The organism is Aliivibrio salmonicida LFI1238 (assembly GCF_000196495.1).
Lineage (GTDB): Bacteria > Pseudomonadota > Gammaproteobacteria > Enterobacterales > Vibrionaceae > Aliivibrio > Aliivibrio salmonicida.
The window spans coordinates 346,028-402,269 of record NC_011312.1 but is presented as its reverse complement, the minus strand read 5'-3'; the positions used below and the strand labels follow the sequence as shown (position 1 = coordinate 402,269).

Annotated in this window: 68 protein-coding genes, 4 pseudogenes and 1 riboswitch (1 of these 73 only partly in view); of the genes and pseudogenes, 13 read left to right on the top strand and 59 right to left on the bottom strand. The window is 41.2% G+C overall.

Features of this window, described 5'->3' with window-relative positions:
• Both rsmA and VSAL_RS02115 read left to right on the top strand, forming a co-directional pair.
• On the top strand, positions 1–64 hold the end of the coding sequence (rsmA, locus tag VSAL_RS02120) for a 16S rRNA (adenine(1518)-N(6)/adenine(1519)-N(6))-dimethyltransferase RsmA (protein ID WP_012549195.1). 770 nt of this gene lie to the left of the window's left edge; only the last 64 of its 834 coding nucleotides appear in the window; its start codon lies off the left edge, out of view; it ends in the stop codon at positions 62–64.
• Positions 65–160: 96 nt separating this feature from the next.
• Entirely contained in the window at positions 161–982 is an 822-nt protein-coding gene (locus VSAL_RS02115) for a symmetrical bis(5'-nucleosyl)-tetraphosphatase (RefSeq protein ID WP_012549194.1), read from the top strand.
• 210 nt (positions 983–1,192) lie between these two features.
• Here VSAL_RS02115 and folA read toward each other — a convergent pair whose 3' ends face one another.
• The 6 genes from folA to rplU all read right to left on the bottom strand — a co-directional run bounded on the left by folA (position 1,193) and on the right by rplU (position 5,205).
• On the bottom strand, positions 1,193–1,714 hold the full coding sequence (gene folA, locus VSAL_RS02110; RefSeq protein WP_012549193.1) for a type 3 dihydrofolate reductase: 522 nt from the start codon (positions 1,712–1,714) through the stop codon (positions 1,193–1,195).
• Between the two features lie 65 nt (positions 1,715–1,779).
• Entirely contained in the window at positions 1,780–2,271 is a 492-nt protein-coding gene (locus VSAL_RS02105; protein WP_012549192.1) for a threonine/serine exporter family protein, read from the bottom strand.
• Positions 2,271–3,038, bottom strand: a complete 768-nt coding sequence (locus VSAL_RS02100) for a threonine/serine exporter family protein (protein ID WP_044583163.1) — start codon at positions 3,036–3,038, stop codon at positions 2,271–2,273. The genes VSAL_RS02105 and VSAL_RS02100 overlap by 1 nt, the downstream gene beginning before the upstream one ends.
• Positions 3,039–3,162: 124 nt before the next feature.
• On the bottom strand, positions 3,163–4,341 hold the full coding sequence (cgtA, locus tag VSAL_RS02095) for an Obg family GTPase CgtA (protein WP_012549190.1): 1,179 nt from the start codon (positions 4,339–4,341) through the stop codon (positions 3,163–3,165).
• A 277-nt stretch (positions 4,342–4,618) separates the two neighbouring features.
• Positions 4,619–4,876, bottom strand: coding sequence for a 50S ribosomal protein L27 (gene rpmA, locus VSAL_RS02090; RefSeq protein ID WP_012549189.1), 258 nt, complete (start codon positions 4,874–4,876; stop codon positions 4,619–4,621).
• A gap of 17 nt (positions 4,877–4,893) precedes the next feature.
• The gene (gene rplU, locus VSAL_RS02085) at positions 4,894–5,205 is read right to left on the bottom strand and encodes a 50S ribosomal protein L21 (RefSeq protein WP_012549188.1); all 312 of its coding nucleotides are present in this window, start codon (positions 5,203–5,205) and stop codon (positions 4,894–4,896) included.
• 276 nt (positions 5,206–5,481) lie between these two features.
• On the opposite strand from rplU, the gene ispB reads away from it, so the two are divergent.
• Complete coding sequence (ispB, locus tag VSAL_RS02080) at positions 5,482–6,453, top strand: octaprenyl diphosphate synthase (RefSeq protein ID WP_012549187.1); 972 nt, start codon at positions 5,482–5,484, stop codon at positions 6,451–6,453.
• 92 nt (positions 6,454–6,545) lie between these two features.
• On the opposite strand, the gene mdh is transcribed toward ispB, so the two are convergent.
• Entirely contained in the window at positions 6,546–7,481 is a 936-nt protein-coding gene (mdh, locus tag VSAL_RS02075) for a malate dehydrogenase (RefSeq protein WP_012549186.1), read from the bottom strand.
• A gap of 271 nt (positions 7,482–7,752) precedes the next feature.
• Between mdh and argR the strand changes: the two genes are divergently transcribed.
• Positions 7,753–8,223, top strand: a complete 471-nt coding sequence (gene argR / locus VSAL_RS02070; RefSeq protein ID WP_012549185.1) for a transcriptional regulator ArgR — start codon at positions 7,753–7,755, stop codon at positions 8,221–8,223.
• A 32-nt stretch (positions 8,224–8,255) separates the two neighbouring features.
• Here argR and VSAL_RS02065 read toward each other — a convergent pair.
• Positions 8,256–9,562, bottom strand: a pseudogene (locus VSAL_RS02065) (IS4 family transposase).
• 425 nt (positions 9,563–9,987) lie between these two features.
• Here VSAL_RS02065 and VSAL_RS02060 point away from each other — a divergent pair.
• From VSAL_RS02060 to VSAL_RS02050, 3 genes are all read left to right on the top strand, one after another.
• Positions 9,988–10,962, top strand: coding sequence for a TAXI family TRAP transporter solute-binding subunit (locus tag VSAL_RS02060; RefSeq protein WP_012549184.1), 975 nt, complete (start codon positions 9,988–9,990; stop codon positions 10,960–10,962).
• Positions 10,963–11,195: 233 nt separating this feature from the next.
• Positions 11,196–13,775 (top strand): TRAP transporter permease, encoded by a 2,580-nt coding sequence (locus tag VSAL_RS02055; protein ID WP_012549183.1) that lies wholly within the window; start codon positions 11,196–11,198, stop codon positions 13,773–13,775.
• Between the two features lie 55 nt (positions 13,776–13,830).
• Positions 13,831–14,268, top strand: a complete 438-nt coding sequence (locus tag VSAL_RS02050; protein WP_012549182.1) for a universal stress protein — start codon at positions 13,831–13,833, stop codon at positions 14,266–14,268.
• Between the two features lie 60 nt (positions 14,269–14,328).
• On the opposite strand, the gene VSAL_RS02045 is transcribed toward VSAL_RS02050, so the two are convergent.
• The 7 genes from VSAL_RS02045 to mpl all read right to left on the bottom strand — a co-directional run bounded on the left by VSAL_RS02045 (position 14,329) and on the right by mpl (position 23,771).
• A complete protein-coding gene (locus VSAL_RS02045; protein WP_012549181.1) occupies positions 14,329–15,063 on the bottom strand; it encodes a pseudouridine synthase in 735 nt (244 codons plus the stop codon).
• Positions 15,064–15,065: 2 nt separating this feature from the next.
• Positions 15,066–17,975 carry an RNA polymerase-associated protein RapA gene (rapA, locus tag VSAL_RS02040; protein ID WP_012549180.1) on the bottom strand — a complete coding sequence of 970 codons (2,910 nt, stop codon included), beginning with the start codon at positions 17,973–17,975 and terminating at the stop codon, positions 15,066–15,068.
• 223 nt (positions 17,976–18,198) lie between these two features.
• Positions 18,199–18,873 (bottom strand): thiamine ABC transporter ATP-binding protein, encoded by a 675-nt coding sequence (gene thiQ / locus VSAL_RS02035; RefSeq protein ID WP_012549179.1) that lies wholly within the window; start codon positions 18,871–18,873, stop codon positions 18,199–18,201.
• Positions 18,873–20,495 (bottom strand): thiamine/thiamine pyrophosphate ABC transporter permease ThiP, encoded by a 1,623-nt coding sequence (gene thiP / locus VSAL_RS02030; RefSeq protein ID WP_012549178.1) that lies wholly within the window; start codon positions 20,493–20,495, stop codon positions 18,873–18,875. Before thiP ends, thiQ begins: the two co-directional genes overlap by 1 nt.
• 62 nt (positions 20,496–20,557) lie before the next feature.
• A complete protein-coding gene (gene thiB, locus VSAL_RS02025) occupies positions 20,558–21,574 on the bottom strand; it encodes a thiamine ABC transporter substrate binding subunit (protein ID WP_012549177.1) in 1,017 nt (338 codons plus the stop codon).
• Positions 21,575–21,625: 51 nt separating this feature from the next.
• A riboswitch (TPP riboswitch) is annotated at positions 21,626–21,739 on the bottom strand.
• Positions 21,740–21,778: 39 nt separating this feature from the next.
• Positions 21,779–22,408, bottom strand: a complete 630-nt coding sequence (locus VSAL_RS02020; protein ID WP_012549176.1) for a flavin prenyltransferase UbiX — start codon at positions 22,406–22,408, stop codon at positions 21,779–21,781.
• Between the two features lies 1 nt (position 22,409).
• Positions 22,410–23,771 (bottom strand): UDP-N-acetylmuramate:L-alanyl-gamma-D-glutamyl-meso-diaminopimelate ligase, encoded by a 1,362-nt coding sequence (mpl, locus tag VSAL_RS02015; RefSeq protein ID WP_012549175.1) that lies wholly within the window; start codon positions 23,769–23,771, stop codon positions 22,410–22,412.
• A gap of 213 nt (positions 23,772–23,984) precedes the next feature.
• Here mpl and fbp point away from each other — a divergent pair, with 213 nt between their 5' ends.
• The gene (gene fbp, locus VSAL_RS02010) at positions 23,985–24,995 is read left to right on the top strand and encodes a class 1 fructose-bisphosphatase (RefSeq protein ID WP_012549174.1); all 1,011 of its coding nucleotides are present in this window, start codon (positions 23,985–23,987) and stop codon (positions 24,993–24,995) included.
• Between the two features lie 63 nt (positions 24,996–25,058).
• Here the strand turns inward: fbp and rplQ are convergent, their stop codons facing one another.
• The 28 genes from rplQ to rpsJ form a co-directional block, all read right to left on the bottom strand.
• Positions 25,059–25,439, bottom strand: coding sequence for a 50S ribosomal protein L17 (gene rplQ, locus VSAL_RS02005; protein WP_012549173.1), 381 nt, complete (start codon positions 25,437–25,439; stop codon positions 25,059–25,061).
• 36 nt (positions 25,440–25,475) lie between these two features.
• The gene (locus tag VSAL_RS02000) at positions 25,476–26,465 is read right to left on the bottom strand and encodes a DNA-directed RNA polymerase subunit alpha (RefSeq protein ID WP_012549172.1); all 990 of its coding nucleotides are present in this window, start codon (positions 26,463–26,465) and stop codon (positions 25,476–25,478) included.
• A gap of 23 nt (positions 26,466–26,488) precedes the next feature.
• A complete protein-coding gene (rpsD, locus tag VSAL_RS01995) occupies positions 26,489–27,109 on the bottom strand; it encodes a 30S ribosomal protein S4 (protein ID WP_012549171.1) in 621 nt (206 codons plus the stop codon).
• Positions 27,110–27,140: 31 nt separating this feature from the next.
• On the bottom strand, positions 27,141–27,530 hold the full coding sequence (rpsK, locus tag VSAL_RS01990; protein ID WP_005303517.1) for a 30S ribosomal protein S11: 390 nt from the start codon (positions 27,528–27,530) through the stop codon (positions 27,141–27,143).
• Between the two features lie 21 nt (positions 27,531–27,551).
• Positions 27,552–27,908: a 30S ribosomal protein S13 gene (rpsM, locus tag VSAL_RS01985; RefSeq protein ID WP_012549170.1), complete on the bottom strand. Its 357-nt coding sequence runs from the start codon at positions 27,906–27,908 to the stop codon at positions 27,552–27,554.
• Between the two features lie 149 nt (positions 27,909–28,057).
• Entirely contained in the window at positions 28,058–28,171 is a 114-nt protein-coding gene (gene rpmJ / locus VSAL_RS01980; protein ID WP_044583162.1) for a 50S ribosomal protein L36, read from the bottom strand.
• 27 nt (positions 28,172–28,198) lie between these two features.
• Entirely contained in the window at positions 28,199–29,530 is a 1,332-nt protein-coding gene (gene secY, locus VSAL_RS01975; protein WP_012549169.1) for a preprotein translocase subunit SecY, read from the bottom strand.
• 20 nt (positions 29,531–29,550) lie between these two features.
• Entirely contained in the window at positions 29,551–29,985 is a 435-nt protein-coding gene (rplO, locus tag VSAL_RS01970; RefSeq protein ID WP_012549168.1) for a 50S ribosomal protein L15, read from the bottom strand.
• A 6-nt stretch (positions 29,986–29,991) separates the two neighbouring features.
• On the bottom strand, positions 29,992–30,171 hold the full coding sequence (rpmD, locus tag VSAL_RS01965; protein ID WP_012549167.1) for a 50S ribosomal protein L30: 180 nt from the start codon (positions 30,169–30,171) through the stop codon (positions 29,992–29,994).
• Between the two features lie 5 nt (positions 30,172–30,176).
• A complete protein-coding gene (rpsE, locus tag VSAL_RS01960) occupies positions 30,177–30,677 on the bottom strand; it encodes a 30S ribosomal protein S5 (protein ID WP_012549166.1) in 501 nt (166 codons plus the stop codon).
• Between the two features lie 14 nt (positions 30,678–30,691).
• The gene (rplR, locus tag VSAL_RS01955) at positions 30,692–31,045 is read right to left on the bottom strand and encodes a 50S ribosomal protein L18 (protein WP_012549165.1); all 354 of its coding nucleotides are present in this window, start codon (positions 31,043–31,045) and stop codon (positions 30,692–30,694) included.
• A 9-nt stretch (positions 31,046–31,054) separates the two neighbouring features.
• On the bottom strand, positions 31,055–31,588 hold the full coding sequence (gene rplF, locus VSAL_RS01950) for a 50S ribosomal protein L6 (RefSeq protein WP_012549164.1): 534 nt from the start codon (positions 31,586–31,588) through the stop codon (positions 31,055–31,057).
• A 12-nt stretch (positions 31,589–31,600) separates the two neighbouring features.
• On the bottom strand, positions 31,601–31,993 hold the full coding sequence (gene rpsH / locus VSAL_RS01945; protein ID WP_012549163.1) for a 30S ribosomal protein S8: 393 nt from the start codon (positions 31,991–31,993) through the stop codon (positions 31,601–31,603).
• 29 nt (positions 31,994–32,022) lie between these two features.
• Positions 32,023–32,328 carry a 30S ribosomal protein S14 gene (gene rpsN / locus VSAL_RS01940; RefSeq protein ID WP_012549162.1) on the bottom strand — a complete coding sequence of 102 codons (306 nt, stop codon included), beginning with the start codon at positions 32,326–32,328 and terminating at the stop codon, positions 32,023–32,025.
• Between the two features lie 17 nt (positions 32,329–32,345).
• Positions 32,346–32,885 (bottom strand): 50S ribosomal protein L5, encoded by a 540-nt coding sequence (gene rplE / locus VSAL_RS01935; RefSeq protein ID WP_012549161.1) that lies wholly within the window; start codon positions 32,883–32,885, stop codon positions 32,346–32,348.
• 27 nt (positions 32,886–32,912) lie between these two features.
• Positions 32,913–33,230, bottom strand: coding sequence for a 50S ribosomal protein L24 (gene rplX, locus VSAL_RS01930; protein WP_012549160.1), 318 nt, complete (start codon positions 33,228–33,230; stop codon positions 32,913–32,915).
• Positions 33,231–33,240: 10 nt separating this feature from the next.
• On the bottom strand, positions 33,241–33,612 hold the full coding sequence (rplN, locus tag VSAL_RS01925) for a 50S ribosomal protein L14 (protein ID WP_012549159.1): 372 nt from the start codon (positions 33,610–33,612) through the stop codon (positions 33,241–33,243).
• A gap of 162 nt (positions 33,613–33,774) precedes the next feature.
• Entirely contained in the window at positions 33,775–34,029 is a 255-nt protein-coding gene (gene rpsQ, locus VSAL_RS01920) for a 30S ribosomal protein S17 (protein ID WP_012549158.1), read from the bottom strand.
• Positions 34,029–34,220, bottom strand: coding sequence for a 50S ribosomal protein L29 (gene rpmC, locus VSAL_RS01915; RefSeq protein WP_005417238.1), 192 nt, complete (start codon positions 34,218–34,220; stop codon positions 34,029–34,031). Before rpmC ends, rpsQ begins: the two co-directional genes overlap by 1 nt.
• On the bottom strand, positions 34,220–34,630 hold the full coding sequence (gene rplP / locus VSAL_RS01910) for a 50S ribosomal protein L16 (RefSeq protein WP_012549157.1): 411 nt from the start codon (positions 34,628–34,630) through the stop codon (positions 34,220–34,222). Before rplP ends, rpmC begins: the two co-directional genes overlap by 1 nt.
• 11 nt (positions 34,631–34,641) lie before the next feature.
• Entirely contained in the window at positions 34,642–35,340 is a 699-nt protein-coding gene (gene rpsC, locus VSAL_RS01905; RefSeq protein ID WP_012549156.1) for a 30S ribosomal protein S3, read from the bottom strand.
• A 19-nt stretch (positions 35,341–35,359) separates the two neighbouring features.
• On the bottom strand, positions 35,360–35,692 hold the full coding sequence (gene rplV, locus VSAL_RS01900; RefSeq protein WP_012549155.1) for a 50S ribosomal protein L22: 333 nt from the start codon (positions 35,690–35,692) through the stop codon (positions 35,360–35,362).
• Between the two features lie 10 nt (positions 35,693–35,702).
• The gene (gene rpsS / locus VSAL_RS01895; RefSeq protein ID WP_012549154.1) at positions 35,703–35,981 is read right to left on the bottom strand and encodes a 30S ribosomal protein S19; all 279 of its coding nucleotides are present in this window, start codon (positions 35,979–35,981) and stop codon (positions 35,703–35,705) included.
• 19 nt (positions 35,982–36,000) lie between these two features.
• The gene (gene rplB, locus VSAL_RS01890; protein WP_012549153.1) at positions 36,001–36,825 is read right to left on the bottom strand and encodes a 50S ribosomal protein L2; all 825 of its coding nucleotides are present in this window, start codon (positions 36,823–36,825) and stop codon (positions 36,001–36,003) included.
• Between the two features lie 15 nt (positions 36,826–36,840).
• Positions 36,841–37,143 carry a 50S ribosomal protein L23 gene (rplW, locus tag VSAL_RS01885; protein ID WP_012549152.1) on the bottom strand — a complete coding sequence of 101 codons (303 nt, stop codon included), beginning with the start codon at positions 37,141–37,143 and terminating at the stop codon, positions 36,841–36,843.
• Positions 37,140–37,742 carry a 50S ribosomal protein L4 gene (rplD, locus tag VSAL_RS01880; protein ID WP_012549151.1) on the bottom strand — a complete coding sequence of 201 codons (603 nt, stop codon included), beginning with the start codon at positions 37,740–37,742 and terminating at the stop codon, positions 37,140–37,142. The genes rplW and rplD overlap by 4 nt, the downstream gene beginning before the upstream one ends.
• A 17-nt stretch (positions 37,743–37,759) precedes the next feature.
• Positions 37,760–38,389: a 50S ribosomal protein L3 gene (gene rplC / locus VSAL_RS01875; protein ID WP_012549150.1), complete on the bottom strand. Its 630-nt coding sequence runs from the start codon at positions 38,387–38,389 to the stop codon at positions 37,760–37,762.
• Between the two features lie 12 nt (positions 38,390–38,401).
• Positions 38,402–38,713 carry a 30S ribosomal protein S10 gene (gene rpsJ, locus VSAL_RS01870; protein WP_005417222.1) on the bottom strand — a complete coding sequence of 104 codons (312 nt, stop codon included), beginning with the start codon at positions 38,711–38,713 and terminating at the stop codon, positions 38,402–38,404.
• Positions 38,714–39,180: 467 nt separating this feature from the next.
• On the opposite strand from rpsJ, the pseudogene VSAL_RS01865 reads away from it, so the two are divergent.
• Positions 39,181–39,681, top strand: a pseudogene (locus tag VSAL_RS01865) (IS91-like element ISVsa9 family transposase); the annotation flags it as partial.
• A 15-nt stretch (positions 39,682–39,696) separates the two neighbouring features.
• Here VSAL_RS01865 and tnpC read toward each other — a convergent pair.
• Positions 39,697–41,149 (bottom strand): annotated as a pseudogene (tnpC, locus tag VSAL_RS01860) (IS66 family transposase).
• A 109-nt stretch (positions 41,150–41,258) separates the two neighbouring features.
• Here tnpC and VSAL_RS01855 point away from each other — a divergent pair.
• Entirely contained in the window at positions 41,259–42,140 is an 882-nt protein-coding gene (locus VSAL_RS01855) for an IS982-like element ISVsa6 family transposase (RefSeq protein WP_012548944.1), read from the top strand.
• Positions 42,141–42,227: 87 nt separating this feature from the next.
• On the opposite strand, the gene tnpB is transcribed toward VSAL_RS01855, so the two are convergent.
• Positions 42,228–42,575: an IS66 family insertion sequence element accessory protein TnpB gene (gene tnpB, locus VSAL_RS01850; RefSeq protein ID WP_012548924.1), complete on the bottom strand. Its 348-nt coding sequence runs from the start codon at positions 42,573–42,575 to the stop codon at positions 42,228–42,230.
• Complete coding sequence (tnpA, locus tag VSAL_RS01845; RefSeq protein ID WP_012549149.1) at positions 42,572–42,883, bottom strand: IS66 family insertion sequence element accessory protein TnpA; 312 nt, start codon at positions 42,881–42,883, stop codon at positions 42,572–42,574. Before tnpA ends, tnpB begins: the two co-directional genes overlap by 4 nt.
• 72 nt (positions 42,884–42,955) lie before the next feature.
• Here tnpA and VSAL_RS01840 point away from each other — a divergent pair.
• Positions 42,956–43,666: pseudogene (locus tag VSAL_RS01840) on the top strand (IS91-like element ISVsa9 family transposase); the annotation flags it as partial.
• A 346-nt stretch (positions 43,667–44,012) separates the two neighbouring features.
• Here the strand turns inward: VSAL_RS01840 and tuf are convergent.
• The 9 genes from tuf to fkpA all read right to left on the bottom strand — a co-directional run bounded on the left by tuf (position 44,013) and on the right by fkpA (position 51,426).
• Positions 44,013–45,197, bottom strand: a complete 1,185-nt coding sequence (gene tuf / locus VSAL_RS01835) for an elongation factor Tu (RefSeq protein ID WP_012549148.1) — start codon at positions 45,195–45,197, stop codon at positions 44,013–44,015.
• Positions 45,198–45,315: 118 nt separating this feature from the next.
• Positions 45,316–47,403: an elongation factor G gene (fusA, locus tag VSAL_RS01830; protein WP_012549147.1), complete on the bottom strand. Its 2,088-nt coding sequence runs from the start codon at positions 47,401–47,403 to the stop codon at positions 45,316–45,318.
• A gap of 133 nt (positions 47,404–47,536) precedes the next feature.
• Positions 47,537–48,007 carry a 30S ribosomal protein S7 gene (rpsG, locus tag VSAL_RS01825; protein ID WP_012549146.1) on the bottom strand — a complete coding sequence of 157 codons (471 nt, stop codon included), beginning with the start codon at positions 48,005–48,007 and terminating at the stop codon, positions 47,537–47,539.
• A 110-nt stretch (positions 48,008–48,117) separates the two neighbouring features.
• Positions 48,118–48,492 carry a 30S ribosomal protein S12 gene (gene rpsL, locus VSAL_RS01820; protein ID WP_012549145.1) on the bottom strand — a complete coding sequence of 125 codons (375 nt, stop codon included), beginning with the start codon at positions 48,490–48,492 and terminating at the stop codon, positions 48,118–48,120.
• A 165-nt stretch (positions 48,493–48,657) separates the two neighbouring features.
• On the bottom strand, positions 48,658–48,945 hold the full coding sequence (tusB, locus tag VSAL_RS01815; RefSeq protein ID WP_012549144.1) for a sulfurtransferase complex subunit TusB: 288 nt from the start codon (positions 48,943–48,945) through the stop codon (positions 48,658–48,660).
• 9 nt (positions 48,946–48,954) lie between these two features.
• On the bottom strand, positions 48,955–49,311 hold the full coding sequence (tusC, locus tag VSAL_RS01810; RefSeq protein ID WP_012549143.1) for a sulfurtransferase complex subunit TusC: 357 nt from the start codon (positions 49,309–49,311) through the stop codon (positions 48,955–48,957).
• A 29-nt stretch (positions 49,312–49,340) separates the two neighbouring features.
• On the bottom strand, positions 49,341–49,733 hold the full coding sequence (gene tusD, locus VSAL_RS01805) for a sulfurtransferase complex subunit TusD (RefSeq protein ID WP_012549142.1): 393 nt from the start codon (positions 49,731–49,733) through the stop codon (positions 49,341–49,343).
• On the bottom strand, positions 49,730–50,434 hold the full coding sequence (locus VSAL_RS01800) for a helix-turn-helix transcriptional regulator (protein WP_026025264.1): 705 nt from the start codon (positions 50,432–50,434) through the stop codon (positions 49,730–49,732). Before VSAL_RS01800 ends, tusD begins: the two co-directional genes overlap by 4 nt.
• A gap of 197 nt (positions 50,435–50,631) precedes the next feature.
• Positions 50,632–51,426: an FKBP-type peptidyl-prolyl cis-trans isomerase gene (fkpA, locus tag VSAL_RS01795; RefSeq protein WP_012549140.1), complete on the bottom strand. Its 795-nt coding sequence runs from the start codon at positions 51,424–51,426 to the stop codon at positions 50,632–50,634.
• Between the two features lie 129 nt (positions 51,427–51,555).
• Here fkpA and VSAL_RS01790 point away from each other — a divergent pair, with 129 nt between their 5' ends.
• Together VSAL_RS01790 and VSAL_RS01785 are read left to right on the top strand one after the other, a co-directional pair.
• Complete coding sequence (locus tag VSAL_RS01790; RefSeq protein ID WP_012549139.1) at positions 51,556–52,572, top strand: WD40 repeat domain-containing protein; 1,017 nt, start codon at positions 51,556–51,558, stop codon at positions 52,570–52,572.
• Positions 52,569–52,793 carry a SlyX family protein gene (locus VSAL_RS01785; RefSeq protein ID WP_012549138.1) on the top strand — a complete coding sequence of 75 codons (225 nt, stop codon included), beginning with the start codon at positions 52,569–52,571 and terminating at the stop codon, positions 52,791–52,793. The genes VSAL_RS01790 and VSAL_RS01785 overlap by 4 nt, the downstream gene beginning before the upstream one ends.
• Before the next feature lie 187 nt (positions 52,794–52,980).
• Here VSAL_RS01785 and slyD read toward each other — a convergent pair whose 3' ends face one another.
• Genes slyD through kefG form a run of 4 tightly spaced genes read right to left on the bottom strand, consistent with a single transcriptional unit; the run spans position 52,981 to position 56,206 of the window.
• Entirely contained in the window at positions 52,981–53,571 is a 591-nt protein-coding gene (slyD, locus tag VSAL_RS01780; RefSeq protein ID WP_012549137.1) for a peptidylprolyl isomerase, read from the bottom strand.
• Positions 53,572–53,628: 57 nt separating this feature from the next.
• Entirely contained in the window at positions 53,629–53,823 is a 195-nt protein-coding gene (locus tag VSAL_RS01775) for a YheV family putative zinc ribbon protein (protein ID WP_012549136.1), read from the bottom strand.
• Positions 53,824–53,843: 20 nt separating this feature from the next.
• Positions 53,844–55,634 carry a glutathione-regulated potassium-efflux system protein KefB gene (gene kefB, locus VSAL_RS01770; RefSeq protein WP_012549135.1) on the bottom strand — a complete coding sequence of 597 codons (1,791 nt, stop codon included), beginning with the start codon at positions 55,632–55,634 and terminating at the stop codon, positions 53,844–53,846.
• Positions 55,634–56,206, bottom strand: a complete 573-nt coding sequence (gene kefG, locus VSAL_RS01765) for a glutathione-regulated potassium-efflux system ancillary protein KefG (protein WP_012549134.1) — start codon at positions 56,204–56,206, stop codon at positions 55,634–55,636. Before kefG ends, kefB begins: the two co-directional genes overlap by 1 nt.
• Positions 56,207–56,242 lie beyond the last annotated feature (36 nt).

Here is a 56,242-nt window from a genome sequence, read left to right as displayed (position 1 = left end):
GTTTGTTATCATGGCAAACTGGTTGAATGACAACTACCAAGCAGAATCTACAGAATCGGCTTAACTTAGTGGCTCATCCTTAACGAACACAATAAAATAAAAGGTGACTTCATTGTCACCTTTTTTCTATCTACTCCCATATTGATGTAAGGAAATATTCATGGCGACCTATTTTGTTGGCGATATTCAAGGCTGTCTAGACGAGCTATTGTTATTACTCGATCAGGTCAGCTTTGATAAAGAAAAAGATCAACTTTGGTTAACTGGAGATCTTGTTGCTCGTGGACCAAAATCTTTAGAAACTCTTCGCTTTGTAAAATCATTAGATAAAGCCGCCGTGACCATTCTTGGCAATCATGATCTTCATCTGCTCGCGGTATCTCAAGGTATTTCACGCATAAAAGAAAAAGATAAAACGGCCTCTATTTTTACCGCGCCTGATAGTGAAGAATTACTTACTTGGCTACGCCATCAACCATTATTAGCGACTCACGCTCAGCATAATATTGTCATGACTCATGCTGGGATCTCTCCGCAGTGGAATATAGAAACTGCCACTGAATGCGCTCGTGAAATTGAATCTGTTTTAGTTTCTGACAAATGGGTATGGTTATTAGAAAACATGTATGAGAATCAACCTGATTTATGGCAAAGCGATCTTACTGGTATAAACCGTTATCGTTACATAATTAACGCGTTTACACGTATGCGTTTCTGTTACCCAGACGGACGTCTAGATATGGAATGCAAACAGCCACCACAAGAATTATCTTCAGACGATAAAGAAAAACTAATTCCGTGGTTTGATCTTAAGTCTCGATGCCCTCTTTCTCACACTGTGATCTTTGGTCATTGGGCTGCATTGATGGGTTATGAAAACAATGGCGTAATAGCATTAGATACAGGCTGTGTCTGGGGGGAATATATGACGATGTATCGAGTCGATGATGGACAATATTTCACACAAAAGGCGATAAGCTAGAAACTATACGCTTCGCTAACTAGAGACTATAAAAGCAAAAGATAGACGGCTTCGCCTTGAGAGCGCTTCGCTATAAGACGCAACAAGTTGTTTGAGGGGTAAGAAGCTCAAAAGCGAGAGCTCCTGAAACCTGCTTTTCTCTTTGCTTTTATTCCTCAGGGCGCAGCCTCCTTAAGCGAAGCGCCCTTTAGAACGAAGTTCATCCTGCTCTTACCTTTCTAACACTACAAATTCCATATCGTACTGATTCTTTTCATCTTTCAAATACATCTCAGAATGCGTCTGGTTCCACCCCTCTCCCCAATCAGGGAATTGAGTATCTCCATCAATATCAGCATCAATAAAGGTAAGATAAAGAGTATCAGCATCAGGTAAACACGCTTGATAGATAGAGCCACCACCAATAATCATTAGTTCTTCAATATCACCGGCGACTTGCTTCGCTTCATCAATTGAAGTCACACAAGTGACACCTTCAATCTTCAAACTCGCATCACGGCTTAATACAATATTTAAGCGTCCCGGTAATGGACGACCAATGGATTCATAGGTTTTACGCCCCATCACAATTGGCTTTCCCATAGTACATTGCTTAAACCATGCAAAATCAGCAGGTAAATGCCATGGCATTTGATTATTTTTGCCAATAATTCGAGATTGAGAATTTGACAGATTGCACGATTTATCTATTTTCCCATTATTTGCCATGGCAGCAATCATACTAATCTTCATTTATTCTAAATCTCATTTTATTAAGCAAAAAAACTGGTCCGTAGAATAACAAATTAATACCTTTATCACACTATAGATTTTCTACGGTAAAACAGCAAACCAGGCATCGCTAACCCAATCGCGAGTGCTGCAATCGTAAATAAGGTTTTAATTAAATTATCGATCATCAGAGCCCACAATTCAGGAGAGTATCCTAAGTGATTTATCTCAACAACCGCAATCATCGCCTTAAAAGCAAAAACACCCGGGATCATTGGAATTAATGCCGCGACAGTAAAAACTTTAGGGTGAGCTAAAAAACGATGTGACCAATGAACACCGATCATACCCACCACTGTTGCTGCACATAATGTAGCCCACTCTAATGGTGCGCCATAATGCATTAATAAAAATCGAGTTCCATGCCCAATGGCACCACCAATCGCACAATATTTTAATGCTTTCACTGGCACATTAAAAACTAAAGCAAAACCGATCGCGGGGATCATTGCAAAAAACATGTCATTCAATAAGGCGAGGAATAATTCAAAAATAGACTGCATAGTTACATTATCCATTAGTTAATCCACCCCCACACGCCGACTAAATTCATTGCACCTACAATACCAATACTGGTAGCCAAAGTAAGTAAAGTCGCAAATGTCCAACGTGCAATACCCATATTAACGTAACCTTTCACCATATCAGCAACCGCGTTGATCAATGGAAAACCAGGAACGAGCATCAAAACAGAGGATGCCATGGCAAGAAAAGGCGTATTACCTATATGATAAATAACCGCTTGAGAAGAAATAAGCGTAGTAACAAAGGCTGTAATACCAAAGTTAAGTAAAGGATTGAAATGTCGGTGTCCGATTTCTTGACGAACAATCATGCCCAAAGAAGAGGCCAAAAATGTCATCATAAAAACAGGCCAATCTCCACCAGCTAAGCGACTAAAGCTCGCGCAAGACAATCCAATCATAACGACAACTAACCAACGATTGTAACGTTCAGGACTAATATTATTTAACTTATGAGTCGCTTCATGACGATCTAATAACCCTTTTTCGGACATAATGCATATCCGTTGTATTTCCGTTATTGCTCTCATATTAATACCGCGATCAGGCGCTCTTCTCGCCGTCGTCACGCAATGTTCATTTATTACTGTCGTTATTACCAACGAACTGGCTGATAATGATATTTCAACCTCATCAGCCCCAACTGCAATCCCTAACCGTCGGCTCACATCTGAAACTAAGCTGCTTTCAGCACCATGCTGAAGTAACATTTGTCCTGCCTTAGCCACTAAACGTGATATTTCCCTTTGCTGTTCTTCCATTTGAATTCGCAATAAGTAACTTAATATAAAATGATTCTAATCTTTTCTCTTCTTACTTTTAATGACTTAAATAAAAAAAACCGCAACAAGTGCGGTTTTTTATAATAATTGTCTTGATTAAGACTTAATCACGAGCATAGATAACGTGACCATCATCTTCTTCGTCATCCCAATCATCATCGTCGTCACCGTCTTCAGTAACCACATTTTTACCAGACATTGCGTCTTTATGATAATCATCCCACATGAAGTCGACTTTAAGCGCCGCTTTTTCTTCATCTGTCATGATTTCTTTAGGTAACGTATCCATAAAGTCAGAAAGTTCATTACACACTTCTTGAGTACCTGTACGGCTTACCGCAGCAATTTTGAAGTGAGCGCCTTCCCAAGCTAATGCTTCAAGGATCTCTGCGATCTTCTCATCGGCTTCAGCTTCAAGTAGGAGATCCGTTTTGTTAAACAATAACCAACGAGGTTTTCCAGCTACTTTCTCACTGTATCGCTCTAACTCATCAATGATCGTTAGGGCATTTTGAACAGGATCACTGCCATCAATAGGAAGAATATCGATCACGTGAAGCAATACACGACAACGCTCAAGGTGCTTCAAGAAACGAACACCAAGACCGGCACCTTCAGCAGCACCTTCAATCAGACCAGGAATATCCGCAATAACGAAGCTCTTATTACCACGAGCACGTACTACACCTAAACTAGGGATAAGCGTCGTAAACGGATAATCAGCTACTTTTGGTTTTGCTGCAGATACTGCACGAATAAACGTTGATTTACCCGCATTTGGCAAGCCAAGCATACCAACATCAGCAAGAAGAAGAAGCTCTAGACGAAGTTCACGAACTTCACCCTTTGTTCCCATTGTCTTTTGACGAGGAGCACGGTTAACTGATGATTTAAAACGAGTATTACCTAAACCATGCCAGCCGCCTTTAGCTACCATGATCTTCATACCGTGAGCCATTAGCTCTGCAACTTTCTCGCCAGTATCAATATCGATAGCACGCGTACCAACAGGTACTTTCAATGTAATATCTTCACCACGTCGGCCAGTACTATTCGTACCACCACCATTTTTACCACGCTCAGCATCATAGAAACGGTTAAAACGGTAATCGATTAGGGTATTTAGGTTTTCATCAGCTTCTAGGTAAACATCACCACCATCGCCGCCATCGCCGCCATCAGGGCCGCCTTTAGCTACGAATTTTTCACGCCAAAAACTAACAGTACCGTTACCGCCGTCGCCTGCATCTACTTTAATTGTCGCTTCATCAACGAATTTCATTTTCTTCTCCGAGCTGTAGCGTAAATACTCTTGTCATTATTGGGTACGGTTGGCTTATTAACTGTAGACCAAAATGATAGGGTGAGAGTGGATCGTCAATGATCTTTACGTTACGTAATATATCAATATAGTCACTAGGTAAGTATTCTAGCATTTAAACTCATTAGTTATACCAACCTAAAAGAAGTATAAACGACAAAATAGTTAACTGGTGACTATCCATAAATAAAAAGCCCCGCCAGGTGGCAGGGCTTTTAAAATTAGTTTTTAAAAACGATTATTCAGCGTCGATAGAAACGAATTTACGGTTTTTAGGACCTTTAACTTCAAACTTCACTTTACCTTCAGATAGAGCGAAAAGAGTATGGTCTTTACCGATGCCTACGTTAGTACCAGCGTGGAATTTAGTACCACGTTGACGAACGATGATGTTACCTGCAAGAACAGATTCGCCACCGAAACGCTTAACACCAAGACGTTTACTTTCTGAATCGCGGCCGTTACGAGTAGAACCGCCAGCTTTTTTATGTGCCATTTTTTATTCTCCTTAAATTAAGCGCTGATGCCAGTGATTCTGACTTCAGTGAACCATTGACGATGGCCCTGTTGCTTACGAGAATGCTTACGACGACGGAACTTAACGATTTTAACTTTATCGCCACGACCGTGCTGAACTACTTCCGCAGTTACTTTACCGCCAGCTACTAGAGGTGCACCAACAGTGATTTCTTCACCGTTAGCAATCATAAGAACGTTGTCGAAATCAACTGTTGCGCCAGTCTCAACGTCTAATTTTTCCAAGCGAAGAGTTTGACCTTCACTTACACGGTGTTGTTTACCACCAGATTGGAAAACAGCGTACATATTTTACTCCGCTACTTTCGCACTACCATGTATTTTGTTTACTCAACAATTTAGGTGTGCGTTAAACTTGTCATCAATAGGGTCCGGATTCTACGCGAATGATTTCAATCTGACAACCCAAAAATGAAGAAAAATGATGAAAAGATCGCCGACATACTCAATAAGCAATAAGGAGGTAATTTTCGACTGTATTGCCTACCCTACTTTAGTGTATTATTTGTTTAATCACTTATTACATTTAAGCCTGACTTAGGCCCTAACCTTGCTGGAATAATAATGGATTTTAAAGCTATCCAAGCCCTCACGGCTGATGACATGGCAATCGTAAATGAAACCATCTTGGCACAACTAAATTCTGATGTTGCGCTTATCAACCAACTTGGTTTTTACATTGTAAGTGGAGGCGGTAAACGTCTGCGCCCAGTTCTTGCCATTTTATCTGCAAAAGCACTTGGATACGAAGGTAAAGACCACACAATGGCAGCCGCCTTTATTGAATTTATTCATACGGCAACATTACTTCATGATGATGTTGTTGATGAATCAGATATGCGTCGTGGTAAAGCCACAGCGAATGCTGAATTTGGTAATGCTGCTAGTGTACTTGTTGGTGACTTTATCTACACTCGTTCATTCCAAATGATGACGAGCTTAGGATCAATAAAGATCCTGAGTTTAATGAGTGAATCCGTCAATGTGATCGCAGAAGGTGAAGTGCTTCAATTAATGAACTGCAATGATCCTAATACAACTGAAGAAAGCTACATGCAAGTGATCTATTCTAAGACTGCACGTTTATTTGAAGCTGCGACGCAGATCGGCGCGATCCTAAATAATGCGTCACAAGAAATCGAAACGGCTTTACAGAATTACGGTAAATATCTTGGTACCGCTTTTCAACTTATCGATGATGTCATGGATTACACCTCTGACGGCGAAGACATGGGTAAAAACGTTGGCGATGATCTCGCAGAAGGCAAACCAACACTTCCTTTATTACATGCCATGAACAACGGTAACGCTGAGCAAGCAGCAATGATCCGTCATGCTATAGAGCAAGGTAATGGACTGGATAAACTCGATCCTATTTTAGCCTGTATGAAAGAAGTGGGTTCACTAGAATATACAAAACAAAAAGCAGATGAAGAAGCGGACAAAGCAATCGCTGAACTTTCTATCATTCCTGAATCTGAATACAAAGAAGCATTAAAAGCACTTGCTCATCTTGCTGTTAAACGCAGCAAATAAGGCTTTTATATCAAGATAAAATAAAAGGGCTGATACTTTTAATAAGTATCAGCCCTTTTCTATTTAAAGATATCTACGTATGCATTAAGAATTTACTTAATAAATTCTTCGCCAATTTTAATATCCGCTTTTAACGTATCTAGCATGCTATCTAGTGCATCTTGTTCAAAAGTACTTAATTCGCCATAGTGTTGAATCTCTTCAACACCATTTTTACCAAGAAGAATGGGTTGCGCGAAGAAACGAGCGTGTTCACCATTGCCTTCAACATACGCACATTCTACAACCCCTTTCTCACCACTAAGCGCTTTTACTAGTGATAAACCAAAGCGACATGCCGCTTGGCCCATTGAAAGTGTCGCAGAACCGCCACCAGCTTTAGCTTCCACAACTTCCGTTCCTGCGTTTTGAATACGCGGTGTTAATGCTGCCACTTCTTCAGCGGTGAACTCAACACCCTCAACTTGTGAAAGCAGAGGAAGAATCGTAACACCAGAATGCCCACCAATAACAGGAACACAGATCTCTCCTGGATTTTTACCTTTTAACTCAGCCACAAACGTCTCTGAACGGATCACATCCAGTGTGGTTACGCCAAACAATTTATTTTTATCGTATACACCTGCTTTTTTTAATACTTCAGCAGCAATTGCCACGGTTGTATTAACAGGGTTAGTAATAATACCAATGCATGCCTTTGGACAAGTCACTGCAATTTTTTCAGCCAATGACTTAACAATACCCGCATTAATATTGAAAAGATCTGAACGATCCATTCCTGGTTTACGAGCAACACCAGCAGAAATTAAAACAACATCAGCGCCTTCAAGTGCTGGTGTTGGATCTTCTCCGCAATACCCTTTAATTGAAACTGGTGTTGGGATATGACTAAGATCCGCAGCAACCCCAGGGGTTACCGGTGCAATATCATAAAGAGCAAGATCCGAGCCGGCTGGTAATCGATTCTTAAGAAGTAATGCTAATGCTTGTCCGATGCCTCCAGCGGCGCCAATAACAGCAACTTTCATGTTCGTTCTCCTTGAGGTAGTAGAGGTATATTTTTTATTATTAATTTATTTTCAAACTAAAAGTGACGTTATAGCAAGCTCAAATGAAATTCAATGCTATTCGCTTCGCTTTGCGACCTTACGCAATGACATACGATCCGTGCTACAAATTCTCTATCTATTATATAAATATAACATCGGTAATTATTCACAAAAACGACGTTTTGATTTGCCGATAGTTAAATATTTATGCGAGAATAGTAAGAATTATTGCAAAAAGAATCAAAACAGCATGCGAAATAATGAAAAACAAGAACGACTAGTTAAAGAATTTAAATCGATTCTAAAAGCAGAGCGATTTGGTTCCCAAGGTGAAATTGTCGATGCCCTTCGTATATCAGGTTTTGACAATATCAATCAATCAAAAGTATCTCGAATGCTCACTAAGTTCGGGGCCGTACGCACACGTAATGCAAAAATGGAAATGGTCTACTGCCTACCAATAGAGTTAGGCGTTCCAACGGTTTCTAGTTCTCTACGTGAACTGGTTATGGACGTTGATTACAACAGTGCATTAGTGGTTATCCATACCGGCCCAGGTGCAGCTCAATTAATTGCTCGTTTATTAGATTCCCTAGGAAAAGCCGAAGGTATTTTGGGCGTAGTTGCTGGTGATGATACTATTTTTATCACTCCTACGCGTAACATCGAAATTAAAACGTTATTTGATTCAGTCTGTGACCTTTTTGAATACAGCATCTAAATAAACCCTCACAAAAGATTAATGCCGTTCACTTAAGGGTGAATGGCATTCTTGTTTCTGGCATATCGTTGAGGTCTTGGTTTTACCATTCGAGGGAATGTTCTTTCCCTTCGCCTATCAAGTATTAAGCTTTCAGCCATCTGGTGGAAGCCTTTTAATTGTCGAGGGATCGCTCCTGGCGTTGAGTATGGTAAACCAACTAATAATGCAGATACATGAGCAAGTGTCCCATTAAAACTCAATTGATAAGGGAGATAATTTCCTTTTAAATTAAAGCAAAGCTCTACCATTTGGTAGCGAATTAAATTATAAGTCAACAAGATACCCCATAGTTCTTGTTTCACTAATTCAGGCAGACGGCTTCGTAGTGTTAAGCGATTTCCTAACATGTATTGTTTCTGCTCTCGGTAACCCAATTCTATTTCCCAACGATGCTCATAAAGACCGACTATATCTTTCAATGGGTAACGTAATGGGTCAATCATTGACGTCAGAACTTGATAATCTTTTCCTTTAATTTTTCGAGTCACGAGACGAGCAGTCATCGTTTCAGGTAAATTAGAAAACAGTTTTCTTGCTCTTGGGTTACTCCGAAGAATAACAAGTTTGTCATTACGACCTAGCGATCGAATTATTTCATATTGAGTATTTTTTTTAAGGGAATAAGCCAGTGACGCTCTGAGCCTGTCATCTGCCATTTATGTAGTAATCCTAATGAATAGAACCCCTTATCGAACATAGTTACGCTATGGTCAGGTGTACTATCTATTAACTTCTCTGCCAATATCATTTCATTTGTATTGTAATTATCGAAAGCGCTCGCTGTAATAAGATGACTGCTTAGCTCCATTTGGCAAACCATTCTTACCTGTGGATATTGAGTTCCTTTTTGGCGAGAAAAAGCCTCTTCATTTTTCTGGTTATCAGGTGCTCTCCATACAACACCATCAACGCCTAAGAGAGTTAGTCCATTCCATTTAGGAAGATTAGCACTCTTAAGCCAGGAACTTGTCATTCGCTCAAAGACTGCTTTCATTGCTGCTTCACCTAGATTTTTTCGGCGCTGAGTAAGGGCACTAGGAGCGACAAAAGCTTTACCTGTACGGTCTACAATATCAAGCTGATTAACTAAATCCTTCATGGATTTATTGTTATAGATAGCCATACCAACAAGTAACCATACCATTGATTCAAGAGTAAGCTTTCGCTTCCTCATCGTCACCGTATCAGTGAGAGAATAAGCCTCATCAATCAGATGGATTGGAAGTAAATCAGCGAGAGTCTCTACGTTGCTAGGTTTCCAGTCATTGATTATGTTTAGAGCTTGAGAAACATCCATAAAAAAATCCAAGTGCATAAAATACACTTGGATTTTGACATCTAAAAAGGATCGGTCAACCGATCATATTTACCTTAAATGATCGGCATTACTCACAAAAGATCACCTTTAATTTATAAACGTGATCTTTAGCTCTCCTCTTTTTCTTCACTCCCCCTTCAATCTAGTCATTAGATTGTTAAATAAATACGCAATATAAACTGTCAAAGCTATCAATAGTTGTTTATTTCACACTTTTTATAGTTTTTAATTAACACAGTTTTAAAATACTCGCATTAGTTTGGTATCATTCGTACGCCATTTCTGTAACAGGAAATTTAAAACACTTTGAATATGAAGTGAATAAATAATGCGTCTTACTTTCTACGATCTAATATTAAGAACGATGAACAGTAAAGAAGCAACATAATAAGGAAGGGAATAACATGGCATTGAAAAACTTAATTAAAGTAAGTGCTGTTGCAGCAGCAATGCTTGGTGCTGGCATGGGAACCGCAAGCGCTCAAGAATTTATTACAATTGGTACTGGTTCTGTCACCGGTGTTTACTACCCAACGGGTGGTGCTATTTGTAAGTTAGTGAATAAAGATCGTAAAGAGCATAATGTTCGTTGTTCTGTTGAGTCCACTGGTGGTTCAATTTATAACGTAAATACTATCCGTTCTGGTGAACTTGATTTTGGTATCGTGCAATCAGATTGGCAATACCATGGCTATAACGGCACAAGTAAATTTGAAGCTCAAGGTCCTTACAAGAAACTACGTGCAATGTTCTCTCTTCATACTGAACCTTTTAACATCATTGCTCGTTCTGATTCCGGTATCAACGACGTTTCTGATTTAGCCGGAAAACGCGTTAACATTGGTAATCCAGGCTCTGGCGACCGTGCAACAATGGGTGTTGTGATGAATGCGATGGGCTGGACAAACGACAGCTTTAAACTTGCATCGGAACTAAAAAGCTCTGAGCTTTCACAAGCGCTTTGTGATAATAAAATTGATGCCTTCATCTACATGGTTGGTCATCCAAATGGCTCAATCAAAGAAGCGACAACATCGTGTGATGCTAAATTAGTTCCTGCTACTGGTCCTAAGATCGATAAGATTGTTGCAGATAACCCTTATTACGCTTACACAACCGTTCCTGCTAGCATGTACCGTGGAACAGAAGGCGATGTAAATAGCTTTGGTGTTGCGGCTACGGTGGTTACGACATCTGACGTATCAGATGAAGTGGCTTACAGTGTTGCAAAAGCAGTATTTGAAAACTTTAATACCTTCAAGCGTCTTCACCCTGCGTTTGCTACGCTGAAAAAAGAAGACATGGTTAAAGCGGGTATTTCTATTCCATTGCATCCTGGTGCGGTGAAATATTACAAAGAAGTTGGTCTACTAAAATAGTTCCCTTCTATACAACTCAACGTTAATTAAAAAACTGGGTTGTCTAAATCAAAGAGGCTAAATAGTCTCTTTGATTCTTCGCAACACCATCTGATCTTTTTACATAACGGACAACAATCAATAATAAAACGGATTTGAAGATCATCTCTTTTTAGCCTATACATTGGCTTATATTCAACAATCTAATACTTAATGATTAAGTGTTAGCTTCGACCATCACTAAGGAAAAGTACATGACGCAGTCGTCTAATACGTCACAAGATGTGCAAGAAATGGTGGCCCAATCAGATACTGGTGCTCGTTCACCTGAAGGATTATCTGGCCGAATTTTATGGTTTGTTCCACTATGTTGGTCTTTATTCCAACTTTGGTATGCCTCCCCTTTACCGTTTATTTTCAATTTCGGCATACTGAATGATACTGAAGCTCGATCAGTGCATTTAGCCTTCGCCATCTTTTTAGCTTTTACTGCTTACCCTGCACTTAAAAACTCACCAAGAGATCGTATTCCCGTTATCGATTGGATACTTGCTTTTGCTGGTAGTTTTTCTGCCGCTTATATCTATATTTTTTATACTCAGCTCGCAGAACGCTCAGGGGCGCCAACAACACCAGATATCATCGCCTCAGTTGTTGGTATGGTCTTATTATTAGAAGCAACTCGACGCGCTTTAGGCCCTCCATTAATGGTCGTGGCTGCCGTCTTCTTGCTTTACACTTTTGCTGGCCCACACATGCCTGATGTTATCGCGCATAAAGGAGCCAGTTTAAATAAAGCCATGTCACATTTATGGCTAACCACTGAGGGAGTCTTTGGTGTTGCCTTAGGTGTCTCAACCTCTTTTGTTTTTTTATTTGTACTCTTTGGTGCCATGCTAGAAAAAGCCGGAGCGGGTGCTTACTTCATTAAAGTCGCCTTTTCTCTGCTAGGTCATATGAAAGGAGGCCCAGCAAAAGCCGCCGTTGTGGCTTCAGGTTTATCAGGCCTAGTTTCTGGCTCATCGATTGCAAACGTCGTAACAACAGGTACTTTTACCATTCCATTAATGAAACGAGTCGGTTTCTCTGGTGAAAAAGCCGGTGCCGTCGAAGTTGCCGCCTCTACCAATGGGCAGTTAACGCCACCAATCATGGGTGCAGCCGCCTTTTTAATGGTTGAATATGTTGGTATTTCTTATGTTGAGGTTATCAAAGCCGCTTTATTGCCTGCTTTAATTTCTTATATTGCTCTTCTTTATATTGTTCATCTTGAAGCCTGTAAAGCAGGTATGAAAGGCTTACCTCGCCGCCATACACCAACCTTAGTTCATAGCCTATTATCCTTTACTGGTACGATTCTTGGCCTTTGTGTGCTTAGTGCTGCTGTTTATTATGGTATCGGTTGGACTAAAGATGTCTTTGGTGACGCCGCAACCCCTATTGTTACCGTCGCACTGCTACTTTCTTATGTCGGATTAACTAGCATCTCCGCTAAATACCAAGAACATGCGATGATGGCGATTGACGAAGAACTAACTGAAGTACCCGATCCAGGACCAACCATCAAGTCCGGTCTTCATTTCTTATTACCGATTGTCGTTCTCGTTTGGTGTTTAACGGTTGAACGCTTCTCGCCGGGTTTGTCTGCTTTCTGGGCATCCGTGTTTATGATATTCATTCTCCTGACTCAACGCCCATTAATTGGTTTCTTTACTAAAGAAGGCACACTTGTTAATCAAGTAAAACAAGGGGTTGATGATCTGCTCGAAAGCTTAGTGTCTGGTGCCAGAAACATGATTGGTATCGGCGTTGCAACGGCGGCGGCAGGTATTGTTGTTGGTGTGGTTACCTTAACGGGCATTGGTCTTGTTATGACGGATTTTGTTGAATTTATCTCGGGTGGCAGCATTATTCTTATGTTGTTATTTACCGCGGTAATCAGCTTAATTTTAGGCATGGGGCTACCAACGACAGCAAACTACATTGTCGTATCAACCTTAATGGCACCCGTTATCGTAACGCTAGGAGCCGCTCACGGATTAATTATTCCATTAATAGCAGTGCATTTATTTGTGTTCTATTTTGGTATTTTAGCCGATGACACGCCCCCCGTGGGTCTCGCCGCTTTTGCCGCTGCTGCCATAGCAAAATCGGATCCAATCCGTACTGGTATCCAAGGGTTCACTTACGATATTCGTACCGCTATATTGCCTTTCATGTTTGTCTTTAATACCCAATTACTATTAATGGGCATTGATTCTTGGTGGCATTTAGCATTAACCATTATTTCCTCCATCATCGCAATGTTAACTTTTTCCGCTGCGACACAAGGTTGGTGGTTTACGAAAACAAAATGGTGGGAAGTTGTTTTACTATTACTCATAACTTTCTCACTATTCCGTCCTGGTTTTTGGTGGGATCAAATCTATCCAGCCAAAGATTATTACCAAGGTATTGAGATCGCTCAACTTGCAGAAGAGTTAAATGTGGGACAATCACTCACCTTAGAAGTCTCTGGAGAAAATCTAGAAGGTAATATCGTAAGTAAAACGGTACGTTTACCTTTTGACGATCGAGCGGTAACTGGTGAAGAACGCGTAAGCTCTATGGGGCTAATGCTGTCTAAAGTCGATAATAAAATGATCGTCGACATGGTCGAATTCGGCAGTCCAGCGGAAGCTTCAGGAATAGATTTTGATTGGGAAATAACGAATGTGGTTCTTGATGCAGAGCGTCCACTAAAAGAATGGGTATTTATTCCAACTCTTCTTCTACTGTTTGCACTGGGCTTTAATCAGCGTCGCCGAGCGAAAAAGGAAAACTTGGCCGCATAAATTAATGAATGGAATCTAAGGGGAGAATAACTTCCCTAATTAGGTAATAAAAATTATGTATAAACAAATTTTGGTTCCAGTAGATTTAAACGATAAAGGCTTTGCTGATAAAGCGGTTGAAATGGCAGTTTGGCACGCAAAACACTCTAATGCTGAATTACATTTGCTTAACGTATTACCGGGGATCCATATGTCGATGGTATCGACCTATTTTCCTAAAGGTGCTGCGAAACAAATGAAAGAAGATGTATCAAAACAGTTAAATGAATTTGCGGCTAAATTTGTGGATGATGATGTGGTATACAGAGTGCATGTTGCCGAAGGGAAACCTTATGTCACTATTTTAGATTATGCTGAACGTTTAGGTGCCGATTTGATTGTGATGCCAAGCCATAAACGCTCTAAAATTGATAAAGTTATGCTGGGTTCTGTGGCGAGTAAAGTTGTCGAAAACTCACCAATTAACGTGATGGTTGTCAAACCTCAAGGTTAATCCCCCCTATTTGATACAAAAAAGGAGCCTTTCGGCTCCTTTTTTTATTTTTAAATTCAACTATTGCTTAGGCAGTGTTTTGTAATCCGGTCTTACTGGAGCAATATCCATGGCATCTAGAACACCGGCTTGTGCTTCTGGATAAAACGCACAAGGAGCAAATAAACTGATGAATTTATCGGTTTCTGGATGATAAAAACTCAGCTCGGCAGAGTGTAATTGTAATCGGTCAGAGAACGCTAGAGCCTCTTTAGACGCGTAAAACTCATCGCCAACAATCTCATGCCCTTCTTCCATCATATGCACTCGTAGTTGATGAGAGCGTCCTGTAATAGGAAGTAAACGAACCAATGTCGTTTTCTCTTCAACTTGAATCACTTCATAACCCGTTTGTGACGATTTTCCGTGTTCATAGCAGACTTTCTGTCGTGGTCGATTTGGCCAATCACAAATCAAGGGTAAATCAATCTGCCCTTCAACCTTCTCAACATTCCCCCATACTCGTGCATAATACACTTTATGAGTTAACCGATATTGAAACTGCTTTTTAATGTGTCTTTCTGCTTCTTTATAAAGCGCAAATATCATTAGCCCCGATGTCGACATATCCAAACGATGTACAAGTTGAGCATCAGGAAACTCAGCAACAACACGCGACCAAACACTGTCATAGTGCTCCGGTGCTCGGCCAGGGTTAGACAGTAACCCCGCCGGTTTATTCACCGCAAGAATCGCTTCATCTTGATAGACAATATCAAGCGGTTCCATTGGTGGATTATACTCAAGCATTGCCATGATTAGTTATGGCTCACAACAATCAAACGCAATGAATCAAGCTGTACCTGTGCTTTTCCAATATACGCAGAAAGTTCACTCATTTGAGTTTCGATCTGAGTTAACTCTTCATCTCGTATGTTTGGATTTACGGCCTTTAATGCTTGTAAACGATCTAATTCCCCATTTAACGCCGTTTTCATCTCAGCATTCGCATCAACACGAACGGCTTCAATTCGGTCTTCAATGCTAACTTCTGCCGTATCAATCAATGCATGAATTTCTTTTTGCACTGAATTCACTAATTTACTCGCCATATGACGATTAACAGGACTTAGCTGACGGTTGAAGCTTTCAAATTCAACTTGAGCAGAAAGATCATTACCTTTACTGTCCATCATCAAACGAATAGGCGTCTTCGGTAAGAATCGTCCTATGCCACTTTTCTTAGGCGCTTGTGCATCTACCACATAAATCAATTCAAGCAATAGAGTACCCGCTGGTAAGGCTTTATTTTTCAATAAAGACACTGCAGTTGCACCTACGCCTTCAGTCAGAACTAAATCAATTCCCCCTTGGATCATTGGGTGTTCCCAGCTGATCAAGTTCATGTCTTCACGAGAAAGAGCCGTTTTACGATCAAACGTAATCGTACAACCTTCATAAGGAAGACCGGGGTAACTTGATACCAACATATTTTCAGCTGGCGTAACAACAATGGCGTTTTCACCTTTGTCGTCTTGATTCAAACCAATCGTATCGAACAGGTTCAAAGCAAAATTAACCAGATGTATGTCACCGTCTGTCGCAGCAATTTTCTCTGCAAGTTCTTTCGCTTTATTGCCACCGTTTGAATGCACTTCTAACAAACGATCTCGACCTTGCTCTAACTGCGCTTTTAATTCTTTGTTTAGTGCCGCGGATTCTTCGATCAGTGGCTCTAATCCATCTGATTTACCCGTAGCCAAAATCGCAATGATCGTATCAGAGAATTTTTCGTACACAGCGCGACCTGTTGGGCACGTTTCACCAAAAGCATTCAACCCTTCGTCAAACCAACGCGCTAATAATTCTTGAGATGTACCTTGCAAATAAGGAACATGAATATCAATATCACGCTTTTGACCAATACGATCCAAACGACCAATACGTTGCTCAAGTAAGTCAGGATTGAAAGGTAAATCAAACATCACTAATTGATTAGCAAACTGGAAGTTACGTCCTTCTGAACCAATTTCAGAACAGATAAGAACCTGAGCGCCACCTTCTTCTTGTGCAAAGTAAGCAGCGGCTTTATCTCGCTCAATAATCGACATCCCTTCATGGAAAACAGTACCACGAATACCCTCACGTTCACGTAACGCTTGCTCTAGTTGCAACGCCGTTGAAGCTCGAGAAGCGATGATTAATACTTTCTCGTTACGGTTTTCTTTCAGCAATTCAAGTAACCAGTTAACGCGAGGATCAAACTGCCACCACGTTGCACTATCGCCTTCAAATTCTTGGAAGATCTCTTCTGGATACAACATTTTCATTGCACGAGCTTCATTACTCATGCGACCACCCATCATTGTCGCTACACGCATAGAGGTTGCGTATTGTGGTGGTAACGCCATTGGCATTAAATTGAGATTACGTTGTGGGAACCCTTTAATTGCCGCACGTGTATTACGGAATAGCACACGACCAGTACCATGACGGTCCATTAAGTTATCGACTAATTCTTGACGTACTTGGCTTTGCTGTTCTTCAGAACCATCAGATTCAATAATTCTAAACAATGGCTCTACGTCTTGCTCTGAAAGCAATTCAGCAATACGATTCTTCGCGTCGTTTGATAATTTATCGCCACTCATCAACGCGGTAACCGCATCAGCAACTGGCTGATATTGGCGCTCTTCTTCAACAAACGCATCGTAATCATAGAAACGATCTGGATCTAATAGACGCAGACGAGCAAAGTGACTTTCGTGACCTAATTGTTCAGGTGTTGCCGTTAGCAGCAAAACACCCGCCGTTTCTTCTGCAATCGCTTCAATAACTTGATATGCACGGCTTGGTTTTGTTTGGTTCCATTCAAGGTGATGCGCTTCATCAACAACAAGAAGATCCCAATCGGCTTCAACCACTTGCTCAAAACGACGCTTACTTCTGCGAATAAAATCCAATGAACACAACACTAATTGCGCGGTATCGAATGGATTTTCAGAATCCGCATACGACTCAATACAACGCTCTTCATCAAAAATAGAAAAATGAAGATTAAAACGACGCATCATTTCAACAAGCCATTGATGTTGTAGTGTTTCAGGAACAACAATCAATACACGCTCAGCACGACCAGAAAGCACTTGCTGATGAATAATCATACCCGCTTCAATCGTTTTACCTAAACCGACTTCATCTGCCAATAAAACACGAGGGGCATAACGACGCCCTACTTCATGAGCAATGAATAACTGATGTGGGATCAAACCTGCACGCATACCACATAAACCACGCATTGGGTTTTTATGTTGCTCATACTGGTTTTGAAGTGCACGAAAACGCAATGCAAAGCGATCCATACGATCAATTTGGCCTGCAAATAACTTATCTTGAGGTTTATTAAAACGGATCTGATGACTTAATAACGTTTCACGAAGAACAACGTTCACTTCATCCGTATCTGTACGAGTTCCGATGTACGTTAATAGTCCACCGTCTTCAATAACATCTTCGACTTCAAGTGACCAACCTTCGTGACTTTCAATTGTATCGCCCTTATTGAACGTCACTCGAGTAATAGGTGCATCATGTTTTGCGTATAAACGATTTTCTTCTGATGCGGCAAAAAGGACAGAGACGGTTCTATCGTCAACAGCAACCACTGTTCCTAAACCCAAATCACTTTCTGTATCACTAATCCAACGTTGGCCCAAAGCAAATGACATAGTGGTAACGCACCTCAAAATTAATTAATTTATTTTATATAGAGTGAGAATTTCATGATGAACCGAGAATAGACAACCGTAAATGGCGAGGTTCAAAAGGGCGCTAATGTTACTGTATGACAGCACTTAGGTCACGCCTATTTATCATAAAAGTGAGTGTAGTTGATTATACTAAACTTGAGTCGAAAAAGTTTACTTAACCGCTTGTAAATATCGGGTTAATTCAGGGGGGAGTATCTTGTGTCATTATCTCTGACATTTTGCCATAACTGAGTATTTTATGATGACAAACAAAGGCATAACCTGACGCTAATTCCTTCGCATCTTGTAAGCTATGAGTAACCATTAATACCGTAAGTTGTTGAGTTTTAATCAAGGTTCTGATTAATACAATCATCTCTTCTCGTAACATAGGATCAAGTGCCGAAAACGGCTCATCTAATAACAACACAGGTTTGTTATGGACCAAACAACGAGCTAACGCGACACGCTGCTTTTGGCCTCCAGAAAGTTGCTCAGGTAAACGCAGTAATAGTTCGTCAACACCAACCTGTTGAGCTGCATAAATAACGCGTTCTTTTTCTTCATCATTGAGACGAAGGTTCGCTTTAATTCCCAATCCAATATTGTCCGCTATCGATAAATGCGCAAACAAATTATGCTCTTGAAATAACATAGACAAAGGGCGCTGATGAGGCGCAAGGGAAAGAACAGAATGGCCGTTAATGACAATATCACCCAATTCTGGATTAATGAACCCAGCCAATAAGCTAAGCAGTGTACTTTTCCCTGCACCACTAGGCCCAAGAATAGCAACAACTTCACCTTGTTTAACTGACATATCAAACTCAAAAACCTCAGAATGATAGCGATATTTTACATTAGAAAAAGTCAGCATTACACATTCTCTCTTTGTAGATTCTTTGATGAAAAAAGCCATTCAACCGTACTAAACACACCCACACTTAATAAGAGTAAACAAAGTGAAACCACCGCAGCCGCTTCCATTTGATAACTGCCTAATAATTGAAATAAATATAGCGGCAATGTCCTAAAATCCTGACTACCAAAAAGCGCTATCGCACTTAAATCACCCATTGATAAGATAAAAGCAATGGCAAAGGCAAAGGCAAAGGCATGAGCCATCGGTTTTCTTAACCCTCTCCATTCAATTAAGCGAAAACGAGTAAAACCATTAAGTCCTAAACTCGCACACAATAACTGATATTGCTGTGCCATATGCAATAAAGGTTGAGCAAGCGTCTTTATGACGTATGGAAGCGCCATAAGTGCATTGACTAAAATGACGATCCAAATAGCCATACTAAATACATCAGTGATGTTTCTAAGCAACAAAAACAACCCCGTGCTAATAACCAATCCTGGGGTAACTAAAATCATCGTACCAATTAAATCTAATTTATCCGCCAAAAAACGCTGATGATTAAGCCTTAACGCTCGAGTGGTATGAAGCAATAAAACCCCAAAAACCATCGCTAATAGCGCCGCACAGAAAGCAACAATGAATGAATTAGCGAATGCTGACCAAAAAGCACTAGAGGTCATCACCGTAATAACTTCAGAATTTATCCCACTAATAACAACCATGAGTAATGGAGGTAAAATAAACAGAGTAAGTAATATGATCCACCCTTTATCCCACAACTTTTGTCTCTTTGAGTCTTGATAGATAATGGGCTTACCTAGCGTTGCACTGTCAACGGCAATCGACGTAGAAAACCGTTGAATACACAGCGATAATCCTGCGCATAACAACATTTGCCATAACGCTAAAATAGCGCCGGCCTGTAAATCAAAATCAAATTTAATGGCTTGGTAAATAGCAAGTTCAATCGTGGTTGATTTTGGTCCTCCACCTAATGCCATTACGGTTGCAAAACTGGTAAAGCAAAGCATGAACACCAAGCCTGCAACATGCGGAAATTGTTGTTTTACTCTTGGCCATGCAACAACGTTAAATTTATTCCATCCAGTCAATCCTAGATGAGCAGAAAGCTGATGTTGCTCCATCGGTATACTGTCTAATGATTGTAAAAACAAACGAGTTGCAAAAGGATAATTAAAGAACACATGCGCGAGTAAAATGCCATTTAATCCATAAATAGAAAACGGCAATTTACCACCAAAAAATGCAAACACCTTAGCTAAGAGACCGCTGTTTCCATAAATAGCAAGTAAACCAAAAACCCCTACTAACACAGGTAAAACCAAGGTCGTCGCACACAACTTTAATAACAGACCGCGTCCTAAAAAAGAGCGACGAGATAGTGCATATGCTGTCGGAACCGCAAGTACCACACTAAACAACGTAGACAGGGTTGCTTGATAAAAACTAAATTTGGTTATATGAATATAATAAGGATCGGACCAAATTAAACTGACATTGATACTGGGTGACGCGATTAATAATGCACCAATAGCTCCGCCAACAAAAATAACAATCACAGTAGCGATCATATAGCCGATATAGGGAATAGAATTTAAGGGATTCGTTTTCATGATGTTATCTATCTGTCCCAAAAAGAAACGTACGTATTATACGTCTCTTTTCAGTGCATCGATTAAAAGATTAATGCGTGTTGCCATTCGCGAATCCACAACTTTCTTTGTTTCGCAATCTCCGCAGAACTAAATGACAACGCTTTAGTCGGAACCTTAAGGTCTTCAAACCCTTTAGGTAACGTAATATTAGTCACTGGATACATCCAATTTCCCGTTGGCATCGCTGATTGAAATTCCTTACTAAGAATAAAAGCTAAGAACTCATCAGTTAACGCATTATGTTGCGTATTTTTTACTTTCGCCGCCACTTCCACTTGCATGTAATGACCTTCTGAAAAATTAGCCGCTGCAAATCGATCGTCTTTTTCAGCAAGTGAATGGTATGCTGGAGACGTCGTATAAGACAAAACAAGATCAGATTCACCCTCTAAAAACATACTGTAAGCTTCTGACCAGCCTTTCGTGACGGTGACGGTTTTCTTTGCAAGTTGTTTCCATGCTTGAGCAACATCATCTCCATACACCGATTTCATCCATAACAATAAACCTTGGCCCGGTGTAGAGGTTCTTGGATCTTGATAAATAACGGTTAAATCATCTCGTTGTTCTACTAATTCTTTTAGACTCTTAGGTGGGTTCTTTACTTTTTCTTTGTTATATACGAAAGCAAAATAACCATAATCATAAGGAACAAAGGTCTTATCATTCCAACCATTAGGTATTGTCACTGAGTCCGTATTTACATTATGTTCAGCCAGTAAACCCGTTACTTTCGCCTCTGCCATTAAATTATTATCGAGCCCTAAAACAATGTCCGCTTTTGAATTACTGCCTTCTAAACGAAGACGATTCAAAATAGAAACGCCATCATCCAAAGCGACAAGATCAAGATTGCAGCCACACTGTTTTTCAAAAGCCGCTTTAATTGTTGGACCAGGGCCCCAATCAGCAGCAAAAGAATCATAAGTATAGACTGTTAGCGTTTCAGAAGCAGAAGCAGAAAAAGAAGAGAGAGAACTAACAGCTAAAGCGATAGGTAGTGTTTTAAGTAGAGGGGATATATAACGTGTTTTCATTATGCGCTCTTTGTCCTTTTGAGCGACACAGGGTTAAGTTGATATACTCGATGAGAATGTCATCTCAATCCCTACGTCAGCATTATCTGATTCAGGTAGTACGGGTTTAAGTAACCATTATCCAATGTTTACTAATCTCAGCTAGTCGCTCCCCGATGAGAGGCCATATTGTATGTGTGAATGCATTAATGAGCCAGAGGTTTATTAACTCTTCTGACGCTGATCATAACCCCATCGAGGAACAAGCCCTTGCTCTACACCTAGATGATCCAATATACGAGCGACCATAAAATCGATTAAATCTTCAATCGATTTCGGTTGATGATAAAATCCAGGAGCAGCAGGCATTATCGTTGTCCCCATTTGAGATAGCTTCAACATGTTTTCTAAATGCAATGTAGAAAATGGCGTTTCTCTAACCACCATAATTAACTGACCGCGCTCTTTTAATACCACATCAGCAGCCCGTTCAATCAAATTATCTGAAATACCATGAGCAATAGAAGCGACGCTCCCTGCAGAGCATGGGCATACCACCATTTGTTTTGGTGCCGCCGACCCAGAAGCCACTGGAGAAAACCAATCTTCTTTACCGCACACAATTAACTTATCGGCATCACAACCTAAGTGTTCAACTAAGACCGCTTTCATTGCATCAGGACCACTTGGTAATTTTAAATTATGCTCGGTTACCATCACAACTCTTGCTGCAGATGAGATAAGAAAATAAACTTGATAATCAGCAGCCAACAAACACTCCAATAGACGTAATCCATAAGGGGCACCAGAGGCACCAGTCATTGCTAAGGTGATTGTTTTCTGTTTTTTATACATCCTAAATAGCCTTTTGCTCTAATGCTGATAGTAATTTACCGTGAATGCCTTCAAAGCCACCATTACTCATGACTAGAATTTGATCACCTTCTTTTGCTTCAGCCACAATCATATCAACAAAAGCGTTAATCTCATGATGAGTATAGGCGGGTTGAACACATTGCTTAGCGACATCATCAACGGACCAAGAAATATTATCAGGCTGGAAAAGATACACCGAATCTGCGGCATGAAGCGAACCGGCTAAGGTGTCTTTATGAACCCCTAGTTTCATCGTACTAGAGCGAGGTTCTAATACTGCGATAATTTTATTATCACCCACTTTATTACGTAAACCGCTTAACGTTAGATCAATTGCAGTAGGGTGATGAGCAAAATCGTCATATACCGTGACCCCATTAACCTCACCTTTAAACTCTAATCGACGCTTAGTATTGATAAAGGAGCCCAATGCTTCACAAGCTAAATCTGGGGTAACGCCTACATGGCGAGCCGAAGCTACGACCATCAGAGCATTACTTACATTATGATCACCGACTAAATTCCAGTTTACCTGCCCAACATTTTCATCATTGAAATAAACGTCAAATTGGCTGCCGTCTTTCTTAAGTTTACTCGCTTTCCATTCTCCTTCTTCACCCGTAAATTCAATCTCACTCCAACATCCTTGCTCTAGTACTTCAGCTAAGGGTTTATCTTGTTTAGGGGCAAAAATACGACCACTACTAGGCACCGTTCTTATAAGATGATGGAACTGACGTTGAATTGCAGCAAGATCATCAAAAATATCAGCATGATCAAATTCCAGATTATTTAATACTAACGTTCGTGGACGGTAATGAACAAACTTAGAACGCTTGTCAAAAAAAGCACTGTCATATTCATCGGCTTCAACCACAAAAAACATGCTTTCACCTAATCGTGCCGATTCCCCAAAGTTACCAAGTACACCACCGACGAGAAAACCAGGTTTATATCCACACTCTTCTAAGACCCAGGCTAGCATGCTTGATGTCGTCGTCTTACCATGAGTTCCTGCAACAGCCAGTACCCAGCGATCTTGTAATAGGAACTCTTGCAACCATTGAGGTCCTGAAGTGTATTTTAAATTTTTATCTAAAACATACTCCACACATGGGTTACCACGACTCATCGCATTCCCAATGACAACAAGGTCTGGCGCAGGATCTAACTGACTAGGATCAAAGCCTTCAATGATCTCAATACCCTGAGATTCTAATAACGTACTCATTGGAGGGTAAACGTTCGCATCACTACCTGTAACCTTATGTCCAAGTTGACGAGCTAAAGTCGCGGCTCCTCCCATGAAGGTGCCACAGATGCCAAGGATATGAATATGCATAATAAAAACCGTCTTATATTAAATTAAGTGAGTAATCCCGTTATCGAGTTACTTCAATACTCTTAAAAAGTTCTGTGCTATAGAATGAATTACAGTAAACAGTAACACAACCATTATAAAGATAAATTGCACTCGTTTTATATTGGATTATAAATTGTAACTGACCCCATCCACCGTTGATATCTAATAACATGAGAATAAAAGGAATAACCCATGTCAGAAATAAGAACTTTAGGTGAGTTTATCGTCGCTAAACAGCACGATTTCCCTCATGCAAGTGGAGAGTTGTCATCATTGATCGGTTCCATTAAATTGGCAGCCAAAATAGTAAACCGAGAAATAAATAAAGCAGGGCTGGTTGATATTACAGGGGCTTCTGGTGATGAAAATATTCAAGGTGAACAACAACAAAAATTAGATATCTACGCCAATGATAAATTTAAAGCCGCATTAGAAAATCGAGACCAAGTGTGTGGTGTCGCAAGTGAAGAGGAAGATGAAGCGGTTGCGTTTAATAAAGAACTGAATAAAAACGCAAAGTATGTCGTGTTAATGGATCCATTGGATGGTTCTTCAAATATCGATGTTAATGTTTCTGTCGGTACTATTTTCTCCATTTATCGTCGTATTTCACCAATAGGCTCACCGGCAACCGAAGAAGATTTTCTACAGCCAGGAAATAAACAAGTGGCTGCTGGTTATATTATTTATGGTTCTTCTACCATGCTGGTTTATACCACAGGGAACGGCGTTCACGGCTTTACTTACGATCCATCTCTTGGTGTCTTCTGTTTATCTCATGAAGACATGAAAATTCCACAAGATGGTAATATATACTCCATTAATGAAGGGAATTACATACGTTTCCCTGAAGGAGTGAAGCAATATTTAAAATATTGCCAAGAAATAAAACCTGCAGAAAATCGCCCATATACATCACGTTATATCGGGTCTCTCGTTGCTGACTTCCATCGTAATCTACTAAAGGGAGGGATTTATCTGTACCCAAGTACTCAAGCTTACCCAAATGGAAAATTAAGATTACTTTATGAATGTAACCCAATGGCAATGTTAATTGAAGAGGCGGGAGGAAAAGCGACAAGTGGAGAAGAGCGGATCTTAGATATTACTCCGACCGAATTGCATCAACGTGTACCTTTCTTTGTTGGTTCAATCAATATGGTCGATAAAGTACAAAATTTTCTTGATGAATGGCAAGATTAACAATATTTAGATACAAAAAAACCGAGTCCTAAGACTCGGTTTTTTATTGAAACTACTTACTAATTACTCAGCTGCAGCTTCTACTTCTGGGCGATCTACAAGCTCAATGTATGCCATTGGAGCTTTATCACCTGTACGGAAACCGCACTTCAGAATACGAGTATAACCACCAGCACGTTGTGCAAAGCGTGGACCTAACTCGGTAAATAGTTTTGCTACAACTTCGTTATCACGAGTGCGAGCAAATGCTAGACGACGGTTAGCAACACTGTCTGTCTTAGCTAATGTAATCAAAGGCTCAACTACACGGCGAAGCTCTTTTGCTTTTGGTACAGTCGTCTTGATAATCTCGTGACGAACCAAAGAGCAAGCCATATTGCTAAACATAGCTTTACGGTGGCTGCTGTTGCGGTTGAGTTGACGACCACTCTTACGATGGCGCATGACCTAATCCTTCTAACTAGATAATTAGTGAACTGATTAATCTTCAGCGATAGACGCTGGTGGCCAGTTCTCTAGGCGCATGCCTAAAGAAAGACCACGTGAAGCTAGAACATCTTTAATTTCAGTTAAAGATTTCTTACCAAGGTTTGGAGTTTTAAGTAACTCAACCTCAGTGCGCTGCACCAGATCACCAATGTAGTGAATCGCTTCTGCTTTCAAACAGTTAGCAGAGCGAACCGTTAGTTCAAGATCGTCTACAGGACGCAGTAGGATCGGATCGAACTCTGGCTTTTCTTCTTTTTCTTCAGGAACTCGTACATCACGAAGATCTACAAATGCATCCAATTGTTCAGCTAAAATTGTAGCTGCACGACGGATAGCTTCCTCAGGATCAAGCGTACCATTCGTTTCCATATCGATAACAAGTTTGTCTAAGTCAGTACGTTGCTCTACACGTGCCGCTTCAACCGCATAAGATATTTTATCTACTGGGCTATAAGTTGCATCGACAAGCAAACGACCGATTGGACGCTCATCTTCTTCAGTATGGATACGAGCTGTTGACGGTACATAGCCGCGACCACGCTCTACCTTGATTCTCATGCTGATTTCAGCATTGTCATCAGTTAAGTGGCAGATTACATGCTCTGGGTTCGCAATCTCAACATCACCATCATGGGTGATGTCACCTGCAACAACAGGGCCTGCACCAGACTTGTTAAGAGTAATGATAACTTCATCTTTACCCTCAACCTTAACGGCCAGGCCTTTAAGGTTTAGAAGGATTTCAAGGATATCTTCCTGAACACCTTCTTTGGTGCTGTACTCATGTAATACGCCTTCGATTTCTACTTCAGTTACGGCACAACCCGGCATTGAAGATAGTAAAATACGACGTAGAGCGTTACCTAGAGTATGGCCGAAACCACGCTCTAATGGCTCAAGAGTTACTTTTGCGTGAGTCAGGCTAACTTGTTCAATGTCAACTAGACGCGGCTTTAGAAATTCTGTTACAGAACCCTGCATTGTGTCCTCTCTTTATTTAAACTTTACTTAGAGTAAAGCTCGACGATCAAGTGTTCGTTGATGTCGGCAGACAAATCAGAACGTTCAGGAAGACGCTTAAACGTACCTTCCATTTTGCCAGCATCTACTTCAATCCAAGTTGGCTTTTCGCGTTGTTCAGCAACTTCTAGAGCAGCTTTAATACGTGATTGCAGTTTAGCTTTTTCACGAATTGAAACAACATCGTTAGCCGAAACTTTGAAAGAAGGAACGTTAACTACTTTACCATTAACTAGAATAGACTTATGACTAACTAGTTGACGAGATTCAGCACGTGTAGAACCAAAACCCATACGGTAAACTACGTTATCTAGACGACCTTCAAGAAGTTGAAGTAGGTTTTCACCTGTGTTGCCTTTAATACGAGCAGCATCTTTGTAGTAGTTACGGAATTGTTTTTCTAGTACGCCATACATACGACGAACTTTTTGCTTCTCACGAAGCTGAACGCCATACTCAGATAGACGACCGCGACGAGCGCCGTGTACACCTGGAGCGTTATCGATCTTACACTTGGTATCGATCGCACGTACGCCTGATTTAAGGAATAAATCAGTGCCTTCGCGACGGCTAAGCTTCAGCTTAGGACCCAAATATCTTGCCATGTTCTTTCTCCAATATTCCTAGAAACGAAACTTAAACGCGACGTTTCTTAGGTGGACGACAACCGTTATGAGGGATCGGAGTAGCATCAACAATATTTGTGATGCGGTATCCAGCAGCGTTTAACGCACGGATAGTTGACTCACGACCAGGACCAGGGCCCTTAACCATAACTTCAAGGTTCTTAACGCCATATTCTTTGGCCATTTCACCACAACGTTCAGCAGCAACTTGTGCAGCAAACGGAGTAGATTTACGAGAACCACGGAAACCAGAACCACCTGCAGTAGCCCAAGCTAGTGCATTACCTTGACGGTCAGTAATGGTTACGATTGTATTATTGAAAGAAGCATGGATATGCGCTACGCCATCCGCTACTTGCTTACGAACGCGCTTACGAGCGCGAGTTGGTTGTTTTGCCATTGTACTCTCTACCTTATCCGATTATTTTTTGATCGGCTTGCGCGGACCTTTACGGGTACGTGCGTTGGTTTTAGTACGCTGTCCACGCAACGGTAGACTGCGACGGTGACGAAGACCACGATAACAGCCAAGGTCCATAAGACGCTTGATGTTCATCGATACTTCACGACGTAAGTCGCCTTCTACAGTGTATTTGGCAACACCATCACGCAGAATATCAATCTGCTCATCATTCAGTTCACTGATCTTAACATCTTCAGCAATACCAACTGCAGCTAAAATAGCTTGCGAGCGGGTCTTACCGATGCCGTAGATTGCAGTAAGTGCAATTACAGCGTGTTTATGATCAGGAATGTTAATGCCTGCTATACGGGCCACTATTCACTCCTAGTACTTTTTCTTAAGAAGAGTCGCAACAAAGCCCGATGAGGATACGTTGCGACTATAACTACTTCTTTTGCACACAAAAGGTAGGCCGAGAAATATACTCGGCCTAGCTTAATATATCAAGTAAAAATTTCTGCTAATTAACCTTGGCGTTGTTTATGCTTTGGTTCAACACAAATTATACGCACAACACCGTTGCGCTTAATAACTTTACAGTTGCGGCAGATTTTCTTAACGGAAGCACGAACTTTCATTGCTAAACTCCGTAAATGGATCTGAAATTAACGGCCATAGCCTTTCAGATTAGCTTTCTTCAAAACGGACTCATACTGCTGAGACATCAGATGAGTCTGAACTTGTGCCATAAAGTCCATAATAACTACAACTACAATTAGTAGTGAAGTACCGCCAAAATAGAAGCGTACGTTCCATGCAATCATCATAAACTCAGGGATCAGACAGATGAAGGTAATATACATTGCGCCCGCTAGGGTTAACCGTGTCATCACTTTATCTATGTATTTCGTTGTCTGTTCACCTGGGCGGATTCCGGGTACGAATGCACCAGACTTCTTCAAGTTATCAGCTGTTTCACGCGGGTTAAAAACCAACGCGGTATAGAAGAAACAGAAGAAGATAATTGCTGCTGCATAAAGCATTACATATAATGGCTGACCAGGGCTTAACGCCATGGAAACATCAGTTAACCAACCGAATGTTCCTTCGCCATTACCACCAAACCACTGAGCCAATGTCCCAGGGAATAGTATAATACTAGATGCAAATATTGCAGGAATCACACCAGCCATATTAATTTTAAGTGGCAAGTGAGTACTTTGAGCTGCAAATACCTTACGGCCTTGCTGACGTTTTGCATAGTTAACGACGATACGACGTTGACCACGCTCCATGAACACTACAAAGTAGATAACTGCAAACGATAACACTGCAATTAGTAATAGAAGAAGCACGTGCAGTTCACCTTGACGCGCCTGCTGGATCGTTTCACCAATAGCTGGTGGTAAACCTGCAACGATACCTGTGAAAATAATCAAAGATATACCGTTACCGATGCCACGTTCAGTAATTTGCTCACCTAACCACATTAAAAACATGGTACCGGTAATTAAACTTACTGTAGCTGTTAGATAGAACATCATGTCAGGGTTAGAAACTAACCCTGGAATCATGCTTGGCAATCCGGTTGAAATCCCAATTGCTTGGAATGTCGCCAGAACCAAGGTGCCATAACGTGTGTACTGATTAATCTTACGACGACCAGACTCACCTTCTTTTTTCAATTCTGCTAGAGGAGGATGTACAACTGTTAACAGTTGCACAACGATAGATGCCGAAATATACGGCATAATACCTAGAGCAAGAATTGAGGCACGCGACAGTGCACCACCAGAGAACATGTTAAACATTTCAATGATGGTACCCTGCTGCTGTTCGAAAAGATCAGCAAGGACAGCAGCGTCAATCCCAGGAATTGGCACAAATGAGCCCGCACGGAACACTAAAAGCGCACCTATCACAAATAAGAGACGCGATTTCAGTTCAGCTAAGCCGCTCTGAGCACTATTTACTTCTTTTCCTGGTTTCTTTGCCATTGTACCTCATCCTTCGAGGATTATTCCTCGATCTTACCGCCTGCAGCTTCAATCGCAGCTTTAGCGCCTTTCGTTACGCGTAGACCTTTAACAGTTACAGCAGTAGCTATTTCACCAGAAAGTACAACTTTCGCGAACACAATGTTCTTAGTGATTACGTTAGCAGCTTTAAGGCTGTTTAGATCGATAACGTTACCTTCAACTTTAGCAAGTTCGCTTAAACGAACCTCTGCAGTCACTAGGCTCTTACGTGAAGTAAAGCCAAATTTAGGTAAACGTTGTTTCAGAGGCATTTGACCGCCTTCAAAACCAACGCGAACTTTACCGCCAGAACGTGATTTTTGGCCTTTATGACCACGGCCACCAGTTTTACCTAGGCCCGAACCGATACCACGACCAACACGCTTCTTAGAAGGGTTTGATCCAGCAGCCGGTGATAGAGTATTCAAACGCATTACTGATTACTCCTCAATCTTAACCATGTAGTGAACTTTGTTGATCATGCCGCGTACGCAAGCAGTATCTTCAAGTTCCACAGTGTGGTTGATGCGACGAAGGCCTAGACCTTTAAGACACAAAACGTGCTTAGGTAGGCGACCGATAGAGCTTTTAGTCTGAGTTACTTTGATAGTTTTAGACATGGTTCTTACTCCGAAATAGCTTCAACAGTTAGACCACGCTTAGCAGCTACCATCTCAGGTGACTTAACACTAGTTAGACCAAGAATCGTTGCACGAACAACGTTAATTGGGTTAGTAGAGCCGTAAGCTTTAGCTAGTACGTTGCGGACACCCACAACTTCTAGTACTGCACGCATAGCACCGCCAGCGATGATACCAGTACCTTCTGAAGCTGGTTGCATGTACACTTTAGAACCAGTGTGGCGACCTTTAACAGCGTGGTGAAGAGTACCTTCGTTAAGAGCGATCGTAAACATGTTACGACGTGCTTTTTCCATTGATTTTTGAATCGCAGCTGGTACTTCACGGGCTTTGCCGTAACCGAAACCAATGCGACCATTACCGTCACCAACAACTGTTAGTGCAGTAAAACTAAAGATTCGACCGCCTTTAACCGTTTTAGAAACACGGTTAACAGCAATTAGCTTTTCATTCAAATCTGTAGCTTGTTGTTGTTCTTTAGCCATCTTCCAACCCTACCTTAGAATTTCAGACCAGCTTCGCGAGCAGAATCTGCTAGCGCCGCTACTCGGCCGTGGTATTGGAAACCAGAACGATCGAAAGCAACATTAGTAATGCCTTTTTCGATAGCGCGCTCAGCAATTAATTTACCAATTGCTACAGCAGCTGCTTTGTTACTAGTATTTCCAACTTGCTCACGGATTGCCTTTTCTACAGTAGAAGCGGCAGCGATAACCTCTGAGCCGTTTGGTGCGATTACCTGAGCATACGTATGACGCGGAGTACGATGCACTACAAGGCGAGTTGCACACAGTTCAGCGATCTTACGACGTGCACGTGTAGCACGACGGATGCGAGATGCTTTCTTATCCATAGTGATACCCTACTTCTTCTTAGCTTCTTTAGTACGCACGATTTCATCGGCGTAACGAACACCTTTGCCTTTATAAGGCTCAGGTTTACGGTATGAACGAATATCCGCAGCAACTTGACCTACTACTTGCTTATCGCAACCAGTAATAATGATCTCAGTTTGAGTTGGACATTCAGCTTTAATACCTTCCGGAAGAGCATGCTCAACAGGATGTGAGAAGCCAAGAGTAAGGCCTACTGCGTTACCTTTCATGGTAGCACGGTAACCTACACCTTTAAGAGTTAGCTTCTTAGTAAAGCCTTCATTAACACCAACAACCATATTGTTTACTAGTGCACGAGCTGTACCAGCTTGTGCCCAAGCATTGGCAACGCCTTCGCGTGGACCAAATACAATAGAGTTATCTTCTTGTGAAACAACTACAGCGTTATTAAGTACGCGAGTTAGTTCACCTTTACCACCTTTGATAGTGATTTCCTGGCCGTTCAGTTTAACTTCTACGCCAGCAGGAAGAACCACAGGTGCTTTAGCAACACGAGACATATCCTACTCCTATTAAGCTACGTAGCAGATAATTTCGCCACCAAGACCAGCTTTACGCGCAGCGCGGTCAGACATAAGGCCTTTTGATGTAGAAATAACAGCAATACCAAGACCACCCATAACAGATGGTAACGCGTCGTTCTTCTTGTATACACGAAGACCTGGACGAGAAACTCGTTGGATTTGCTCGATAACTTGTTTAGCTTGGAAATACTTTAAAGTGATTTCTAGCTCAGGTTTGATGTCGCCTTCAACAGCGAAATCAGCGATGTAGCCTTCAGCTTTAAGTAGTGCAGCAATTGCAACTTTAAGCTTTGAAGAAGGCATTTTAACAGCAACTTTATTTGCTGATTGACCGTTGCGAACGCGGGTCAGCATATCCGAAATCGGATCTTGCATGCTCATATGATGTACTCCAAATGATTAAGTGGCAACTACCAGCTAGCCTTACGAAGACCCGGAATCTCGCCTTTCATGCAAGCTTCACGAACCTTAATACGGCTTAAACCGAACTTACGTAAATAACCATGTGGACGACCAGTTTGGTTACAACGATTGCGTTGACGAGATGCACTTGAATCACGTGGTAGTGATTGCAGTTTAAGAACTGCATTCCAACGATCTTCTTCAGAAGCATTTACATCGCTAATTAGAACTTTTAACGCAGCGCGCTTTTCAGCGAACTTAGTTACAAGTTTTGCACGTTTAGCTTCACGTGCTTTCATAGATTGTTTAGCCATAACAGTAACCCTTCACCTTACTTACGGAATGGGAAGTTAAAGGCAGCCAGCAGAGCTCGGCCTTCCGCATCTGTATTCGCAGACGTCGTGATAGTAATATCAAGACCGCGTACACGATCAACTTTATCATAGTCGATCTCAGGGAAGATGATTTGCTCGCGAACGCCCATGCTGTAGTTACCACGTCCGTCAAAAGACTTAGCGCTAACTCCACGGAAATCACGTACTCGAGGAAGTGCAATAGAAACTAGACGCTCTAAAAACTCCCACATACGTTCGCCACGCAGGGTTACTTTACAACCGATTGGGTAGCCTTCACGGATTTTAAAACCAGCAACAGATTTACGTGCTTTAGTAATCAATGGCTTTTGGCCAGAGATAATTGCCATATCGGCAGCAGCGTTTTCTAGAAGCTTTTTATCATTGATTGCTTCACCAACACCCATATTTAGGGTGATTTTTTCAACCCTAGGGACTTGCATGACGCTTGAGTAGCTGAACTCTTTGGTAAGCTCAGCGACTACAGACGACTTGTAGTAATCATGCAGTTTCGCCATAGTAGAACTCCAAATTGCTTCTATCTATTAGTTAGAAATGGTTTCACCGTTAGATTTGAAGAAACGCACTTTTTTGCCTTCTTCAAAACGGAAACCGATACGGTCCGCTTTACCAGTTGCATCGTTGAAGATTGCGATATTTGAAGCATCAATTGCTGCTTCTTTCTCAACAATACCACCTTGCTGACCAAGAGCCGGTACAGGCTTTTGGTGCTTTTTAACAAGGTTGATACCTTCAACAATAACTTTACCAGTTTCAAGAACCTTAGTTACTTTACCTTTCTTGCCTTTATCTTTACCGACAAGAACGATTACTTCGTCATTACGACGGATTTTAGCTGCCATTTTTCGCTCCTTACAGAACTTCGGGTGCTAGTGAAACGATTTTCATGAATTTCGCATTACGAAGTTCACGAGTCACTGGACCAAAGATACGTGTACCGACTGGTTGCTCAGTAGTGTCATTCAACAATACGCAAGCATTACGGTCGAAGCGAATGATAGAACCGTCTGGGCGACGAACGCCTTTACGAGTGCGCACTACTACCGCCTTCAGAACATCACCTTTTTTAACTTTACCGCGAGGAATTGCTTCCTTAACAGTAACTTTAATGACGTCTCCGATATGTGCATAACGGCGGTGAGAGCCACCCAGAACCTTAATACACATTACCTTGCGCGCACCAGAGTTATCTGCAGCGTCAAGTGTACTTTGCATTTGGATCATTGTTAGTGCTCCGCTAAATATTTAAACTAGACCCATCACGGGTCGGGCTGCCTCTTTAAAAGAGATGGGGATTATATCACCATTTTTTTTATAAAGGTAGTCAAAAAATAAACGGCTCTAAAAAAATTCAGAGCCGCTTAAAGTCGCTATAGAATCAACAAATTAAGCTTTTGCTTTTTCTACAATGTTTACCAATGTCCAAGACTTAGTCTTAGAAAGAGGACGACATTCACGAATTACAACTAAGTCGCCTTGGCCACATTCGTTGTTTTCATCATGTGCGTGAAGCTTAGTCGTGCGCTTGATGTATTTACCGTAGATCGGGTGTTTCACCATGCGCTCAATAGCAACAACAATAGACTTGTCCATTTTGTCGCTAATTACACGACCTTGCATAGTACGAATTTTCTCGCTCATTATGCGCCAGCCTTCTCATTCAGTAAAGTTTTAACACGTGCGATATCACGACGTACAGCTTTTAGAGTATGAGTCTGCTGTAGTTGACCAGTCGCAGCTTGCATACGCAAGTTAAACTGTTCACGTAGCAAATTCAAAAGCTCTTCATTAAGCTCTTCAACGTTTTTCTCGCGTAGATCTTGTGCTTTCATCACATCACCTGCTTAGTTACAAAAGTAGTTTTGATAGGCAGTTTACGTGCCGCTAGGCGGAACGCTTCACGTGCCAACTCTTCAGGTACGCCGTTCATTTCGTACATTACCTTTCCAGGTTGGATTTGGGCTACCCAGTACTCAACGTTACCTTTACCCTTACCCTGACGAACTTCAAGCGGTTTTTCTGTGATAGGTTTGTCTGGGAACACACGGATCCAGATTTGGCCTTGACGTTTAACATGACGTGTCATAGCACGACGTGCCGCTTCGATCTGACGTGCAGTTAGACGACCACGGCCTACAGCTTTAAGACCGAATTCGCCGAAGCTTACTTCAGTGCCTTTAGCAAGACCACGGTTACGACCAGTCATAACCTTACGGAACTTAGTACGTTTTGGTTGTAGCATCAGTCAGCTCCTTACTTACGGCTTCTACGCTGCTTCTTAGGCTTGTCAGCCTTAGGCTCTACTGCATTAGCAGCTGGCATACCGCCTAGAACTTCACCTTTGAAGATCCAAACTTTAACGCCAATCACACCATATTGCGTATGAGCTGAAGCAGTTGCGTAATCAATGTCAGCACGTAGAGTATGTAGAGGTACACGACCTTCACGATACCACTCAGAACGTGCGATTTCAGCACCGCCTAAACGGCCGCCTACTTGTACTTTGATGCCTTGAGCGCCTAGACGCATTGCATTTTGTACCGCACGCTTCATAGCGCGACGGAACATAACACGACGTTCTAGTTGAGAAGCAATGCTGTCAGCTACAAGGTGAGCATCTAGCTCAGGCTTGCGAACTTCTGCAATGTTGATTTGCGCTGGAACACCTGCGATTTTAGCTACGCCTGCGCGTAGTTTTTCTACGTCTTCGCCTTTCTTACCGATTACTACGCCTGGACGAGCAGTGTGAATAGTCACACGGATGCTCTTCGCAGGACGCTCGATAACGATGCGAGATAGAGATGCTTTTTTCAGTTCTTTAGTAAGATACTGACGTACCTTGAAGTCGCCGTCTAGGTTGTCAGCGAACTCTTGGCTACTAGCAAACCATGTAGCATTCCAAGGCTTAACGATGCCAAGACGAATACCATTAGGATGTACTTTTTGACCCATTTGCTTAATCTCCTAGTCTTTAACGATCAGCTACAACGATAGTGATGTGGCTTGAACGCTTCAAGATGCGATCTGCACGACCTTTAGCACGAGGCATAATACGCTTCATGATTGGGCCTTCGTCTACGAAGATTTTAGCGACATTTAGATCGTCGATATCTGCACCTTCGTTGTGTTCAGCGTTTGCGATAGCAGACTCAACAACTTTTTTAATAATTACTGCAGCTTTTTTGTTGCTGAAAGTAAGGATTTCAAGAGCCTGGTCTACTGATTTCCCACGAATTTGGTCCGCAACTAAGCGAGCCTTTTGTGGAGAAATGCTGGCAAAACGATGTTTAGCAATAGCTTCCATATTCTACCTCCTAACGCTTTTTAGCTTTCTTATCTGCAGCGTGGCCGCGATAAGTACGAGTAGGTGCAAATTCGCCCAGCTTGTGACCAATCATGTCTTCTGTAACGAAAACTGGTACATGCTGGCGACCATTATGGACAGCGATGGTCAAATTGATCATAGTTGGGATGATCATTGAACGACGGGACCAAGTCTTAATAGGCTTTTTGTCTCCGCTTTCCACCGCTTTCTCTACCTTCTTCAGCAAGTGTAGGTCAATGAAAGGACCTTTCTTGAGAGAACGTGGCATGGCGATTCCTCTTTATAGATTATTTGTTACGACGACGTACAATGTACTTGTCAGTAGATTTATTCTTACGAGTCTTGAAGCCCTTAGTAGGCATACCCCAAGGTGATACTGGGTGACGACCGCCTGATGTACGACCTTCACCACCACCGTGTGGGTGATCTACTGGGTTCATTGCAACACCACGTACCGTTGGACGAACACCGCGCCAGCGTGTAGCACCAGCTTTGCCTAGCTCACGTAGCATGTGTTCAGAATTACCAACTTCACCGATAGTCGCACGACCTTCAGAAAGAACTTTACGCATCTCACCAGAACGTAGACGTAATGTCACGTAAGCGCCATCACGAGCGATGATTTGTGCGTATGCACCAGCAGAACGTGCAACTTGCGCGCCCTTACCAGGTTTTAATTCAACACAGTGAACAGTAGAACCTACTGGGATGTTGCGCAATGGTAAGCAGTTACCTGCTTTGATTGGCGCATCAACACCTGATTGTACTGTATCGCCGGCTTTAAGACCTTTTGGTGCGATAATGTAACGACGCTCACCGTCTGCGAACAGAACTAGTGCAATATTTGCACTACGGTTTGGATCGTATTCTAAACGTTCAACGATAGCTGGAATGCCATCTTTAGTACGTTTAAAGTCAATTAGACGGTAGTGTTGCTTATGACCACCACCAACGTGACGTACTGTAATACGACCGTTATTATTACGACCACCAGATTTAGAGTTTTTCTCTAAAAGAGGTGCGTATGGCTTACCCTTATGTAGGTCAGCGTTAACGATTTTTACAACGTGACGACGACCAGGGGAAGTCGGCTTACATTTAACAATAGCCATTTTTAACTACTCCTGTTATTCCGCGCCGCCAACGAAGTCTAGGTCTTGACCTTCTTTCAAGATTACGTACGCTTTTTTCACGTCTGAACGACGGCCTTGGCGTGCACCTTGACGTTTGGTCTTGCCCTTAGTGATAAGGGTATTTACAGACTTAACTTCAACTTCAAACAACTTTTCTACTGCTGCTTTAATCTCTTTTTTTGTTGCATTGATTACTACTTTGAAAACAATAGTGTTATTGCCTTCAGCAGTCATCGTTGCTTTTTCAGAGATATGTGGGCCACGTAGAACTTTTAGTAGACGCTCTTCACTGATCATGCCAGCATCTCCTCAACTTGCTTAACTGCAGCAGCAGTCATTAGAACCTTGTTGAATGCAACAAGACTTACTGGATCAATACCAGCAACGTCACGTGCGTCAACTTTATATAGGTTACGAGCAGCTAAGAATAGATTCTCGTCTACTTCGCCAGTTACGATAAGAACATCGTTAAGCTCAAGTTCTTTAAGCTTAGCAACTAGCTCTTTAGTTTTTGGTGCTTCAATTGAGAAGTCTTCAACAACGATCAAACGATCTTGACGAACTAACTCAGAAAGAATGCTTTTAAGAGCACCACGGTACATTTTTTTGTTTACTTTCAAGCTGTGATCTTGTGGTTTCGCAGCGAAAGTAACACCACCTGAACGCCAGATTGGGCTACGAATAGTACCCGCACGAGCTCGGCCTGTACCTTTTTGACGCCATGGCTTAGCGCCACCGCCAGATACTTCAGAACGTGTTTTTTGAGCGCGAGTACCTTGACGAGCACCTGCTGCATACGCAACAACTACTTGGTGTACAAGAGCCTCGTTAAACTCACGTCCGAAAGTAGTTTCGGAAACAGTTAGTGCCGCAGCACCTTTAACCATTAGTTCCATTACATACTCCTAAGACGTTATGCTTTAACAGCTGGTTTAACGATCACGTTGCCACCTGTTGAGCCTGGTACTGCACCTTTAATAAGAAGCAGATTGCGCTCAGCGTCAACACGTACGATCTCTAAGTTTTGAGTAGTACAACGCTCAGCACCCATGTGACCCGCCATTTTTTTGCCTTTAAATACGCGACCTGGAGTTTGACATTGGCCAATTGAACCCGGAGCACGATGAGACAAAGAGTTACCGTGAGTCATATCTTGAGTAGCGAAGTTCCAACGCTTAATTGCGCCTTGGAAGCCCTTACCTTTAGATGTACCAGTAACGTCTACTTTTTTGATTTCGTTAAAGATTTCAACACTTAGCTCAGCGCCAACTGTGAATTCTTCACCGTTTTCTAAACGGAATTCCCAAAGACCGCGACCTGCTTCAACACCTGCTTTCGCAAAGTGACCAGCTTCAGGCTTAGATACGCGGTTAGCTTTCTTAGAACCACAAGTAACTTGAATTGCGTTGTAGCCATCAGTTTCTACAGTTTTCACTTGAGAAACACGGTTAACTTCAACTTCAACAACAGTTACTGGGATAGAAACGCCTTCTTCGGTAAAGATGCGGGTCATGCCCACTTTACGACCGACTAGACCAATCATAATAATCTCCCCTTAACCTAGGCTAATTTGAACATCAACGCCAGCAGCAAGGTCTAAACGCATTAGTGCGTCAACAGTTTTATCTGTTGGCTCAACAATGTCGATTAAACGCTTGTGAGTACGAATTTCGTACTGGTCACGTGCGTCTTTGTTAACGTGAGGAGAAGTAAGAACAGTAAAACGCTCTTTACGAGTAGGTAGTGGAATAGGACCACGAACCTGAGCGCCAGTGCGCTTAGCTGTTTCAACGATCTCCGCTGTAGACTGGTCGATTAGTTTATAATCAAAAGCCTTTAGGCGGATACGAATACGTTGGTTCTGCATGAGACAGAGCTCCAATAATAAATACACAAACAATATCGCCACTCAATCTCGAATAAACGAGAGAATGCCGATTGATTTATGTGAAACCATAGGTCCAAAATTAGGACACATTGTCAGTTAACTTATATTAGAGATTAATTCAATGATTACTCATCAAGGTAAGCTCTAATAATATTAACCGCGAACATAAGCTGAGTATTCATTCTAAGTTCTAACCTTACACTGTAAGTAATTAGAACTTTCCTCGCTGCTCATTGGTTCACAACTGACTTAAGCCAGTGCGATGCATTATACAGATCACACTTTTAGATGCAAGTGTTGTTTGAAAATTAAACGAAACATTTTTAAAAGAGAGTAATAAGAAGAGAATTAGAGATGTATTCGGTTTGAACAATAGGCGCCTACGGCGCAAATCAAAAGGACTCAACCTCTTCCATTGTTGCCAATAAATCGTTTATCCTATCGCCATGCACGCATATAAACCCCTGAAACAATTATTTAATAGTCAAAATAACTGGCTTAAATTTCTTCATAATAACAAAGCTAACCTAAGAGCGGTCGTGATTGAAAATGTCACAAAGATGCTGTCCTGTGGGACAGCGGCTTTTGGCTCTCGCGAATATCATTGTTGCAACCCTGACTGTACCCATATCAAATATATTCACCAAACCTGTAAATCTCGAGCGTGCAGTAGCTGTGGCATGAAAGCCACAGAGCGATGGATACAAAAGCAACAACATGTCTTCCCTGAATGCGAATATCAACACATCACCTTTACCCTTCCAAACACGCTATGGCCTATCTTTCGTCATAACCGTTGGCTGTTAAATAAATTATTCAAATGTGCTGCAAACATTCTGCTGGGATGGGCAAAAGATAAAGGAATAGATGTCGGTATCTTTTGTGCTCTTCATACTTACGGTCGAAAACTGAATTGGAATACGCACTTACATTTATCGGTCACTCGGTAAGCGTGCGGGGAACTACACCTTGTCTTTTACATTCCAAGGTAAAAGTGAATCGATATCTGGCGATCCAACACATAAACGATCTAGACAATACCTAATATAATCGTAAGGGATTAATCCGTTTGCCTTTGCTGTTTCTACAATGCTGTAAAGCATTGCACTTGAATCTGCACCAGCCGTTGAACCCGAAAATAACCAGTTTTTCCGGCCGATAACAAACGGTTTAACCGCTCGCTCTGCTCGATTGTTATCAATAGATAACAATCCATCATCAATATAACGAACTAATTTATCCCATTGATTTAATGTATAGCTAATCGCCTCACCTAATTTTGTTTTAGGTGATACTCGACTAACTGCGCTATCAAGCCAATCACGGAGCTCTTTAAGTAAATCGCGGGCTTCTGTCTGCCTAGCAACATACTTGGCTTCAGGGGAAGCCTCTTTTAATAACGATTCGATCCGGTATAGCTTTTGGATTTTACTCAATACCCAATCTGCACTCCCTGTTTTCCCTTTTACTTGAACACGTTGAGCCTCAATAAATCGTCGACGTGCGTGTGCCCAACAGCCAACTAAAATCGCTTCAGTTTGTTCATAACCTTGGTAACCATCGGTATGTAAATACCCGTTATAACCTTTTAAAAAGTTAACTGGATGGTAGCCATGCCTGCTAGATTGATAATCATAAAGTACAATTCCAGGCAAAACACCAGAGCCTGGAGAATCATAGCCAGAGCAGTAGACCCACATATAACATTTTGCTTTTTCAACATCCAACACATTTACCGTTGTTTCATCACAATGCAGAGTGGGTTGTTCAAGCAAAATACGATGTAACTCGTTATTAAGAGGGGTAAATAGTACCGAGCATTTTATTAACCAATCCGCCATCGTTCGCCGTCCAATAATGATACCCCATTGCTGAAATAACGTTTCTTGACGATAAAGTGGAAGACTGTATTGAAATTTAGCCGTAATAATTTGAGCAAGTAAACTTGCGGTCGCAATCCCTTTAGGGATTGGTGACGCTGGCATTGGGGCTTGTTTAATGTCTACTGAAGTATTGTTTTTTTCACAATTTCGGCAAGCATATTTAGGACGAACATGTTGAATAACTTCCACTTTAGCTGGTACAAATTCCAACTTTTCACTGATGTCTTTACCCATCGCATGCATCTCTAGACCGCAACACTTACAAGTTTTATCTTTTATGTCGTGGATAATAACAGTACGCGGTAAGTCTTCAGGTAATCGTTTGTGTGTCATCATTTTCAATGATGATTTCTTCTTCTGTTTCATTGAATAAATCAAATTGAGTCGAGTCAGATTCACTGCTTTTACCAAAGCGCTGATGTTGAGCCAGTCGAAATTGCTCTAGAAGACGGTTATATTTATTTTCAAGCTGAAGCACAAGTGCTTTCAGCTCGTCAATGGTATCAGGAAGTGGTTTTATTTTATCAGTCATGTAGATGACTATATAACCTGAATTCTGGATAAGGCTGAACTAATTGCCCACCTAACGATCAGATCTTTCGACCAAGAATTATTTGAACGTATTTTAAAAGGTGGGCAAGATGAATAAATTAGTTGATATATTTTGTGATGTCGATGATTTTTGTTATCAATTCTTATCTCAATGGGAAAAATACCTTGTTGAGGCTAGTGAGAGAAAAAGAAAACGTCAGTCAGTAATGTCTACTAGTGAATGTATGACTATTGTCATCGCTTTTCATCAATCAAATCATAGAGATTTCAAGAACTTCTATATCGGGTTAGTTCATCAATATTGGAAAGGATACTTTCCAAATTTACTTAGCTACACTCGATTTGTGAGCAAAATGCCTAGCCTAATCGCCCCAATGTGTGCCTATTTTCAATCTATCAAAGGTAAGCCGACTGGCATTGCTTTTGTTGACTCCACGAGTCTTAAAGTATGCCATAACATTCGAATTCCTCGCCATAAAGTCTTTGATGGTGTTGCGAAAAGAGGAAAAGGTACCATGGGATGGTTTTTCGGCTTCAAACTTCATTTATTGATTAACCATCTTGGAGAAATTATTTCGCTGAAAATCACAGCTGGCAATGTAAATGATAGGACTCCTGTACCTGATTTATGCAAAGAACTCTCGGGGAAATTGTACGCTGATAAAGGGTACATAGGTAAAAAGTTGAGTGAGAGCTTAAAGAACTCTGATGTCGATTTAGTGACTACCTCGCGAAAAAACATGAAAGCAAAAGAGATAAGTGCTTTTGATAAGGCTATGTTATCAAAGAGATACATTATCGAAACGATAAATGACCAATTGAAGAATATCTCTCAAATTGAACATAGCCGTCATCGTAGCGTGACTGGTTTCATGCTAAATGTAATTTCAGGCGTTGTGGCTTATTGTTTAAAAAAACAAAAGCCACGAATTAAGCTATCAGAATGTGAATTTGAACTAATCCTCGCTTAAAGCATGTTTTATCCAGAATTCAGGTTATATAACGATAATACAGGTAATCAATCGGTTGCCTCCTATTCTTGACTGAGAATCAACTATTTAAAGGGTTGTTTGATAATGTACCGGTTGATGTCCTAAGATATCAAAACCTTGTAATAGCAGTGTCAGTTGCTGCTCTGATAATGCTAACGTATCGTTATTTATATTTCGTGGCCATTTGAAGCGGTCTTCATCTAATCGCTTGTACCATAAAGCGAATCCTGTTTTATCCCAATACAATATTTTGAGTTTATCACGAGGCTTATTGCAAAATATAAATAGAGCATCACTAAACGGTGATAGTTGCATTTCTTGCTCAACAATCACGACAAGGCCATTAATGGCCTTGCGAAAATCGACAAAATCACGATGAAGATAAATGGTGGAAACATCAGTAAATACATTCATGATTGATACCCTTTTAATAAGAGTCCTATCCAGTGAGGTTCAGTAGCTGGCAATGTTAATCGCAATTTTCCGATAGAAAGTTGAATATCTGGTAATTGTGGAGTGGCGATGATAGTTGATGTTAACGCTTCTACTTTCAAGAAAGTAGAAGCGTTAATCTTTTGTTTCCATCGTGCTTTACGTGCACTAAATGTCTTTGGCAGAATATTATGGTTACGACAAAATTCAGCGGCACTAAGCTTGCTAGATTGCTGAGATTCAAATAGAGCGTGCCATTGCTCTGGTGTTCTCTTTTTATCTTTTTGCATAATTACGTTCTCGTTAAATGAAAGATCGTAAGATACGCATAATGAATTTTATTTGTTAGGTGTAGTTCCCCGCACGCTTACGTCACTCGTGGGGGAATTTGTGAACGTACCGGTTTATGGAAACCCATTTACTTCCAAATGAAAACGACAGAGCCTTGTTGGAGAGCGGCTATCGTCAGTTTATTGGGTAAGGCTTATTATGAGCTTGATTTATCAAGCGAAGAATGCCCCTATATCCGTAATAAAACGGATTGGTCACGCTTTTTAAGCAGTCAATATAATCGTCGTTGGAAGCTTCATTTTGCTAAAAAGACAAATAATGTAAAACCGACGATGAACTATCTTGGTCGGTATTTAAAACGGCCCCCAATTTCAGCGTCACGTTTAAGTCATTACGCCAAAGGCGGAATGATAACGTTTAATTATTTAGACCATCGAACAGGAACAACAGACAGCCTAACATTATCACCAGAAGAGATGATAAGACGGATAGTAGAGCACTATCTTGATAAACATTTCAAGAGGATCCGATACTACGGTTTTTTATCAATGCGTCGTCGTGGAGAAGCTCTGCCTAGAGTTTATGCAGCTTTAGGTATGACAATAGAAGCTGAGCCGAAAATGCCAGGGTATGCCGCAATGTTAAAAGGATATGTAAAAGTAGATCCGTACGAATGTATTTTATGTGAAAGTCGTCTGGTGTTTACGAATTTCCGAGTCGGAAATTCGGTCAATGATTTAGTCACCCATGCGATAGTTCAGTCAGAATTGAGGGCAGCATAATAAGGTTTGTAGGATAAGTGTATCTAAAACTCATGAAATAGGGCTAAAACAGTTATAAAATCCCCGATAATTATATTTTCGATACCTTTTAAAAAAACAGCGATGGTGAAATTGGCTTTTTTAGACGGGCCAATGCTAACTCAGCAACATTCAAATTCCTTACCTTGAACTGATTTTGTTATTTCAACATAACACGTTAATAAAGAAAATCCGGGGGATTGCTTTTTATTGACCTTCAAATTTTAACTCTCTAAGTAACCGCCCTATTCTCTATACACCAAATAACAAAAAGGGAAGCCTAAGCTTCCCTTTTTTAGTTATGCGATTATCACAAAATCTTTAGCTATTAAGCGAAGATTTTAGCAACAACACCAGCACCAACTGTACGGCCACCTTCACGGATTGCGAAGCGTAGACCTTCGTCCATTGCGATTGGAGCAATTAGCTCAACCGTCATTTGAACGTTATCACCAGGCATTACCATTTCAACACCTTCAGGAAGTGTGATATCACCAGTTACATCCGTTGTACGGAAGTAGAACTGTGGACGGTAGCCTTTGAAGAAAGGAGTATGACGGCCGCCTTCATCTTTAGAAAGAACGTATACTTCTGACTCAAATTTAGTGTGTGGGTTGATTGAACCTTTAGCAGCAAGTACTTGGCCACGTTCAACGTCATCACGCTTAGTACCACGTAGAAGTGCACCAACGTTCTCACCAGCACGACCTTCGTCAAGCAGTTTACGGAACATTTCAACACCAGTACATGTAGAAACTGTAGTTTCTTTGATACCAATGATTTCTACTTCGTCGCCTACACGTAGAATACCACGTTCGATACGACCAGTAACAACTGTACCACGACCTTGAATTGAGAATACATCTTCAATAGGAAGTAGGAAAGGCATGTCAACAGCACGTTCAGGAAGAGGAATATATGTATCTAGAGCTTCTGCAAGCTCAATGATTTTATCTTCCCATTGTTTTTCGCCGTTTAGAGCGCCAAGAGCTGAACCTTGGATTACTGGTAAATCATCACCTGGGTAATCGTATTCAGAAAGAAGTTCACGAACTTCCATTTCTACTAGCTCAAGAAGTTCTTCATCATCAACCATGTCACATTTGTTCATGAACACAACGATGAAAGGAATACCAACTTGACGACCAAGTAGGATGTGCTCACGTGTTTGTGGCATAGGGCCATCAGTTGCAGCAACAACTAGGATACCACCATCCATTTGAGCAGCACCAGTGATCATGTTTTTAACATAATCGGCGTGTCCAGGACAGTCAACGTGTGCATAGTGACGTGCAGGAGTATCGTACTCAACGTGAGAAGTTGAGATTGTGATACCACGCTCGCGCTCTTCAGGAGCGTTATCGATTGATGCGAAATCTTTAGCTACGCCACCGTAAATTTTTGCAAGTGTAGTACAGATAGCAGCAGTTAGAGTTGTTTTACCGTGGTCAACGTGGCCGATTGTACCAACGTTTACGTGCGGTTTCGTACGTTCAAATTTTTCTTTAGACACGATCGTGTTCCTTCCTAGTTATGAGGCACCCTATCCGACAATGATAAGGCGCGCCAGAATTTGCTATTTTATGCGTCAATTGACTTTGGCGCAATAGTGTAAAGTATTTTATCCGCGTTCACCCCATAATTCTATCCGCGACATTCTTAGGTACTTCGCCGTACTCTGAGAATTCCATCGAATATGATGCACGGCCTTGTGTCGCCGAACGAAGAGATGTTGCATAACCAAACATTTCAGAAAGTGGTACTTGAGCACGAATAATTTTCAGGCCAGCGACACCGTCGTCCATACCTTCAATCATTCCACGGCGGCGATTTAAATCACCAACCACGTCACCCATCCAATCTTCTGGAGTGGTTATTTCAACTTTCATTGTAGGTTCAAGAATAACAGGCTGCGCTTCTAGTGCACCGTTCTTGAACGCCATTGAACCCGCGATTCTGAACGCCATTTCATTGGAGTCAACATCGTGGTAAGAACCATCAAACAGCGTCGCTTTAACGTCGAGAACAGGATAACCTGCTAACACACCGTTATGCATTTGCTCTTCGATACCTTTTGCTACTGAGCTGATATATTCACGAGGAACACTACCACCAACAGTTTCATCTACGAATACGAAACCTGCATCATGTTCAGCTGGCTCGATTCTTAGCCATACGTGACCATATTGACCGCGACCGCCAGATTGACGAATGAATTTACCTTCAACTTCCGCTTTACCACGGATAGTTTCACGGTAAGCAACTTGAGGTTTACCTACGTTACATTCAACGCTAAATTCACGCTTCATTCGATCAACAATGATATCTAGGTGTAGTTCACCCATACCAGAAATCAATGTTTGTCCTGATTCTTTGTCCGTTTCAACACGGAAAGAAGGATCTTCTGCCGCTAATTTACCAAGCGCTACACCCATTTTTTCTTGGTCAGCTTGCGTTCTTGGTTCAACCGCAATTTGAATCACTGGTTCAGGGAATTCCATACGTTCTAGAACCACTTTCGCGTTCTGATCACACAGAGTATCACCTGTAGTTACGTCTTTTAAACCAATTGCAGCAGCGATATCACCCGCTCGTATTTCTTTCACTTCTTCACGCTTATTTGCATGAAGCTGAACAATACGGCCAAAACGTTCACGTTTTTGTTTTACTGAGTTATATACGCCATCACCAGAATTAACGACACCAGAATAAACACGAATAAAGGTCAGCGTACCTACAAACGGGTCTGTTGCAATTTTAAATGCTAGTGCTGCAAATGGTTCGTTGTCGTCAGCATGACGCTCAACTTCATTGTCATTTTCATCAAGACCTTTGATTGCAGGAACATCAATAGGTGCAGGTAGGAATTCAACAACGGCATCAAGTACCGCTTGAACCCCTTTATTCTTAAATGCAGAGCCACAAGTCGCAAGAACAATCTCATTATTGATAGTTCGTGTGCGTAATGCATTTTTAATTTCAGCCTCTGTCAGTTCTTCACCTTCAAGATATTTATCCATCAGTTCTTCTGACGCTTCCGCTGCCGCTTCAACTAAGTTTAGGCGCCATTCGTCTGCAAGCTCTTGCATATCAGCTGGAATCTCTTCATAAGAGAAAGTCATGCCTTGATCGGCTTCATTCCAGTTGATTGTTTTCATCTTGATAAGGTCAATTACCCCACCAAAATCTTCTTCTGCACCAATGTTTAATTGGATAGGAACAGGATTTGCACCAAGACGATTTTTAATTTGTTCAATCACACGTAAGAAATCTGCGCCAGCACGGTCCATCTTATTAACGAAGACGATACGAGGCACTCCGTATTTATCAGCTTGACGCCATACGGTTTCAGATTGAGGTTCAACACCTGATGAAGCACAAAATACAACAACAGCACCGTCAAGAACACGCAGTGAACGCTCTACTTCGATAGTGAAGTCAACGTGCCCTGGAGTATCAATAATATTAATACGGTGATCTTGGAATTGTGCATCCATACCACGCCAAAAGGTGGTCGTTGCAGCTGAAGTGATCGTGATACCACGCTCTTGCTCTTGCTCCATCCAATCCATGGTAGCAGCACCATCATGAACTTCGCCGATTTTATGAGAAAGGCCAGTATAGAACAGAATACGCTCAGTAGTTGTAGTTTTACCTGCATCTACGTGGGCACAGATACCGATATTACGGTAGCGCTCAATAGGTGTATTTCGAGCCACAGTTGTATCCTCTTATCTTAGGGATTATTGCTATTTCCGACGCAATTGCACTGAAATAGCAATAATAACTAAGTGTATAACTAAATGGGAAAGAAGGAAGTAAGGTGCAGCAAGAACTGCTGCACCTTCGGTATTACCAGCGGTAATGAGCAAACGCTTTGTTAGCATCAGCCATACGGTGAACGTCTTCACGTTTCTTAACCGAAGTACCTTTGTTCTCAGACGCGTCTAACATTTCGTTAGCAAGACGTTGAGCCATAGATTTTTCACCACGCTTACGCGCAGCTTCAACTAACCAACGCATAGCAAGTGCGTTACGGCGAACCGGACGTACTTCTACAGGAACTTGGTAAGTTGAACCACCCACACGGCGAGATTTAACTTCTACCGATGGACGAATGTTTTCAAGAGCTTCTTCGAATACAGCTAAGTGATCTTTACCAGATTTCTCAGCCATTAATTCTAGTGCACCGTAAACGATTTTTTCAGCAGTTGATTTCTTACCGTCAACCATTACGATGTTTACAAATTTTGCCAACAGTTCAGATTTGAACTTAGGATCTGGAAGGATCTTACGTTGGCCTATTACGCGACGACGTGGCATGGAATATCTCCGTTGTCTTCTTCAGGTTTTATCCAAAACTTTTCAGTTTTATCAAAATAATAAATTATTTAGTGTTTGGCCTTACTTAACGCTTTCTTATAAAAGAAGCATTAAGACTTAGGACGTTTCACACCGTACTTAGAACGACCTTTCTTACGATCGTTTACGCCTGCACAGTCAAGTGCACCACGAACGGTGTGGTAACGCACACCTGGTAAATCTTTAACACGACCACCACGGATAAGAACAACTGAGTGCTCTTGAAGGTTGTGACCTTCACCGCCGATGTATGAAGTAACTTCAAAGCCGTTAGTTAGACGAACACGACATACTTTACGTAACGCTGAGTTCGGTTTTTTTGGAGTAGTAGTATATACGCGAGTACATACACCACGTTTTTGTGGACACGCTTCTAGCGCAGGCACGTTGCTTTTAACAACTTGCTTTGCACGTGGCTGGCGTACCAACTGATTAATAGTTGCCATTAAAATAGCTCCTGATTAGGGGTTCGAAAACTTTTGAAAAATCTATAGCCCTATAGAAATAGGGACGCGAAATTCTAAGGCTGAACGTGATATGTGTCAAGAAATATACAGCACTATTAATAAACAATTTAAAAATAACTGTTATTTAGACAAAAACACGGACAGTTACCAAGTCACTGTCGGTGAGTGCTCTTGGGTTAAAACAACAAAAGAAGAGTAATTAACTAATTGAATTTTATTATTAATTAGTGATAAAACGCCTCTTGCCTCTGCATCTTCTTGCAAAATATAACACTGTTTAAAAGAAAGGATCACAGAATGATCTTTATGATCATTAATGCCTGCATATACGCAATCTTTCGTTAAAAGTACTCTATCTGATTCTTTATTAATCGGTAATTCATTCATTCGTACTGTTTGAAGGTTTTCTACTTTAGTCAAAATATGAAGCATACGTTCCCCTCAAAACACCATTACTTGGTCACATTGTGACAATTTTTCATTTAAATATTCAATAGAAATAAGATGAGCATCTATCAATAAATGACTTTCTGTAATACCACGATTTGCTAACGCCGCTTTGTCGACAAATATATCGTCGAGATCATACAATTCCAGCATTTTAAACCCAGCAATATAATCACGAGATAAAATCATCTCTGGTTTTTGTGATTTAAGTAATTGTAAAATCCCATCACCAACGAAAAATATGCGAATATCGTCACTATAAGCAGATGCGGCTAAAATAGCATCCAACCCCTCTCTTCCTTGGGTCGTTGAATGCGGTGAGCTTTGAAATACAAATCCAAGTCTATTCATTATGTTCCTAATGACTGATAACCAAGTGATTAAAATTGAATTACACGATCATAACGTAACAACGCAGTCGCTAAACCACCGAGTCCTGCCTGTTGAAAGCCTGATGCTAAGTTATGTTGAGAAAGTTTGTGCTGGTTTGCTTCTTCTTCCCCTATCACACCACGACGCAATGCCGCCGCAACACAAGTTTCCAACTCAATAGAATGTTCACTCGCAAGTTGTTGCCACGCTTGTGTAATATTCACTTCATCATTTGCAGGTAAAATCAATGCAGATGCATTTAACACTCCGTCTTGATAGAAGAATACTTTTTTTAATGTATGACCTTGTTCAATCAAAGCTTTAGAAAACTGATACGCTTGTCTTGATGCTTGGGTGCCATAAGCTGAACCATTGACGACTATGCCATAAGTTAAACTCACTTCTCACCATCCTCTATTTTTCTTTGACGAATATAAAGATACACAGTGTGTTTAGAAATATTTAACTGATCAGCCACGCGGTTAATCGCATCTTTAATATCGAAAATACCTTTATCATACAGATCAATCACTATCTGTTTGTTCTTCGCATTATTGCCCACTTCTTTATCTGCATTAATTTCATCAATCGTACGTTTTACCGTTTGATCAACAAGTTCATCAACATCACTCGCAAAATTGACGCTCGAAGCGGCTTCATTTGCTTCTTCACTTGGCATAAAAGATTGCAGTACTTGAGAAAATGGCGCGTCCAAGTTTATGTTGATACAAAGCAGGCCGATAATTCGTTGGTCACCATTACGGATCGCAATGGTAATCGACTTCATCAATACACCACCCTTTGCACGAGTGAAGTATGAACGAGAAAAATTTCGTTTTGATCTTTGAATATCTTTTAACATTTGCAAAGCAAGATCCGTAATTGGAGAACCTACTTTACGGCCTGTATTCTCACCATTGGCAATTTTTACCGCCGATTTATTTATATCTTCAAGTGAATGCAGAACGATTTCACAATAATTGCCAATCAAACTTGCGATACCATCTACGACGGCTTCGTAAGACTGCAAGATATGATGATCAAATTCAGTAAATGGCTTCATTTCAGATAAACGCTCTTCTATAGCCGTTTCAATGTTCATATTCACCAACTTAACGTCTGTTTACCCAACGAGTGCCTAATACCGATTTATAACAATAAATAGGTATCGAACCTGTTGCTTAAAATAATTCCATCAAGTTTATCAGAATATTTGCATGAAAATAAAAAACCCCAGCAAGTGCCGGGGCTAATTCAGTGATCTAAAACAAAGTTTAGATTATTTAATCTTCGCTAAGATTATTTTGCAGGTTTTGCTGCGTCTTTAATTTCTAGCAATTCAACATCAAATACCAATGTTGAATTTGCAGGAATCGCTTGGTTACCTTGAGCGCCGTAACCTAATTCAGCAGGAACAACGAACTTGTATTTAGAACCCACGTTCATTAATTGAACACCTTCAGTCCAACCTGGAATTACAGCATTAAGAGGGAACGTAGCAGGTTGCTTACGATCATAAGAGCTATCAAACTTAGTGCCATCAATTAACGTACCAGTGTAATGAACTACAACGGTATCTGTGTCTTTTGGTTTAGGGCCATCAGCAGGTGTAAGTACTTTGTATAACAGACCTGATTCCGTTTTTATTACGCCGTCTTCTTTTGCAAACTTAGCACGATAATCTGCCCCCGCTTTAATATTTGCTTCAGATTCAGCAGCCGCTTTCTTTTTACCGATTTCAGCAACACGTTGATCTAATGCTTGTAGAGCGCCTTGAATTTGCTCATCAGTTAGACGTTCTTTACCGTTAAATACATCCGTTACGCCAGCAAGCACATCGGCTTTTTTCAGGTCTAAGCCTAGTTCTGTTTGTTTCTCTAAATTAGAGTTTAAGTATTTAGCCAATGATGCACCGATTGCATAACCCGCTTTTTCATCTTCAGAAGCAAATGTTGATGCTGTTGCGCCTTCTGCTGATGCTTCAATTTTTGCAGGTAGCGTAGTTGCTTCTGTTTTTGGTGCTTCTTCTTTCTGACAACCAACAACAAATGCAACAGTTGCAGCAAGTAGCGATACTTTAAAGATAGATTTCATTTCAAAACTCCGAATTATTTGAGGTGCTGCCTCATTTTCTTATTCAATTATTTAGATAAAGATGCGAAATAGTGCTCATCACAATATACTAGTACTTATAGACACATTACAAACGAGTAGTTCAATTTGATGCGCGTTATCTCTCAATACCTTGCAATATTTGTCATTACACTGACATTAGCTGGCTGTTTCTTTAATAACTCTGACGTTCAACGTTGGGAGATGGCCCCTGAAGGAACCACCAGTTTCGCTTTAAGTAGAGACGCACGGTTTGCTTTATTCTATGTAAAACCTCACCCCAAAGATAAAAATCCTCAATTAAATAAAAAAAGTGGCCTCCATTTTTGGGATCTCATTGAGAATAAAGAATTAACGTATTTTGGTGAGCAAGACCAACTTAAGTCTGTCGTCTCCCATATTAAGATTTCAGACAACTCTCGTTTTGCTATTACGGCAACCCAAACTAATTTTGCGGTCTGGGATTTGGGTATGGGCGTATCTGAAGGATTATGGTCCATCTCTGATGGCATTATCCGTGATGTCGATATTTCAAGTAATGGACAGCAAGTCCTACTTGGTTTATCTAACGGTAAAGCGATTTATATTGATTTAGCAACGGGGCGCCGTTTGGAGTTTTTGGCTCATAGAGAAAAAATAAACTCTGTCGCCCTATCTGCAAATGGGAAATTTGCGCTCTCTGGAGGAAATGACCATTTTGCTTATTTTTGGGATACCACTACAGGGCAAATTATATATACTTTTGAACATGATAAACGAGTAAGCCGCATTGCTTTGCAGCGTGATGGGAAATTTGCATTAACTGCCGATGGTGGAAATGAAGGCTTTATTTGGGATTTAAAAACCGGTCAAAAAATATCAACATTGAGCACTTTTTCTCGTCAGCAAGTATTTTCTACTGCCCGTTTTAGTGATGATGGCAATTATCTTGTTACCGGTTCCCCTGCTGGTACGATAAAATTATGGAATATACCCTCAGGTAAGAAACAAGAACAATGGCGAGCTGAACCACTAAAAGATGCACGCCCACCAACAGCCGTAGTGTATGATGTCGCTATTGATAAAAAACAACGAGTCATTTCAGCCACCTCAGCCGGAATAGCTCAAGCGTGGTTGATAGAAGAATGACAACAGACATAAAACAACTAGAACTAAAAATCAGTGATTTAGAATGCCAAATGGCGTTCCAAGAACAAACAATTGATGAATTAAACGATGCGTTATCACAACAACAATTGCTGATCACCAACATGCAAGTTCAAATGAAATTTGTTGTAGGCAAAATGAAAACGATGGATACGTCAAGTATGGCGGATGCATCAGAAGAAACGCCACCACCACATTACTAAGAGCAGGGGCGAGAGTCGAGAACGCTACGCTCTAGGGACGAGGAAGAGTAAATCGAGCACTCAGAAACCTAAAAACACAAAAACCGTAAATGCATCAGCACCTACGGTTTTTTAATTTCTACAGTACGAAGCTCTTCCTCGCCCCTAAACTCTCAAGCGAAGCGTCCTCGTTTCTGTTCTTAAAAGATTACTTAGAGCAGTTACCGCTACCACAACACTCATGATCTTCTTTGTGCTCGTGAGAATGGCCTTCGCCACCACAACAACCGCCTTCATGATCATGGTCGTGTCCGTGATCGTGACCACAGCCACCTTCTTGATGAACATGACCATGAGTTGCTTCTTCTTCAGTCGCAGCACGAACCGCAATCACTTCAACTTCAAAGCCTAGTGTTTGACCAGCAAGCATGTGGTTACCATCAACAACAACTTCGTCGCCATCAACTTCCGTTACTTCTACAGGAATTGGACCTTGATCGGTGTCAGCAAGGAAACGCATGCCAACTTCAATTTGCTCAACGCCTTGGAATACATCAGCAGGAACACGTTGAATCATCTCATCCATGTGCTCGCCGTACGCTTCTTCTGGAGCAACAGTGATGCTGAACTTATCGCCTGCAACTTTGCCTTCAAGTGCTTTTTCAAGACCAACAATCAGATTGTCGTGGCCGTGTAAGTAATCAAGAGGTGCTTCAGCTGTTGATTGATCAACAACAACGCCTTCTTCAGTTTTAACTTGGTAAGCAAGGCTAACTACAACATTCTTTTCAATTTTCATTTTAACTCCGGATGCACTTCGCATTAAAGGATGATATTTATTGCCACAAAGATAACGCTATTCAGGTTTAAATACACCAATAACATCATCTTGAGCGTGTTTGCTTGTTTCTATCGATTTCGGGGTTCTGCGATCCATATGACCACACTCCACACATTCGACATGCTCAATATTACTTTCTTGCCACCAACGTAGAGTGTCTGACACTTTACATGACGGACAAACTGCACCCGCAATGAATCTTTTTTTCACGGTAAATATCCTTGTGCAAATTAATCCCAGTGAGCCTGGTTTGAACGTTCACTTTCCATTTCCAAACCAAAAATCTCTTCTAACTCTATTCGAGCGGCTTTCGCTTTAGAAGCCAGAATTTTGTCATCTGAATGCAATGGTAACAATTCTTTTAGCATAGCAACATCTAACTTTTTAAAATGCGACTCTGCACGCTTGGCCTGATAAGGATGCATACCCAAAGATGTGAGGGTTTGTCGTCCTAAATCAAGGGCTCCATAAAAAGTTTCTCGAGAAAAGTGATCAACCCCTTCATTGAGTAACTCATACGCTTCTACTCGGCTACGAGCACGAGCCAATATTTTTAAGTGAGGGAAATGTTGTTTACATAACGCCACAATCTCCATCACCTTCTGAGGATCTGTTTTACAAATCACGATTGCTTCTGCTTTTTCGGCTCCTGCGGCTCTTAATAGTTCAACTTGAGTCGCATCACCGTAATACACTTTATAACCAAATTTTCTCAGCAAACGAATTTGACTTGGATCCCCTTCTAAAATGGTTAACTTAATTTTATTCGCAAACAACAAACGACCGACAATCTGACCAAATCGACCAAAACCGGCTATGATCACTTTTGGCTGGGTGGCGTGGGTGAAATCAGATAACGGCATCTCTTCTTCATGGTTCAATGTTCTTGCAAACCATTTATCTTGAGCAATCAATAGCAATGGCGTCGTCATCATAGACAAACTGACCACCACTAATAAAAACGCCGTCAATTCCTTACTCAACAAGCCTTCCATTTGTGCCGCAGTAAACAAGACAAACGCAAATTCCCCCCCTTGGCTTAAAATCATCGCCATTTGGCTTCGGGCTTTGGCTTGCGTTCCAAAAGTTCGAGCTAAACCGTAAAGAAGAAATCCTTTTGATGCCACTAATAAGGTAACAGCAATGACTATTTCGACTGGGTACTGAAGTAATAAGCCTAAATTGACCGACATACCAACAGCAATAAAAAACAAACCTAACAACAATCCTTTGAAAGGTTCAATCGCAACCTCTAACTCATGACGAAATTCACTTTCGGCCAATAACACACCAGCGAGAAAAGCCCCTAACGCCATGGATAACCCAAGTTCTTTCATTGCTGCCGAAACACCGATAACAAGCAATAACGCGGCGACAGTGAACAGTTCTCGCGCGCCACTTTTAACAACATAGCTAAATAATGGACGTAATAAGAAATGCCCTAACGTAAAAATACCAATTACGCCGGCGAGTACCCATAATCCATCGAGCCAATTACCACTTGCGCCACCCGCTAATACTGGCAATACCGCTAACATAGGAATGACGGCAATATCTTGGAACAACAACACCGCAAAACCTGACTGACCACTTTCTGAATCAGATAACTTCCGCTCTTCAATGACTCGTAACGCAATGGCCGTTGAAGACAAAGCCAATCCCATACCGATAACGACACTGACTTGCCACGCCAAACCATAAAACATCATTGCAGCGGTGATCACACACGATGTCACCACCACCTGACTGCCGCCTAAACCAATAATAGGTTTTCGCATTTTCCATAATTTATTGGGGTTCAGTTCCAAGCCTATTAAAAATAAAAGAAGCACCACGCCAAATTCAGAGAAGTGCAAAATAGCATCAACATCTGAAATAAGTTGTAATCCCCACGGTCCAATAGCGATGCCCGCGAGTAAATAACCGAGTACAGCCCCTAAGCCAAATCGTTGAGCCAATGGCACCGTAACCACAGCAGCAGCTAAAAATATCGCACTGGTATGTAGCCAATCGCCTGCCATTAGAGTTCTCCCTTAGGATTTAATAACCAGTTTCTGTAATCATTAATATAAGACTGTCTTTTTTCTATCGTAATTTTACGTGCCCAATATTGCACTGACGGTGTTATCCACTCCATCTGACACAACGCCGCCGTGATCTTAAACGGAATTAAAATATCATCCATTGAATGTTGGTTATAACCCGTCTCAGAAAATGCCTCTTCAATACCACCCGCAGTAATCACACTACGCCACTGCTTACCTTTTAGAGCATTTCCCTCACCATAGGCGAATCCCTTTCCAAGTACGCAGTCCATCCATTCTTTTAGCAGAGAAGGGCAAGAATAAAGATATAACGGATGTTGAAAAACAATAATATCGTGCTGTGCGAGTAATTCATGCTCGTACACAACATCAATAAAAAATTCAGGATAAGTAGCATATAAATCATGTACGGTTACATGAGGCAACTGCTGGTAAGCCGCTAAAATGGCTTTATTTGCAATCGAATGTTCTGGATCGGGATGCGCGAGGATAACCAATATTTTTGGCAACGGAGTGGATGTTAATAGCACGTCATTAGATTGAGTCATAAATTCCTTTCAGACTTCTCTTTTTATTGTTCTAAA

Coding starts and splice junctions, on each gene's coding strand:
- VSAL_RS02115 (WP_012549194.1), top strand. CDS start 161: ATGGCGACCTATTTTGTTGGCGATATTCAAGGCTGTCTAGACGAGCTA.
- folA (WP_012549193.1), bottom strand. CDS start 1,714: ATGAAGATTAGTATGATTGCTGCCATGGCAAATAATGGGAAAATAGAT.
- VSAL_RS02105 (WP_012549192.1), bottom strand. CDS start 2,271: ATGGATAATGTAACTATGCAGTCTATTTTTGAATTATTCCTCGCCTTA.
- VSAL_RS02100 (WP_044583163.1), bottom strand. CDS start 3,038: ATGGAAGAACAGCAAAGGGAAATATCACGTTTAGTGGCTAAGGCAGGA.
- cgtA (WP_012549190.1), bottom strand. CDS start 4,341: ATGAAATTCGTTGATGAAGCGACAATTAAAGTAGATGCAGGCGACGGC.
- rpmA (WP_012549189.1), bottom strand. CDS start 4,876: ATGGCACATAAAAAAGCTGGCGGTTCTACTCGTAACGGCCGCGATTCA.
- rplU (WP_012549188.1), bottom strand. CDS start 5,205: ATGTACGCTGTTTTCCAATCTGGTGGTAAACAACACCGTGTAAGTGAA.
- ispB (WP_012549187.1), top strand. CDS start 5,482: ATGGATTTTAAAGCTATCCAAGCCCTCACGGCTGATGACATGGCAATC.
- mdh (WP_012549186.1), bottom strand. CDS start 7,481: ATGAAAGTTGCTGTTATTGGCGCCGCTGGAGGCATCGGACAAGCATTA.
- argR (WP_012549185.1), top strand. CDS start 7,753: ATGCGAAATAATGAAAAACAAGAACGACTAGTTAAAGAATTTAAATCG.
- VSAL_RS02060 (WP_012549184.1), top strand. CDS start 9,988: ATGGCATTGAAAAACTTAATTAAAGTAAGTGCTGTTGCAGCAGCAATG.
- VSAL_RS02055 (WP_012549183.1), top strand. CDS start 11,196: ATGACGCAGTCGTCTAATACGTCACAAGATGTGCAAGAAATGGTGGCC.
- VSAL_RS02050 (WP_012549182.1), top strand. CDS start 13,831: ATGTATAAACAAATTTTGGTTCCAGTAGATTTAAACGATAAAGGCTTT.
- VSAL_RS02045 (WP_012549181.1), bottom strand. CDS start 15,063: ATGGCAATGCTTGAGTATAATCCACCAATGGAACCGCTTGATATTGTC.
- rapA (WP_012549180.1), bottom strand. CDS start 17,975: ATGTCATTTGCTTTGGGCCAACGTTGGATTAGTGATACAGAAAGTGAT.
- thiQ (WP_012549179.1), bottom strand. CDS start 18,873: ATGCTGACTTTTTCTAATGTAAAATATCGCTATCATTCTGAGGTTTTT.
- thiP (WP_012549178.1), bottom strand. CDS start 20,495: ATGAAAACGAATCCCTTAAATTCTATTCCCTATATCGGCTATATGATC.
- thiB (WP_012549177.1), bottom strand. CDS start 21,574: ATGAAAACACGTTATATATCCCCTCTACTTAAAACACTACCTATCGCT.
- VSAL_RS02020 (WP_012549176.1), bottom strand. CDS start 22,408: ATGTATAAAAAACAGAAAACAATCACCTTAGCAATGACTGGTGCCTCT.
- mpl (WP_012549175.1), bottom strand. CDS start 23,771: ATGCATATTCATATCCTTGGCATCTGTGGCACCTTCATGGGAGGAGCC.
- fbp (WP_012549174.1), top strand. CDS start 23,985: ATGTCAGAAATAAGAACTTTAGGTGAGTTTATCGTCGCTAAACAGCAC.
- rplQ (WP_012549173.1), bottom strand. CDS start 25,439: ATGCGCCATCGTAAGAGTGGTCGTCAACTCAACCGCAACAGCAGCCAC.
- VSAL_RS02000 (WP_012549172.1), bottom strand. CDS start 26,465: ATGCAGGGTTCTGTAACAGAATTTCTAAAGCCGCGTCTAGTTGACATT.
- rpsD (WP_012549171.1), bottom strand. CDS start 27,109: ATGGCAAGATATTTGGGTCCTAAGCTGAAGCTTAGCCGTCGCGAAGGC.
- rpsK (WP_005303517.1), bottom strand. CDS start 27,530: ATGGCAAAACAACCAACTCGCGCTCGTAAGCGCGTTCGTAAGCAAGTA.
- rpmJ (WP_044583162.1), bottom strand. CDS start 28,171: ATGAAAGTTCGTGCTTCCGTTAAGAAAATCTGCCGCAACTGTAAAGTT.
- secY (WP_012549169.1), bottom strand. CDS start 29,530: ATGGCAAAGAAACCAGGAAAAGAAGTAAATAGTGCTCAGAGCGGCTTA.
- rplO (WP_012549168.1), bottom strand. CDS start 29,985: ATGCGTTTGAATACTCTATCACCGGCTGCTGGATCAAACCCTTCTAAG.
- rpmD (WP_012549167.1), bottom strand. CDS start 30,171: ATGTCTAAAACTATCAAAGTAACTCAGACTAAAAGCTCTATCGGTCGC.
- rpsE (WP_012549166.1), bottom strand. CDS start 30,677: ATGGCTAAAGAACAACAACAAGCTACAGATTTGAATGAAAAGCTAATT.
- rplR (WP_012549165.1), bottom strand. CDS start 31,045: ATGGATAAGAAAGCATCTCGCATCCGTCGTGCTACACGTGCACGTCGT.
- rplF (WP_012549164.1), bottom strand. CDS start 31,588: ATGTCTCGTGTTGCTAAAGCACCTGTGGTTCTTCCTGCTGGCGTAGAA.
- rpsH (WP_012549163.1), bottom strand. CDS start 31,993: ATGAGCATGCAAGATCCGATTTCGGATATGCTGACCCGCGTTCGCAAC.
- rpsN (WP_012549162.1), bottom strand. CDS start 32,328: ATGGCTAAACAATCTATGAAAGCACGTGAAGCTAAACGTGCAAAACTT.
- rplE (WP_012549161.1), bottom strand. CDS start 32,885: ATGGCGAAACTGCATGATTACTACAAGTCGTCTGTAGTCGCTGAGCTT.
- rplX (WP_012549160.1), bottom strand. CDS start 33,230: ATGGCAGCTAAAATCCGTCGTAATGACGAAGTAATCGTTCTTGTCGGT.
- rplN (WP_012549159.1), bottom strand. CDS start 33,612: ATGATCCAAATGCAAAGTACACTTGACGCTGCAGATAACTCTGGTGCG.
- rpsQ (WP_012549158.1), bottom strand. CDS start 34,029: ATGAGCGAGAAAATTCGTACTATGCAAGGTCGTGTAATTAGCGACAAA.
- rpmC (WP_005417238.1), bottom strand. CDS start 34,220: ATGAAAGCACAAGATCTACGCGAGAAAAACGTTGAAGAGCTTAATGAA.
- rplP (WP_012549157.1), bottom strand. CDS start 34,630: ATGCTACAACCAAAACGTACTAAGTTCCGTAAGGTTATGACTGGTCGT.
- rpsC (WP_012549156.1), bottom strand. CDS start 35,340: ATGGGTCAAAAAGTACATCCTAATGGTATTCGTCTTGGCATCGTTAAG.
- rplV (WP_012549155.1), bottom strand. CDS start 35,692: ATGGAAGCTATTGCTAAACATCGTTTTGCCAGCATTTCTCCACAAAAG.
- rpsS (WP_012549154.1), bottom strand. CDS start 35,981: ATGCCACGTTCTCTCAAGAAAGGTCCTTTCATTGACCTACACTTGCTG.
- rplB (WP_012549153.1), bottom strand. CDS start 36,825: ATGGCTATTGTTAAATGTAAGCCGACTTCCCCTGGTCGTCGTCACGTT.
- rplW (WP_012549152.1), bottom strand. CDS start 37,143: ATGATCAGTGAAGAGCGTCTACTAAAAGTTCTACGTGGCCCACATATC.
- rplD (WP_012549151.1), bottom strand. CDS start 37,742: ATGGAACTAATGGTTAAAGGTGCTGCGGCACTAACTGTTTCCGAAACT.
- rplC (WP_012549150.1), bottom strand. CDS start 38,389: ATGATTGGTCTAGTCGGTCGTAAAGTGGGCATGACCCGCATCTTTACC.
- rpsJ (WP_005417222.1), bottom strand. CDS start 38,713: ATGCAGAACCAACGTATTCGTATCCGCCTAAAGGCTTTTGATTATAAA.
- VSAL_RS01855 (WP_012548944.1), top strand. CDS start 41,259: ATGAATAAATTAGTTGATATATTTTGTGATGTCGATGATTTTTGTTAT.
- tnpB (WP_012548924.1), bottom strand. CDS start 42,575: ATGAATGTATTTACTGATGTTTCCACCATTTATCTTCATCGTGATTTT.
- tnpA (WP_012549149.1), bottom strand. CDS start 42,883: ATGCAAAAAGATAAAAAGAGAACACCAGAGCAATGGCACGCTCTATTT.
- rpsG (WP_012549146.1), bottom strand. CDS start 48,007: ATGCCACGTCGTCGCGTAATAGGCCAACGTAAGATCCTTCCAGATCCT.
- rpsL (WP_012549145.1), bottom strand. CDS start 48,492: ATGGCAACTATTAATCAGTTGGTACGCCAGCCACGTGCAAAGCAAGTT.
- tusB (WP_012549144.1), bottom strand. CDS start 48,945: ATGCTTCATATTTTGACTAAAGTAGAAAACCTTCAAACAGTACGAATG.
- tusC (WP_012549143.1), bottom strand. CDS start 49,311: ATGAATAGACTTGGATTTGTATTTCAAAGCTCACCGCATTCAACGACC.
- VSAL_RS01800 (WP_026025264.1), bottom strand. CDS start 50,434: ATGAACATTGAAACGGCTATAGAAGAGCGTTTATCTGAAATGAAGCCA.
- fkpA (WP_012549140.1), bottom strand. CDS start 51,426: ATGAAATCTATCTTTAAAGTATCGCTACTTGCTGCAACTGTTGCATTT.
- VSAL_RS01790 (WP_012549139.1), top strand. CDS start 51,556: ATGCGCGTTATCTCTCAATACCTTGCAATATTTGTCATTACACTGACA.
- VSAL_RS01785 (WP_012549138.1), top strand. CDS start 52,569: ATGACAACAGACATAAAACAACTAGAACTAAAAATCAGTGATTTAGAA.
- slyD (WP_012549137.1), bottom strand. CDS start 53,571: ATGAAAATTGAAAAGAATGTTGTAGTTAGCCTTGCTTACCAAGTTAAA.
- kefB (WP_012549135.1), bottom strand. CDS start 55,634: ATGGCAGGCGATTGGCTACATACCAGTGCGATATTTTTAGCTGCTGCT.
- kefG (WP_012549134.1), bottom strand. CDS start 56,206: ATGACTCAATCTAATGACGTGCTATTAACATCCACTCCGTTGCCAAAA.